The sequence below is a fragment of the Shewanella scandinavica genome, from assembly GCF_031932065.1.
GTDB lineage: Bacteria > Pseudomonadota > Gammaproteobacteria > Enterobacterales > Shewanellaceae > Shewanella > Shewanella baltica.
Genome location: NZ_JAUOES010000003.1, coordinates 230686 through 273231, shown reverse-complemented (window position 1 = coordinate 273231; position 42546 = coordinate 230686). Strand labels below are relative to the sequence as shown.

35 protein-coding genes (1 of these 35 only partly in view) are annotated in these 42546 nt (G+C 46.7%); 25 read left to right on the top strand and 10 right to left on the bottom strand.

Annotated features, from left to right (window positions below):
- Positions 1-792: 792 nt before the first annotated feature.
- Positions 793-1698: a substrate-binding domain-containing protein gene (locus Q4Q50_RS03935; RefSeq protein ID WP_006083558.1), complete on the bottom strand. Its 906-nt coding sequence runs from the start codon at positions 1696-1698 to the stop codon at positions 793-795.
- Between the two features lie 69 nt (positions 1699-1767).
- Complete coding sequence (locus tag Q4Q50_RS03930) at positions 1768-2640, bottom strand: formate dehydrogenase accessory sulfurtransferase FdhD (protein ID WP_311898489.1); 873 nt, start codon at positions 2638-2640, stop codon at positions 1768-1770.
- Between the two features lie 319 nt (positions 2641-2959).
- Here Q4Q50_RS03930 and Q4Q50_RS03925 point away from each other — a divergent pair, with 319 nt between their 5' ends.
- The 12 genes from Q4Q50_RS03925 to Q4Q50_RS03870 all read left to right on the top strand — a co-directional run bounded on the left by Q4Q50_RS03925 (position 2960) and on the right by Q4Q50_RS03870 (position 16691).
- The gene (locus tag Q4Q50_RS03925; RefSeq protein WP_006083560.1) at positions 2960-3424 is read left to right on the top strand and encodes a DUF3305 domain-containing protein; all 465 of its coding nucleotides are present in this window, start codon (positions 2960-2962) and stop codon (positions 3422-3424) included.
- Positions 3424-4092, top strand: a complete 669-nt coding sequence (locus Q4Q50_RS03920) for a DUF3306 domain-containing protein (protein ID WP_259507946.1) — start codon at positions 3424-3426, stop codon at positions 4090-4092. The genes Q4Q50_RS03925 and Q4Q50_RS03920 overlap by 1 nt, the downstream gene beginning before the upstream one ends.
- A 189-nt stretch (positions 4093-4281) precedes the next feature.
- Positions 4282-5943, top strand: a complete 1662-nt coding sequence (locus tag Q4Q50_RS03915; RefSeq protein WP_259216069.1) for a 4Fe-4S binding protein — start codon at positions 4282-4284, stop codon at positions 5941-5943.
- Positions 5944-5953: 10 nt separating this feature from the next.
- Positions 5954-6631 carry a TorD/DmsD family molecular chaperone gene (locus Q4Q50_RS03910; RefSeq protein ID WP_006084526.1) on the top strand — a complete coding sequence of 226 codons (678 nt, stop codon included), beginning with the start codon at positions 5954-5956 and terminating at the stop codon, positions 6629-6631.
- Positions 6632-6805: 174 nt separating this feature from the next.
- Positions 6806-7003, top strand: a complete 198-nt coding sequence (locus Q4Q50_RS03905; RefSeq protein WP_006084528.1) for a twin-arginine translocation signal domain-containing protein — start codon at positions 6806-6808, stop codon at positions 7001-7003.
- 17 nt (positions 7004-7020) lie between these two features.
- Positions 7021-9873: a molybdopterin-dependent oxidoreductase gene (locus Q4Q50_RS03900; protein WP_006084530.1), complete on the top strand. Its 2853-nt coding sequence runs from the start codon at positions 7021-7023 to the stop codon at positions 9871-9873.
- Positions 9874-9899: 26 nt separating this feature from the next.
- On the top strand, positions 9900-10496 hold the full coding sequence (gene fdh3B / locus Q4Q50_RS03895; RefSeq protein WP_006083566.1) for a formate dehydrogenase FDH3 subunit beta: 597 nt from the start codon (positions 9900-9902) through the stop codon (positions 10494-10496).
- A gap of 49 nt (positions 10497-10545) precedes the next feature.
- The gene (locus Q4Q50_RS03890; protein WP_006083567.1) at positions 10546-11574 is read left to right on the top strand and encodes a formate dehydrogenase subunit gamma; all 1029 of its coding nucleotides are present in this window, start codon (positions 10546-10548) and stop codon (positions 11572-11574) included.
- Between the two features lie 384 nt (positions 11575-11958).
- The gene (locus Q4Q50_RS03885) at positions 11959-12159 is read left to right on the top strand and encodes a twin-arginine translocation signal domain-containing protein (RefSeq protein ID WP_006084531.1); all 201 of its coding nucleotides are present in this window, start codon (positions 11959-11961) and stop codon (positions 12157-12159) included.
- 17 nt (positions 12160-12176) lie between these two features.
- Entirely contained in the window at positions 12177-15029 is a 2853-nt protein-coding gene (locus Q4Q50_RS03880) for a molybdopterin-dependent oxidoreductase (RefSeq protein WP_311898486.1), read from the top strand.
- Positions 15030-15058: 29 nt separating this feature from the next.
- Positions 15059-15628: a formate dehydrogenase FDH3 subunit beta gene (fdh3B, locus tag Q4Q50_RS03875; protein WP_071940374.1), complete on the top strand. Its 570-nt coding sequence runs from the start codon at positions 15059-15061 to the stop codon at positions 15626-15628.
- Between the two features lie 79 nt (positions 15629-15707).
- Positions 15708-16691 (top strand): formate dehydrogenase subunit gamma, encoded by a 984-nt coding sequence (locus Q4Q50_RS03870; RefSeq protein ID WP_311898485.1) that lies wholly within the window; start codon positions 15708-15710, stop codon positions 16689-16691.
- An 80-nt stretch (positions 16692-16771) separates the two neighbouring features.
- On the opposite strand, the gene Q4Q50_RS03865 is transcribed toward Q4Q50_RS03870, so the two are convergent.
- Positions 16772-18829: a TonB-dependent receptor gene (locus tag Q4Q50_RS03865; RefSeq protein WP_311898484.1), complete on the bottom strand. Its 2058-nt coding sequence runs from the start codon at positions 18827-18829 to the stop codon at positions 16772-16774.
- Between the two features lie 666 nt (positions 18830-19495).
- Between Q4Q50_RS03865 and Q4Q50_RS03860 the strand changes: the two genes are divergently transcribed.
- Positions 19496-21079 carry a methyl-accepting chemotaxis protein gene (locus Q4Q50_RS03860; RefSeq protein ID WP_311898482.1) on the top strand — a complete coding sequence of 528 codons (1584 nt, stop codon included), beginning with the start codon at positions 19496-19498 and terminating at the stop codon, positions 21077-21079.
- Between the two features lie 117 nt (positions 21080-21196).
- Here Q4Q50_RS03860 and Q4Q50_RS03855 read toward each other — a convergent pair whose 3' ends face one another.
- Positions 21197-22315 (bottom strand): hypothetical protein, encoded by a 1119-nt coding sequence (locus Q4Q50_RS03855; protein WP_261273628.1) that lies wholly within the window; start codon positions 22313-22315, stop codon positions 21197-21199.
- Between the two features lie 229 nt (positions 22316-22544).
- Here Q4Q50_RS03855 and Q4Q50_RS03850 point away from each other — a divergent pair, with 229 nt between their 5' ends.
- The 3 genes from Q4Q50_RS03850 (at position 22545) to Q4Q50_RS03840 (ending at position 26770) form a co-directional block, all read left to right on the top strand.
- Complete coding sequence (locus tag Q4Q50_RS03850; RefSeq protein ID WP_006084537.1) at positions 22545-24086, top strand: esterase-like activity of phytase family protein; 1542 nt, start codon at positions 22545-22547, stop codon at positions 24084-24086.
- Between the two features lie 132 nt (positions 24087-24218).
- Entirely contained in the window at positions 24219-25109 is an 891-nt protein-coding gene (locus Q4Q50_RS03845) for a hypothetical protein (protein ID WP_311898480.1), read from the top strand.
- A gap of 269 nt (positions 25110-25378) precedes the next feature.
- Complete coding sequence (locus Q4Q50_RS03840) at positions 25379-26770, top strand: tetratricopeptide repeat protein (RefSeq protein WP_311898479.1); 1392 nt, start codon at positions 25379-25381, stop codon at positions 26768-26770.
- 69 nt (positions 26771-26839) lie between these two features.
- Here Q4Q50_RS03840 and Q4Q50_RS03835 read toward each other — a convergent pair whose 3' ends face one another.
- Complete coding sequence (locus tag Q4Q50_RS03835) at positions 26840-27751, bottom strand: bile acid:sodium symporter family protein (RefSeq protein ID WP_311898478.1); 912 nt, start codon at positions 27749-27751, stop codon at positions 26840-26842.
- A 379-nt stretch (positions 27752-28130) separates the two neighbouring features.
- Here Q4Q50_RS03835 and Q4Q50_RS03830 point away from each other — a divergent pair, with 379 nt between their 5' ends.
- The 3 genes from Q4Q50_RS03830 (at position 28131) to Q4Q50_RS03820 (ending at position 30823) form a co-directional block, all read left to right on the top strand.
- Complete coding sequence (locus Q4Q50_RS03830; RefSeq protein WP_311898476.1) at positions 28131-29468, top strand: coproporphyrinogen III oxidase family protein; 1338 nt, start codon at positions 28131-28133, stop codon at positions 29466-29468.
- 132 nt (positions 29469-29600) lie between these two features.
- Positions 29601-29834, top strand: coding sequence for a helix-hairpin-helix domain-containing protein (locus Q4Q50_RS03825; protein ID WP_261273621.1), 234 nt, complete (start codon positions 29601-29603; stop codon positions 29832-29834).
- 47 nt (positions 29835-29881) lie between these two features.
- Positions 29882-30823, top strand: a complete 942-nt coding sequence (locus Q4Q50_RS03820) for a DUF4424 domain-containing protein (protein WP_311898475.1) — start codon at positions 29882-29884, stop codon at positions 30821-30823.
- A 56-nt stretch (positions 30824-30879) separates the two neighbouring features.
- Here the strand turns inward: Q4Q50_RS03820 and Q4Q50_RS03815 are convergent, their stop codons facing one another.
- A complete protein-coding gene (locus tag Q4Q50_RS03815; protein WP_311898473.1) occupies positions 30880-32880 on the bottom strand; it encodes a ligand-gated channel protein in 2001 nt (666 codons plus the stop codon).
- A 124-nt stretch (positions 32881-33004) separates the two neighbouring features.
- Between Q4Q50_RS03815 and Q4Q50_RS03810 the strand changes: the two genes are divergently transcribed.
- Positions 33005-34018 carry a LysR family transcriptional regulator gene (locus Q4Q50_RS03810; protein WP_311898472.1) on the top strand — a complete coding sequence of 338 codons (1014 nt, stop codon included), beginning with the start codon at positions 33005-33007 and terminating at the stop codon, positions 34016-34018.
- Positions 34019-34095: 77 nt separating this feature from the next.
- Positions 34096-34977: a patatin-like phospholipase family protein gene (locus tag Q4Q50_RS03805; RefSeq protein ID WP_006084547.1), complete on the top strand. Its 882-nt coding sequence runs from the start codon at positions 34096-34098 to the stop codon at positions 34975-34977.
- Here the strand turns inward: Q4Q50_RS03805 and Q4Q50_RS03800 are convergent.
- The 3 genes from Q4Q50_RS03800 to Q4Q50_RS03790 all read right to left on the bottom strand — a co-directional run bounded on the left by Q4Q50_RS03800 (position 34961) and on the right by Q4Q50_RS03790 (position 37688).
- A complete protein-coding gene (locus tag Q4Q50_RS03800) occupies positions 34961-35902 on the bottom strand; it encodes a LysR family transcriptional regulator (RefSeq protein ID WP_006084548.1) in 942 nt (313 codons plus the stop codon). The two genes, Q4Q50_RS03805 and Q4Q50_RS03800, sit on opposite strands and share 17 nt — an antisense overlap.
- A gap of 28 nt (positions 35903-35930) precedes the next feature.
- The gene (locus tag Q4Q50_RS03795; RefSeq protein ID WP_311898471.1) at positions 35931-36788 is read right to left on the bottom strand and encodes a DMT family transporter; all 858 of its coding nucleotides are present in this window, start codon (positions 36786-36788) and stop codon (positions 35931-35933) included.
- Positions 36789-36914: 126 nt separating this feature from the next.
- Positions 36915-37688 (bottom strand): type 2 periplasmic-binding domain-containing protein, encoded by a 774-nt coding sequence (locus Q4Q50_RS03790; protein ID WP_311898469.1) that lies wholly within the window; start codon positions 37686-37688, stop codon positions 36915-36917.
- Between the two features lie 160 nt (positions 37689-37848).
- On the opposite strand from Q4Q50_RS03790, the gene trmL reads away from it, so the two are divergent.
- On the top strand, positions 37849-38313 hold the full coding sequence (trmL, locus tag Q4Q50_RS03785; RefSeq protein WP_113940306.1) for a tRNA (uridine(34)/cytosine(34)/5-carboxymethylaminomethyluridine(34)-2'-O)-methyltransferase TrmL: 465 nt from the start codon (positions 37849-37851) through the stop codon (positions 38311-38313).
- A 138-nt stretch (positions 38314-38451) separates the two neighbouring features.
- Here the strand turns inward: trmL and Q4Q50_RS03780 are convergent, their stop codons facing one another.
- Complete coding sequence (locus tag Q4Q50_RS03780; protein WP_259577449.1) at positions 38452-38709, bottom strand: hypothetical protein; 258 nt, start codon at positions 38707-38709, stop codon at positions 38452-38454.
- Positions 38710-39167: 458 nt separating this feature from the next.
- Between Q4Q50_RS03780 and Q4Q50_RS03775 the strand changes: the two genes are divergently transcribed.
- From Q4Q50_RS03775 to Q4Q50_RS03765, 3 genes are all read left to right on the top strand, one after another.
- Complete coding sequence (locus Q4Q50_RS03775; RefSeq protein WP_311898466.1) at positions 39168-40319, top strand: hypothetical protein; 1152 nt, start codon at positions 39168-39170, stop codon at positions 40317-40319.
- A 61-nt stretch (positions 40320-40380) separates the two neighbouring features.
- Positions 40381-41304 (top strand): IS5 family transposase, encoded by a 924-nt coding sequence (locus Q4Q50_RS03770; RefSeq protein WP_311898465.1) that lies wholly within the window; start codon positions 40381-40383, stop codon positions 41302-41304.
- Positions 41305-41359: 55 nt separating this feature from the next.
- Positions 41360-42546: the 5' portion of a hypothetical protein gene (locus tag Q4Q50_RS03765; protein ID WP_311898464.1), read on the top strand. Its footprint extends 136 nt past the window's final position; the window shows 1187 of its 1323 coding nt (coding positions 1-1187); the start codon lies at positions 41360-41362; the stop codon falls past the right edge of the window.

Genomic DNA, 42546 nt, shown 5'->3' with positions numbered 1-42546 from the left:
AACCCTAAGGTTTCGGCTCAATGAATTCTGTTATTTGTTTCCGCCCTCTCTTCATAAAGAGAAGAAAGCGAAACCAAAATTATGTACATATTGCTATGAACACTCATTCATTGATTTAATTCTTTGATTACTCACTCGAAAGTAAAGTAATTTCGATTAACTCAACACCTGTGAGTGTCCACACAGATTTCTTGTTTTATCTTGTTAAAGAGCAACTCAACCTCGTAAGAGAAGATGAGTACCACACTGAGCGCCGAACGCTTCCAGTTGGCTAGGGCTGCGTATTCTACGCATTTCCCGTTTCGCGTCAAGGAGTATTTTTCAACTTCTTGCTGCGCTTGAATTAAATGCTTAAAAGCGACTCAATTCAAGCTAACTCGTCAGCTGGCTTTCGCTGTCTGCCGTGTCAGTGGATGCGCATTATAGGGAGCAGGAGATTTTGTGCAACCCCTATTTCAAGGAAATTTGCAGTTAATTCTAATTATCTAATCTAACCACACCATACCCACCACTTACCCCCAAAGTTATCCACAAAATGGCATTTTCTCTGCTGTTATTTCTCATATTCTGCGGTTCTACGGCATCAAGACGAAGGGATTTGCGCATAGATTCTATAAAGTTTAGATAAGGATAACGGCTACTCGAGCCGAAATAACTTAATCAGGGACAGGGAGAGATCTCTTTAATCCTTATTTGGTAACTCGCTATATAAGTAGCAGCATAAGTAACTGTCATAAGTAGTGCAGAGATCATTCGACTCTATTCACCTTCATCTATTTTCGAGTGAGCGGATTAGCTCGCACTCCAGAGTAATTGCCCACAGTCGGTAAGATCATAGCCACCCAGTAGCGCCGCCATTTGCCTCGAGTGGCCGCTCGCCAACATAGTAAAGAGTTGTTGAAGCTGACGACGGAAGTAAATGCTTTGCGGCATAACGAAATCGAAGGACTCTTTAATCAGTGGCACGAAACTCAAACCACTCTCCAATGCCACAGATTGACAGCCAAAACCTATATCGGCATCACCACGGGCGATATAACCTGCCAGCTCCCGTTCACTATAGGCCGTCAGCACGACATTTAGCTGATCTAAGCGAGCGCCTTGCTTTAACAACCAATGTTCTAAATGTTGCTGGCTACCCGCGCCGCCCTGACGACTCACCCAACGCCAAGGTAAGTTCACGACTTTATCTTCCTCTTGGCACCTGTGGTGCATATCGGCACGCATGATCAACCCTTGTTGACGGGAGTAACCGTGCACCATGATCCATTGTTGATGATTGTTATACCCTTTAAGTAAGGCTGGATGACGGATATTGCGATCCTCCATACTGCCCCAGTGCAAGGTACACACATCGGCATAACCTTTAGCGAGTAACTCTAATCCTAAGCGTGAACCTGTCGCGCTGTAGCTTATCAACTCACGGCTACCGACTTGTGCCATCAAGCGCGCCACCAGCATAGATAAGAGTGGATCGTCACTACCGGTGATCAACAAACGGTCGGTAAGCATGCCACTGTGACACGAATCCATCACCCAACGGTCGATTAACACTTTCGGGAATAGCCATTTACCGGTGATTTTAGTGGCGGGGAGAATTCTGTCATTGGCCATGGCGTAGACTTTTTTCTCGTTAAGATCTAAATACTCGGCCACTTGCTTCGCGCTCATGTAAACCAATTCACTGGCAGACGTCATCTTGTTTCCTTGTCTTATTCTTTATTACTGCATGCAAGTCTTAGCATTACTGTCTTAGCTCACTTGGGGCTAAGGAGCCGTATTGGCATCAAATTGCAGATTTTCACTGCCGTGATACACCAAAAAGTGTCGACCTTTAGCGCGGGCGATAATAGTAATGCCTAACTGCTGCGCCAGTGCTAAGCCCATCTGAGTGACGCCGCTACGTGATAGCAAAATGGGGATCCCCATCTTGGCGACTTTAATCACCATTTCAGAGGTTAATCGGCCTGTGGTATAAAAAATCTTGTTATCACCACGATCCTGCGTCAGCCACATATCCCCTGCCAAGGTATCAACGGCGTTATGGCGGCCGACATCTTCAACGAAGGCCATAATCCTATCGTCTTCGCACAAACCACAGCCATGCACAGCGCCAGCATTCTTATAGGTTTCGTTATATTCGTTGATATTTTTCAATAAGCTATACAGCGTGCTTTGCTTCAAACTCGGTGTAGGTAAATTGATGTTATCGAGATCCTGCATAAAGCTGCCATAAACCGTGCCTTGACCACAGCCTGACGTCACGGTTTTTTCAGAGAGCTTCTCGTCGAGATCGGCGGTTTGTTCACGGGTAACCACAGCCGCAGAACTCACATCCCAATCGACGATGACAGAGTCCAGCAGGCTCACATCCGAAATAAAGCCTTGGTTCTTAAGATAACCTAACGCCAGAGACTCAGGTTTTGCCCCTAGGGTCATCAGCGTCACTATCGGACGCCAGTTTAAATAAACGGTAAGTGGACGTTCGCAGGCGACAAATTTATCTAGCACTTCCCCAGCTTCATTCACTGCTTTTACGGCAATGGTTAACGGTACTTCCGCTTGGGTTCTCACAAAAGAACACTGATGATGAGGCTTCTGAGTGGGGTTAGCTACCGCTACTTCTTTATCTGTGCCCATGCTGTTTTCCGAAATCATAATGCTACCGCTTAACGAGTCATGGCCTGAGCATAGCAATATTTATACCTAGGTATAAAACTCGGGTTTAAATGCGTGATCTGCCGCAATGCTGATTTTTCATTAGCCCTTTTATGTCCCAAATAAAACCCAGCACTGGACAAAATGTCCACTTTTGAGGGGGTTTTTGATGATCTAGTTCAAACTAATACCCCATGTTTACTGGCACCAATATTGCAGTGACCTTTTATCGCAATTTGTTGGTAAAACCGATCCGTTCGATCTACGGTTCGTCCATCAACACGGCTGAGACGGAGAGACAATGCAACATACAACGAATGTTTGGCCCATGTACGTTTCACTTAAAAAAGTAGAGAAACAAGTTGGCCGCTGGACCTCAGTACAATGGGAAATTGAACACCTACTTCCCGCCACCCATCAAGCCCCTGACGACGCGACCTTAGTGCTCCTCGAACTGCACAAAGACGAACGTGCCAGCTATCGCCTCAATCTCGATGTCGATAACGCTATGCTGTATTTAGTGTGCGATGAAACGGCCGATGGCACTTGGATACCCGCAGCGCTGTCGGCAGATCAAAACGTCGCCGCAGGTTGCCTTGAGGGCAATACCCCTGTCATCAACCTATTGATGCCAGAAGCAATAGCTTGTTGGATTGAAGCCTTTATCACCCAGCATGGCGAAGTCGAAATCGCCGCCCATCGCCGTAAGCATGTCGATGGCCGTAAGAATCAAGGCCCGAGTCACGATCCACTTCGGAGGGACTAATGGCTGAATCCACGCAAAAAACGGCTGGGCTACTGAGTCGCTGGAACCAGCGTCGCGAACAAGTTGCCGCTGAACAAGCGCGAGAAACTCAAGAAGAAGCCGCGCCTCAAGCGCCGATCGCGACCGAAGCCACTGTGGCAGTTGAGTCGCTTAATCCCACAGAACCCGCAGTAGAGTCCAATACTGCCGAACATGACGATCCGAATCGCATGCTCACGGCGGCGGATTTACCGAATCCTGACGAAATTGAAATTGGCGGCAGCTTTGCGAGTTTTATGGGCGCGAATGTCGATCCGGCAGCGAAATCTGCGGCGCTACGCGCACTGTGGAAACAACCGCACTTCAACGAGATAGATGGGCTTTTAGAATATGCGCTCGATTACAGTAATCAGCCCAAACTCAGCGCCGAAGTTTCAGCAGAATTAGCACAAAAAGTCTTCCGCTACATCACCAAAGACAGCGAAACGCCGGATGAAGAGTCAGCCTTAGCCAAACAAGCTGCAGAAACTAATCCATCCGCTAGTCTTGATGTAAGCGAAACCACGACTCAAGAAGTCGAAACCGAATTGGCAGCAGAGCCGATAGCGGACAATTTGGATGGGGAGACTGATGACCTACCCCAAAATGCACCAGAGCCCTCGGCTCAGGCCCAAACCCGAGTTGTTTAACGTCAGTTTAGCTAATTTTAATGTCCGTAACTTTGGTATGTGAATTGCTGTACTAAGACATAAAAAAGCTTAGATAAAAGCAGAAAAGGCAATGACTTACTTATTACCAGCCGCCTAAATCTGCCCAGATACAGTAAAACAAGAAACAGCCAGAGTACTGTTCAGGAACGCAATGTGAGCACTCATTTGATGACCAATCAAACCCAAGAAGCGTTAAAACAAGCGCGGCAACAGGTGTTAGCGCAAACTCAGATGCTGCAGAATCTGATCCCGCCAACCGTCAGCTACACCACCGAAGGCAATGTCCTCATTATCGGCCCAGAAGATCTGGCTCGCCTTGCCGCGGACAAATTGTCCACTATGGCCCATCGCGTGATTTTAGCCAATGAAGCCATTACCAGCCAAGATGAAGCCCACCTTGAGCGTGTGATGGCGGCGGCAACCGATGTCGAAAGTTACTACAACAAACTCATTGGCGTAAAAGGCTTTTTAGGCCAATTCCAAGTCAGTGTTGAACATCAAGATGGCGCGGCCGAACTCAGTTTAGTGTCGATTCGTAAACCCCATTTCGATATCGTGCTCGATTTGAGCAGCACAGCTTGTTTGAACTTAGAGATGCTACCACCCGGTTATTTCTATGTCGGTCAAGATGCTGAGAAACTCGAAGATGCCCTCGCCCAAATTCCCGATCTCGTCGGCCAATTCGATAAGCCTCGCTACGTCAAAATCAACCCAGATATTTGTGCCCACGACCGCAATGGTATTAACGGTTGTAATCGTTGCCTCAACTTTTGCCCAGCCGATGCAATTAGTAGCGTGGCGAAGAAAATTGAAATCGACCCATACCTTTGCCACGGCGCGGGCAGTTGTACCAGCGCTTGTCCAACGGGTGCCATCAGTTACGATTTACCGACGCCGCAGGCTTTACATTCATATCTGAACAAAGTCGTTAGTCGTTTCCGCGAGCAAGCCCAAACCGCACCGGTAATTTTGTTCCACGACAATGCCGTCGGCGCCGACTTTATCACCGACGATCTAGCGGGTGATATTATCCCCGTCGCCTTAGAAGAAATTACGGTTGCCAGCTTAGATCATTGGCTGTCGGTACTCGCATGGGGCGCACGCCAAGTGCTGATCCTTAATACCGACGCCACAGCGCCAACTCTTACACAAATGCTTAAAGGCGAGCTTTCGTTAGCCAACAGTATTTTAGATGAGATGGGTCAGCCGCAACGTATCAGCCTCATCGACCCAAGCATGCTTGCAGATTTAGATTCGATGCTCGATATCAGCTTAGATTGGCCCGTGATCGTGCCCGCTGCATTTGCCTCGACCACTAAACGCAACACGCTATTTGAAGCGATAGATCACCTCAATAGCCAAGCGGGTGAAATCGATACTTGCCTTAGTCTCAACAACATTCCCTTTGGCAAAGTCAGCGTGAATGTCGAAAAGTGCACTATGTGCATGTCCTGCGTGGCAATTTGTCCAACCGTGGCATTGCAAGATGGCGGCGACAAACCTGCACTACACTTTATTGAGCAAAACTGCGTGCAATGCGGCTTATGTGAAGCGGCCTGTCCTGAAAAAGTGATAAGCCTAACGCCACAAATTAATTTTGATAAAGCTGCTCGTCAGCAACAACACACCCTGAAAGAGGAAGCCCCCTTCGAATGTATTCGCTGCGGCTCTCCTTTTGCGACCCAATCTATGGTGCATCGGATGCTGGATATGGTCGGCGCGCACAGCGCATTTTCTGCCAATATTGAGCGCTTGAAAATGTGTGGCGACTGCCGGGTAAAAGACATGTTTGAAGACATTCTTCAAGATCCTGAAAAGCAACTGCGATAAGAGATCCGCTATGACCGAATCAGTAAGACAAGTTTCAGAAAACGATCAGTTGAGAGCCGATATCTATCAACTGTTAGCCGCCCTATTGCGCCGTCAGCCGAGTCCTGAACTGCTGCAATTTTTGGCCAATCTTGAAATCGATGCCAATGAAGACAACGAGATGACCAAAGCTTGGTTATCACTCCAACTTGCCGCCCAGCAGTTCAACGATGAACAGCTTGAAGACGAGTATTTTGCGCTATTCCTCGGCGTAGGCTCTGGTGAAATCCTCCCCTATGGCAGCTGGTTTATGACTGGCTCCTTAATGGACAAACCGCTGGCATTACTGCGCCAAGACCTGATGCAACTCGGATTTGAACGCGAAGACAACGTCAAAGAACCCGAAGATCATGTAGCCGCCCTTTGTGAAGTAATGGGAACCCTGATTCTAGAAGCGCCGAGCTATCGCCAACTGGCTTTTTACCAACGCCATATCGGCAGTTGGATTGGCCGCTTCTGCGACAACTTAGCTAAGGCGCCCAGCGCTGCGTTTTACGCGACTGTCGCCCAGCTAGCAAAAGCCTTCTTTGAAATGGAAGCCAGTGCCTTTGAACAATTGAGCTTAGATATTCCTGTCAATTGCCCAGGCAGCGCCGACCTACAACCGGCCACCAGCGATTTAGCAAAACCAGTGGAATTAATGAACTAAGACTAAGCTTAATAATAGCGCGACATGTGCGCGCTAGATATCAGTGCTAAATGGATTGAAACAGCGAAGGTGAAGTCACACGCACCTTCGCAACAATAACGAAAGCTTAGGCTTTCACAATAACCGAGGTGGTCGCCGTTTGTGCCACCTTATCCCGCAACACAAGGAGACACTATGAAGAAGCCAGCTTCCGACATGGGCCGTCGTCAATTGCTCAAAGCATTGGCACTCGGCAGTGCGGCAGGCGCAGTGGTAACCGTGAGCAGTCAGGCGTTAGCTTCGACAAAAACGGCAGAAACCACAGAGCCTAAGAGTGAGAACTACCGCGAAACCGACCATATCCGTAACTATTATGCGTCGTTGAACAACTAACCAGAGGAGAGTGTGTGATGCGATTAACCCGCAAAACAGACCAGGTTGTCGAATCTAAAGCGCCAGCACTGGGTCTCAATCGTCGTCAGTTCTTAAAATCGGCAGGTCTTGCCACAGGTGGCATAGCTGCGGCGTCCATGCTGGGCACAGGCATGATGCGTAAAGCACAAGCCCAAGAAGACATAGGCCACAATGTTCCCACCGAAGTTAAACGTACCATCTGTTCTCACTGCGCCGTCGGCTGTGGTGTATATGCAGAAGTACAAAACGGCGTGTGGACAGGTCAAGAACCGGCATTTGACCATCCCTTTAACCAAGGTGGACACTGCGCGAAAGGTGCGGCACTGCGTGAGCACGGCCACGGTGAAAAACGCCTGAAATACCCAATGAAGTTAGAAGGCGGCAAGTGGAAAAAGATCTCTTGGGATCAAGCGATTAATGAAGTCGGCGACAAGATGGAAGCGATTCGTCAAGAGTCAGGTCCAGATTCCGTTTACTTTATGGGTAGCGCCAAGTTTTCGAACGAACAAGCTTATTTATATCGCAAATTAGCGGCACTGTGGGGCACGAACAACGTCGACCATTCAGCCCGTATTTGTCACTCTACCACGGTAGCCGGTGTTGCTAACACTTGGGGCTACGGTGCGCAAACCAACTCGATTAACGATATCCGCCACACTAAGTGCATCATGTTTGTGGGTTCAAACCCAAGTGAAGCGCACCCAGTGGCAATGCAACATATTCTGGTCGCCAAAGAACGCGGCGCGAAAGTGATTGTTGTTGATCCACGTTTCACCCGTACTGCAGCGAAATCTGACGAGTACGTGCATATCCGCCCAGGTACAGATATCCCCTTCATTTATGGCCTGTTATGGCACATTTTTGAAAACGGCTGGGAAGATAAAGAGTTTATCAAACAACGTGTATACGGCATCGAGCGTATCCGTGAAGAAGCCAAAAAATACACCCCAGAAGAAGTTGAACTGGTTGCAGGCGTGCCTAAGGCGCAAATGTACCGTGTGGCTAAAATGCTGGCCGAAACGAAACCCGGCACTATCGTTTGGTGTATGGGCGGTACTCAGCATCACGTCGGTAATGCCAACACCCGTTCATACTGTATTTTACAGTTAGCCCTTGGCAACATGGGTGTTTCTGGTGGCGGGACCAACATCTTCCGTGGTCACGATAACGTGCAAGGCGCGACTGACTTTGGTTTGTTATTCGACAACTTACCCGGTTACTACGGCTTAACGACAGGCGCATGGGCTCACTGGTCAAATGTATGGGATCTCGATCCTAAATGGATTGCAAGCCGTTTCGACCAAGGTGAATACCTAGGCCAAACACCACAAACCTCAGCCGGTATTCCTTGCTCTCGCTGGCACGATGGGGTGTTAGAAGATAAAACCAAAATTGCGCAGAAAGACAATATCCGTCTGGCGTTCTTCTGGGGACAATCGGTTAACACTGAAACCCGTGGTCGTGAAGTGCGTGAAGCATTGAACAAGATGGATACTGTGGTTGTGGTCGATCCTTTCCCAACCATGGCAGGTGTTATGCACCAACGTAAAGACGGTGTGTATCTATTGCCTGCGGCGACGCAATTCGAAACCTATGGTTCAGTATCGGCCTCAAACCGTTCGCTCCAATGGCGTACTAAAGTCATCGAGCCACTGTTTGAGTCTCTGCCCGATCACATCATCATGTATAAGTTCGCTAAAAAATGGGGCGTTGAAAAAGAATTCTGTAAGCACATTCAAGTGAATGGCGAAGAGCCTTTGATTGAAGATGTGACCCGCGAATTCAATACTGGTATGTGGACTGTGGGTTATACAGGTCAAAGCCCTGAGCGTTTGAAAATGCACCAAGAAAACTGGGGCACTTTCGATGTCAATAATCTAACAGCACCAGGCGGCCCTGCTAAGGGTGAAGTCTACGGTTTACCTTGGCCATGTTGGGGTACACCAGAGATGAAACATCCTGGCACCCAGATCCTGTACGATCAATCAAAACACGTGAAAGACGGTGGCGGTAACTTCCGTGCCCGTTACGGTGTCGAACACGATGGCGTCAACATTCTTGCCGAAGGTTCTTTCTCTAAAGGCAGTGAGATTCAAGATGGTTATCCTGAATTCTCCGCCGACATGCTCAAGCAATTGGGTTGGTGGGATGAACTCACAGATGCAGAGAAAAAACGCGCCGAAGGCAAAAACTGGAAGACTGACATTTCTGGTGGCATCCAACGTGTTGCGATCAAGCATGGCTGTATTCCCTATGGTAACGCTAAAGCCCGTTGTATCGTTTGGACTTTCCCAGATGATATCCCGAAACACCGCGAACCACTTTACACTCCTCGTCGTGACTTAGTCGCCAAATACCCAACCTACGAAGACCGTATGGTTGCGCGTCTGCCGACCTTGTATAAGTCAATCCAAGATAAGGACTTTACCCAAGGCTACCCACTGACACTGACCTCTGGTCGTCTAGTGGAATACGAAGGCGGCGGTGAAGAATCCCGTTCTAACCCTTGGCTTGCTGAGCTGCAACAAGAAATGTTCATCGAGATGAACCCTGCGGATGCTGCGGATCGCGGCGTGCGTGACGGTGACAATGTCTTTGTGCATGGCCCAGAAGGCGCCAAGATCACGGTTAAGGCTATGGTGACACCGCGCGTTATTGCCGGTGAATGTTTTATGCCATACCACTTTGCTGGTGTGTTTGAAGGCGAAAGCCTAGCGAAAAACTATCCTGAAGGCACAGTGCCTTACGTGATAGGCGAATCGGCAAACACCATTTTAACTTATGGCTACGACGTTGTGACTCAGATGCAAGAAACTAAGTCCAGCTTGTGCCAGATCAGCAAAGCCTAACCTACTTGATGAGGAGATAAGCCATTATGGCAGTCATGAAATTTCTGTGTGACACCAAGCGCTGCATCGAGTGTAACGGTTGTGTCACTGCATGTAAGAACGAAAACGACTCCGCTCTCGAGTGGGGAATCCAACGTCGCCGCGTGGTGACGATTAACGATGGTCTACCTGGCGAAGCTTCTATTTCAGTGGCATGTATGCACTGTACTGACGCTCCCTGCATGGCTGTATGTCCGGCAGATTGTTTCTACCGTACCGAAGACGGCATAGTGCTACACAACAAAGATACCTGTATCGGTTGTGGTTATTGCTTCTATGCTTGTCCATTTGGTGCACCGCAATTCCCGAAAAAGACTGCCTTTGGTAGTCGTGGCAAGATGGACAAGTGTACTTTCTGCGCCGGTGGCCCAGAAGAAACCTTCTCCGAAGCCGAGCGTAAAAAATACGGCGCCAACCGTATTGCTGAGGGCAAGTTACCTATGTGTGCTGAGCTTTGTTCGACAAAAGCCCTGCTCGCGGGTGATGCGGAAGTGGTATCCAATATCTACCGTCAACGTATGGCCTCTCGTGGCAATCCTAACGTGATTTGGGGTTACAACCCCAAGACAGGTGAGATTAACTAAGTAGAGCGAGGGTTAGGGAGTCATCCCTAACCTCTGGCAAGGAGTGAAAATGTTAAACAAACAGTTAAACAAATCACTGCGCAGTCTGTTTGCTCTGTTGGTGCTCGTCATGGGATTGGGATTAGGTTCAGTAATGAGCGCAAGCCCAGTACACGCAAGTGATCAGCAATCGAGTCAACAACAGGCGAAAGCGCAAACCAGCGATGCCGATCTTTGGCGAGCGGTAAAAGCAGGCGATGCCGGCTATACCACTGCCAAAGGGATAGATACTGGGGTGTTGATTAACGTTGCCGGTAACCAAGGTAAAGAACTGAGAAACCAATATCTGACCCCGATTATGGCTTTGGCCGTTGTCGGTGTGTTCGGGGCTTTCTTATTGTTTTATCTGGTGAATGGTCCATCAAAACTCAGCAAAGGCTTTTCAGGCAAGTTAGTGGCACGTTGGTCTAAGGCGGATCTGTGGATCCACTGGATCATGGCGAGTAGCTGCCTGACACTGATGTTTACCGGTTTAACCATAATGTTAGGTAAGCATGTTGTTCAGCCAATGTTAGGACCTGATCTGTGGGCGCCATTGATCTACGGCAGCAAAACCATCCACGATTGGGCAGGTCCCATCTTTATCGCGGCTTGGGCTGTCTGTGTCGTCAAATGGATGCCACTACAAACCTTCAAGATGTATGATTTGAAATGGTTTTTAGTGGTAGGTGGTTATATCAACTTTGGCCCGTTCAAAGGTAAACACCCCGACAGTGGTTTTGCTAACGCCGGTGAAAAAATGTGGTTCTGGACCCTGATGTTGTTTGGTTTATTTATCAGTGTTTCTGGCATCATGTTGGTGTTACCTGGCTTAGACTTACCGCGCGAAGCCTCCATGGGCGCGCTACTGATCCACTCTATCAGCGCCATTATTCTGATTGCCTTTACCATAGTGCATATTTGGATGGCGACCGTACTCAGCGAAGGCGGTATGGAGTGTATGAAGTCAGGCTATTGTGATGAAAACTGGGCAATCCAGCACCACAATCTCTGGTATGACGAAATCAAAGCCAACGGCAACTTAAAGTATAAAGACTAAGTTAAACCGCAGCTTTTAGGTCCTTAAAACACCCCGCCATGCGGGGTGTTCTTTTATCTGCACTTCATTAGACAATACAAAAACTTAACACCTGAAACGTCTTGATACAAAAAGCCACCAGCCCCCTGCTCCCGAGGGAGTTGCGAAACTATGAGCGAGTTAACGCTTTAAGAGAACGGCAGCCGATTTCAACACTGCAAACTGTCCTAGATCAATTCCTACTCAACCCTTTCCTACTATATTGCCGTCACGCGCGATGATTGATGGCAAACAAGATGATTTCATTATCTTTCCCACCGCTAATCTTCACTTTTTGATAACAAGATAAATCCCACAAAAAGCCGTGCGATCTCAAAAAACTAAACCCTAATTTCAGGAGTCAGCATGAAGCAGCAACCCAGCGATTTATCTCGCCGATCTTTGCTTAAAGCGCTCACCGTCGGCAGCGTAGCGGGTGCCGCGATTGCCGCAACCGGCATGAGCGTGGCACAGGCCAGCGAGAGCAGCAAGGTAACCACCAAAGCGTCAAAGGGTTACCACGAAACTGCGCACATCAGCAGCTATTACAATAGCTTGCGCAGCTAATCTAGGAGAAGTCAGCGATGAAGTTAACTCGCAAGTCTAGTGTCGCCCCAGTGGCAGACAAACCGGCGTTAGGCATTAGCCGTCGTCAATTTATGAAGCACGCAGGTATTGCAACCGGTGGTATTGCGGCGGCATCACTAATGGGCACAGGCATGATGCGTCGCGTCGAAGCCAAAGAAGTGCCACATGATGCCCCTATCGAAGTCAAACGTACTATTTGTAGTGCCTGCGCCGTCGGTTGTGGTCTGTATGCTGAAGTACAAAATGGCGTGTGGACGGGTCAAGAACCTGCATTCGATCACCCCTTTAACGCCGGTGGTCACTGCGCTAAAGGTGCGGCACTGCGTGAACATGGCCACGGTGAAAAACGCCTGAAATACCCAATGAAATTGGTTGATGGCAAGTGGAAAAAAATCTCTTGGGAAGATGCGATTAACGAAGTGGGCGACCAAATGCTCAACATTCGTAAAGAATCCGGCCCAGACTCAGTGTACTTCATGGGTAGCGCTAAATTCTCAAACGAAGGTTGCTACATGTACCGCAAACTGGCGGCCATGTGGGGCACAAACAACGTCGACCATTCAGCTCGTATTTGTCACTCTACCACGGTAGCCGGTGTTGCTAACACTTGGGGCTACGGTGCGCAAACTAACTCCTTTAACGATATCCAAAACGCGAATGCGATTTTCTTTATCGGTGCTAACCCTGCAGAAGCCCACCCAGTGGCGATGCAACATATCCTGATCGCTAAAGAAAGAAACAACGCTAAGTTGATCGTGGTTGATCCACGTTTCTCTCGCACCGCGGCGCATTCAGATCTGCACTGTGCATTGCGTCCAGGTACCGATATTCCGTTTATCTACGGTATGTTATGGCACATTTTTGAAAACGGTTGGGAGGATAAAACCTTTATCCAACAACGTGTTTTCGAGATGGACACCATTCGCGCCGAGGCGAAAAAATTTCCACCTAAAGAAGTAGAAAACATCACAGGCGTGAGCGAAGCCGAGGTTTATCAAGCCGCGAAACTCATGGCTGATAACCGCCCTGGTACTGTGATCTGGTGTATGGGCGGTACTCAACACCACGTCGGTAATGCCAACACCCGCGCTTACTGTATTCTGCAATTAGCGCTAGGTAACATGGGCGTGTCAGGCGGCGGTACTAACATTTTCCGTGGTCACGATAACGTGCAAGGCGCGACTGACTTAGGTTTGTTATTCGATAACTTACCGGGTTACTACGGCTTAACAACAGGTGCTTGGACTCACTGGACCCACGTGTGGGATCTAGACATGGAATGGATGAAAGGCCGTTTCGATCAAGGCACTTATCTTGGCCGCGAACCTATGACTACGCCGGGTATCCCTTGTTCTCGCTGGCACGATGGTGTGCTAGAAGAGAAAGGCAAACTCGCGCAGCAAGATAACATTCGCATGGCGTTTTTCTGGGGACAATCGGTGAACACCGAAACCCGCCAACGTGATGTGCGTGATGCTTTAGACAAGATGGACACTGTGGTGGTGGTCGATCCATTCCCAACTATGGCGGGTGTGATGCATCGCCGTAAGAATGGTGTTTACTTGCTACCAGCAGCGACACAGTTTGAAACTGAAGGCTCAGTTTCTAACTCTGGCCGCAGTCAGCAATGGCGCGAAAAAGTCATAGAGCCATTGTTTGAATCTAAAACCGATATCGAAATCATGTATCGCTTAGCGCAAAAACTCGGTTTTGCTGAGCAGTACACTAAACGCATCGCCAAAGAAAATGATTTGCCTGTGATTGAAGACATCACCCGCGAAATTAACCGCGGTATGTGGACTATCGGTATGACGGGCCAAAGCCCTGAACGTCTGAAACTGCATACCCAAAACTGGGGCACCTTCAGCAACAAGACGCTCGAAGCCGCAGGCGGCCCAGCAAAAGGCGAAACCTACGGTTTACCTTGGCCATGTTGGGGCACGCCAGAAGCGAAACACCCCGGCACCCAAATTCTTTACGATCAATCCAAACATGTTAAAGACGGTGGCGGTAACTTCCGTGCCCGTTACGGCGTTGAATACAATGGTAAAAACCTATTGGCCGAAGGCTCTTTCTCTAAAGGTGCTGAAATCCAAGACGGTTATCCAGAGTTCTCCGACAAGCTGCTCAAACAACTCGGTTGGTGGGATGATCTGACTGCGGCAGAAAAAGCCGAAGCCGAAGGCCGCAACTGGAAGACAGACTTGTCAGGCGGCATAGTACGCGTGGCGATCAAGCACGGTTGCATTCCCTTTGGTAACGCCAAAGCCCGTTGTATTGTTTGGACTTTCCCAGACCAAGCGCCTGTTCACCGCGAACCGTTATACACGCCACGCCGTGACTTAGTAGCCAAATACCCAACCTATGCCGACATGCAAGTGCACCGTCTGCCAACTCTGTATAAGTCAATCCAAGACAAAGACATGAGCGGCAAGTACCCACTGGTACTGACCTCTGGCCGTCTGGTTGAATACGAAGGGGGTGGTGAAGAATCTCGTTGTAACCCTTGGCTAGCTGAACTTCAACAGGAAATGTTTGTTGAGATAAGCCCTGCCGATGCTGCTGATCGCGGTATTCGTAACGGTGATTTCGTGTGGTTAGAAGGCGCCGAAGGTGGCCGCATTAAGGTACAAGCTATGGTGACGCCACGCGTTAAACCTGGCGTGACCTTTATGCCATATCACTTTGCGGGTGTGATGCACGGTGAAAGTTTAGCGCCTAATTATCCAGAGGGCACAGTACCTTACGTTATCGGTGAATCCGCTAACACTGCGCTGACCTATGGTTATGACCCTGTGACGCAAATGCAGGAAACCAAGGCATCACTGTGTCAGATCGTTAAAGCGTAAGTGCAGCTTAAGCTAGGAGAATTGCCATTATGGCTACAATGAAATTTTTGTGTGATACCAAGCGCTGCATCGAATGTAACGGTTGTGTCACTGCCTGTAAAAACGAAAACGACTCCGCTCTCGAGTGGGGGATCCAACGCCGCCGCGTAGTGACCATTAACGATGGTCAACGTGGAGAAGCCTCTATCTCTGTCGCCTGTATGCATTGCAGCGATGCACCTTGTATGGCAGTTTGCCCAGCAAATTGCTTCTACAGAACCGACGACGGCATAGTGCTACACAACAAAGATGCCTGTATTGGTTGCGGTTACTGCTTGTACGCCTGTCCGTTTGGCGCACCACAGTTCCCGAAAAAAGGTGCCTTTGGTAGCCGTGGCAAGATGGATAAATGTACCTTCTGCGCTGGCGGCCCAGAAGAAAACCACTCAGAGGCAGAGCGCCAAAAATACGGTTCAAACCGTATTGCCGAAGGCAAACTGCCTATGTGTGCAGAACTGTGTGCGACTAAGGCCCTGTTAGCGGGTGATGCCGAAGTGGTTTCAAGCATCTTCCGTGAGCGTGTGGCTTACCGTGGTGCTAAAAACGCGGCTTGGAATTAATTCAGGTCAACAGGATCTGTCCACAGACTTAGCTTAGCGCCTGCTCAGGCGGGCGCGACTAAGTGAGAGAGGATGTATGATGAACAAATGGTTCAAACACATAGGTTTAGCCATAGCACTGTTATTTAGTGCCGTGTGTATAGCCAATGGTGGTGATGAACTGGCGAATCAAGTTCAACAGTCTGATGCCCAAATTTGGGCACAACTGAAGGATGGTGCCACGGGATACACTACCTCCCAAAGTAAGTTTCATGCTCAACCCATCAATACCTATGATTTACGGGTATTAGAGCTACGTAGCGACTGGTTAGCGCCGGCCTTAATGGCAGCACTATTCGGCATGATCATTATCTTTGTTTTATTTATCAAGGTGAACGGCATCTCCAAGCTACACCATGGTTTTTCAGGCAAGTTAGTGCATCGCTGGTCTAAGTTTGATGTTTCAATCCACTGGTTAGGCGCGATCCCGTGCTTACTGTTGATTTTAACGGGCTTAACCTTGCTGGCAGGTCGCTTCTTCTTCCAACCTTGGTTGGGCGAAGGCATCTGGGAAGCTATCGTCTACGGCGCGAAGCAAATCCATGACGTGATGGCGATTCCCTTCATGATAGGTTGGGCATTAATGACCACCCTATGGGCGAAAAACCAGCTGCCAAAAATGTACGACGTAAAGTGGTTCTTAGTCGTGGGCGGTTACATTAACTTTGGCCCGTTCAAAGGTAAGCACCCAGACGCAGGTTTTGCGAACGCCGGTGAGAAAATGTGGTTCTGGGCCTTTGCCCTATTTGGATTAGTGATTTCGGCCTCTGGCATGTTGTTACTCTTCCCTAACCTATTCGAACCTAGCCGTACATTAAGCTTGATCGCACTCGTGCTGCACTCTGTAAGCGCAATCGTGATCTGTGCTTTCTCTATCGTGCACATCTTCATGGCAACCGTAATGTCTGAAGGCGGTATGGAGTGTATGGTGTCTGGTTATTGTGATGAAAACTGGGCAACTCAACACCACAACCTGTGGTACGACGAAATCAAAGCCAACGGCACTTTGACATATAAAGAGTAAAAGTCGCTGAAAATAAAAAACCTCCACAGCATGCTGTGGAGGTTTTTTTATGGGTAAAATAAGTTCGTTAAATCGAGCGCTTAAAAGCGGTACATCACAGAAACACCGAGATTTCTGGGGTCGATAATCGCCGCATAACCATCGGGGTAACTGCGGCTGGCGGGTTCATTTACCGTCAATGCATGCTCATCAAACAGGTTGTTTATAAAACCGCTGACTCTCCAGCTATCGGTTTGATAATCGAGGCTTAAGCGAGCCACCACATAGTCACCAGCCACCCGTGATTCGGTATTATTGATATCCGCAAAATACTCACCCACATAGTTGCCTGAAAAACCGAAAGAAAACGCATCGCCCAACCAATATTTTAAGCCCGCATTGGCGGTCATGTGCGGCGCCGAGTTCAGCTGATTGCCGATAATATCACCATAGCTAGGATCCGCTTGTTTGATCTCACTATCGAGTAACCCTACGCCCGAAATAAATTGCAGGTTTTCGGTTAACATGGCACTAAATTCAGCCTCAATACCGTAGCTGACCGCTTTATCGATATTGGTAATTTTGCGGGCGCTATTAGACGCTTGATAACCATCAAAATCGTTGTAGAAGAGGTTGGCACTCAAGTTAACATCGCCATTGGCAAATGAGCTGCGACTGCTGAGTTCATAGGTATTGACGTACTCTTCGTCGTAATAGTAATACTCACTTTCGGCTAACGACAGCGCACCGCCGCCCGAGTTATAACCCCGGCGAACACTGGCCGCCAAGGTCGTGCTGTCATTCAGCGCATATTGCAACACGAGCTTCGGCAGGGTGACGGTATTGGCATCGTCGAGTTTTTCCTGCAATTGGCTGCCCTGATAGAGCATATTGAAGTTACGTAATTGCTCGTCACGCATCACGCGGCCGCCGACAGTAACCCAGAGTGACTCGGCAAGCCCATAGGTTATTTCACCGTAAATGGAGGTGGACTTAGTGCTGTCATCACCACTGTAAACGGAACTGCCAGTACTGCTAAAATCTTGGCTGCGTTTAAAATACGCTAAACCCACAAAGCCGTTGAAGTCTTTATCTTTAAGGCCAAAGCTGTATTTACCATCGACAGTGTAACTCTGGTCGCTCATATCGACATATTGCTGCGCCGTGACAAGGGGTTCATAGGATTCAAAGCCCCAGTCATAATCCATATAAGCCACGATGAGATCTAAGGCGCGCCCTTCACCGAGGTCATAATCAACTTTCACTGAGTGAGTCGTGGATTTAGTCTCGATATATCGCTGGAAAATAGGCTTAAACGCCCAAGGATCATCACCGGTAAAATAGTTACGCCCGGAGTCACCTTTCTCATCATTGTATGAAAAGCTGTAGAGCACTTTGAGATCTTCAATCGCACTCGGCTGCCACAGGAATTTACCGCGCCAGCGATTGGTGATCAGTTCATTTTGATCAAAAGTGGCGGGATTAGTCTCGTATTCCAAGCCTTTATTGAAGGTATTCCCTGTCACATTTTGTCCGCTCACCCTAAATGCCAACTCATCATCGAGGATCGGGCCTGAGAGCATCACAGCACTGTCGATAAAGTTATCTTGATTACGATAACCGACACGAGCCGCACCTTGCCAATCGAAGGTCGGATCTTCCGTTTTAATAAACACTGTGCCACCAATGCTGTTACGGCCGTTAATAGTCGATTGTGGGCCGCGATACACCTCAATTTGTTGGATATCCCATAGGCCAGTGTCACCAGTAAGATCAGCAACAAAAGGCTCAGCAACCCCATCGACTAAGGTGGATACCCGCGCCCGAGCGCCACCGGTAAAAGAGTTAAATCCAGAGGCAGAGCCGTTACCTGAAACCCCACGGATATCCGGCACAGAACCCGATAGCACCACCACGTTAGGTACTTCAGATAAAGCACTCGAGGTGGATTGATATTGACCGCTGTCGAGCGCTTCCTTGTCGATCACCGAAATAGAAGAGGTTGTATCCTTAAGACTACGTTCAATCTTTTCACCATAAACAGTAATCTTCTCAATAGGTTCAGAAGATTCAGCATCTACGCCTGCATAAGCTGAAGATATCAACAAACTCGAAACTATTGCGGCAATTGCACTTTTTTTAAACGCCCTGCATTCCATAAAAACCTCGACAGCAACCATTGATTAAACGGTGTTAGCTTGAAATGCCGACAATCTACATTAAAACAATCTTAAATCCAAATGATAACCAATATCATTTACATTAAGCTTGTGACTTTGTGACTGACCGCAAATTTGCGTGTGATGATAAGTAAAAGAGTGAACCGGGAATAAGTGCGACTTACGTTGACAGGGGCTAGAGCTTGTTGACGTTTTGAGATTAAATTTTGTTCGCCATGGCAAGCTCGTGATCGCGAAACAAAGAGTGAAGTGCCGTTATTCCTCCCACCTGAGGAGCAGATCGTGTAATTGATAGTACGAGCAGAAGCTTGCCAGACAAACCCTTTGGACAGCGTTTGCGTGTTTTGCGATCTGCGTCACAATCGCCTTTTGCACTGTTAATAAGCTGTAGAATGGCGGCTAACCCTGCTTTATTTTTACCTTAAAAATCAATTAACTGAGATATTATTGAATTTTAATTACACAACAGATAACAACCAGGAGGTTATTTCAAACCAACAAAATAATAACAACCCATTTAAAAACATAAATTTACGCCAAAAAGGCTCAGAATATCACCTTGCGACTGTGTAATACCAAGCGTTAAAATGGCCGCTATATGTAATTTAATTACACCTCTCTCGATTTATACCTCAGTAGGCCACCATGTTTAACAATGCAAAAACCAGCACATTGACGGCGCTGCCTTCAGTATTTTCGAGTATTCTATTGATCATTATCGGTATTTTCTCCTATCGGGGCTTTGCCGAACTCAATGACACCAGCAGCAAACTGATCAACAATACCCAGCTCGCCGAAACCTTCACTAGTGTGCGTGAATCCTTCTTTGAACTGCGTTTAGCAACATTAGTCCATAACACTGACGCCATCAGCTCACAACAACGAAATGTGCAGCTGCTCATAGAGAAACTCGCAAACTTCAACACCGATTTTATGGGGCCAGATGCCAGAACGATCCGCACGCTGTTGCCGCAAATTGAGCAATATGTGCGTCTGTATCAGCAAGAAATCAACTACGCCAAACAAACTGGCGCAGAGCCTGAACTAACACTCGAGCGCAAGGCCCTTGGACCCAAAGTAAGCAATGAGATTAATCAATTAGTTAAGTTGATCACTCAGCGAAACCATGATCTTGGCAAACAAGCCGAAGACAAAGTGAACGCCACCGAGGCATTGCTCCTTGGCCTAATCCTAATTGCCATCATCGCCTCACTCCTTAGTGCACTCTTTATGAGCAAACGCTTAGTCAGGATAGTCAATGACATTAAGCGGGTAATGGAACGCCTAGCCAATGGCGATCTGAGACATAAGACGAACATTAAGGGTGACAACGAACTCTGCTCACTCGCCACAGATCTCGATCGCGTTATCGATAATCTACGCCATATCATCTCAGATATTACCCAAGCCTCAGATCACATGTCTGACCAAATTGGCCAACTGAATGTGCAATCCAATACTAATAGTGGTGCGCTACAAACTCACGCAGTCGAAACCGACCAAGTCGTAACGGCCATGACAGAAATGAGCGCGACTGCCCACAACGTTGCAGGTGATGCCGCGTCTGCAGCCCAGTTTACTCAGCAAGCCAATGAACAAGCTGATAAATCGAAAAAAGCCGTTGAACAGGCCGCCAACACTGTGATTGCCTTGGTGACTAAAGTGGATGTCGCTGCCGATGCGATTAATGATATGAATGAAAACACCCGCCATATCGCTACTATCTTAGATGTGATTGGGGATATTGCCGATCAAACCAATCTGCTCGCGCTCAATGCGGCTATCGAAGCTGCCCGTGCCGGTGAACAGGGTCGGGGCTTTGCCGTTGTCGCCGACGAAGTACGTACGCTGGCCGCTCGCACTCAAGCCAGTACATCCGAGATCAATCAAATGCTTGAACGCTTACGCCACGGCGCCGACGCGGCCGTCACAGCAATGGAGCAAACCAAACACAGTTGCCAACAAGCCGCCGACACCACGACTCTAGTAACAGAAAATCTCGATACCCTGACCACGTATGTGTTCGATATTAATGGGCTCAGCACTCAAATCGCCACCGCCGCCGAAGAGCAAAGCGCCGTGACCGAAGAAATAAACCGTAATCTGACCACCATTCGTGAAATGGTCGATGAACTGAATCAAAGCGGTAAAGCCACCCTCAATAGCGCAACCTCTTTGGCCGCGACGAAAGAACAACTCGTCGGCGTGGTCTCGCATTTTAAGCTTTAAGTTTATATTTACTCGTCCACTCTCGACACAAATCCCTTGCGTGTCATAACTCGCAAGGGATTTCGCTTAATTTTTATTGAGTCACTATTTAACTGCAAAGAACGTATCAAGTCACGGCTACTGAATTACAGCTGGCCCAATATCACAGCTAGCATCACGGGAGATAATTGCAGCATGAAGATTATGATCACCCTCTAATACGACTTTTCCTTGCTCGACAAAGGTAATGAGTACTTCTCCAGTATTAAGACGATGGGGAGTCGGCTTAGCAATATTGCCGAAACTAGGCTCAACCACTAATTCCTCAACACCTAATTGACCATTAGGGTTCAAACATCGACGCCACAGGGATAATCCACTACTGCCTTGAATTGGGTAAACATAATAAATATCAATATTACCATCTGGTCTTGTAATAGCCTTAGCATCGTGCACTGTCACATCAGTCAAGTTAATAGGTATAGCCTCTGTCCAAGTTTTCCCTAAATTATGGGATAATCTAAAATGGGTCTTAATGATATAGACAGATTTACCGCTGGGCTGAGTTTGACTTGTGCGGAAGGATTTTTGAAAAAAATAGACTATATCACCACCGGAGAAAGATGAAAGATAAGGCATAAAACCTGAACTATCTATATCTAAGGGGCTATCAAATTTGACGCCATCATTACTTAGTGCAAAATAAAGGCTGCAACATTTTTTGGCGGTATACACAATAGCAACACTGTTGCGACTAACTCGATGAAATTTAATATTACTTGATGGCGCAATCGCATCCTTTAATAATACCGGTTCTATTTCGACTAAAACCCCATTACGCAATTTGGCTCGAAATACATCAGCCTCAGACTTAAAGCTGCGGGCCTCAAGATAATACAACCAATCTTCGCCATTAAAGTTAACTAAACTCACGGACGAGACTATATTAGAAGGACTTTCAGGTAAAATATTGACTAATGAACCTTTATCTAACACGCCATGATCAAAATTTAAAGAAGTATACCTCAACCAAGCTTTTTCCATCTTATATCCACTCCAAGATTCATACACTAAAGTATTGGATGTTCCAGATTGGATTAGAGCACTTGCATATTGAATGGCGCTGGGATGCTCTACGCGCAGTATGCTTTCTCTTTTTAAAGGCAGTTCATTGCCACTCGCAGTAAATGAAAATGCAATAACAACATATATAATTACCCGCTTTATTATCATCCATTCACCAGGTAAATATTTCATATCTATTCATCCTTAAATATTGAACACAACTAAAAACAAACTACGGGCTCAGCCAATCAACGACGCCATCATGGGCTTTCATACACAACCAACATACCGTATTACTCATGAACACAGTATTCGTGCTCGATACGTTAAGCGGCACACTTGTCACATTTAGTTCACAGCCTAACTTTATATTACCTGCCAACAACATAGCTAATCACTTTAAGAATCGGGATATATTAAGATGAAAAATGTGCTCGTCACCTCAGGCTTGTGCCTGTCAGTTTTGCTACTGAGTGCTTGTAATTCGGATGATAAAGACATCAATAGCCTGACCACACAAACCACCTTAATTGGCGGTGATAGCCACTGCTGGATGGGCGGCACTCGCACAGATTCGGGTCTTGATAACAACGATAACGGCAAGCTCGACAGTAATGAAGTGGTTGATAGCAGCTATGCATGTAACGCCGACCTGTTTACGGACAAAGCGGTGCATTTACCTTTCACTGTGCTGCGCGATGATTTAGACAATGGCGCTATGCCTGGTACTAAATTTGAAATTCGTAACGGCGGCTATGGCTCTGATGCAGCGCCCAACCCCAATAACCCTATTCAATTTTATGCCCTCACCGATCGCGGCCCGAATGCAGATTACAGCGGTAGTTTAGGCAAAGGAAAAATGTTTCCAACGCCTGACTACACGCCACGTATCGGTTTGTTTGAACTGCAAACCAATGGCACTATCACTAAGGTCAAAGACATCTTATTTAAACGCCCTGATGGCAGCTTGATCACTGGACTGCCTAATAGCAGTAGCCTTGGAGGCACAGGAGAAATCCCCTATGACGCAGCAGGTGAAGTCATTCGTCAAGACATGAGCCAGCCTTATAATGCCCAGACCAACCCCATCAAACTCGATGATTATGGGTTAGATTCTGAAGGTCTCGCCGCCATGGATGATGGCAGTTTTTGGGTCAGCGATGAGTATGGTCCACACATAGTGCATTACTCGGCTGAAGGGGTAGAAATAGCGCGGATTAATCCTTTCGCAGACGATGCACGCAACTTATATAGCCTACCGGCAGAATTTGCTCATCGCCGCGCCAACCGAGGGATGGAAGGGCTGACCATCACGCCCGATCAGTCGACACTTGTGGGCATAATGCAATCGACCATCTCCAATCCCGATAAGAGTGTTAACAACAATACCCTGACTCGAATCGTGACCATCAACTTAGCGACAGGCGCTATTAGCCAATATTTATATCAGCAAGAAATTGCCCAAAACTCTAACTCAGCAATCGTTGCCTTAAGTAACAGCCAATTTTTAGTGTTAGAACGTGATGGCAAGTTTTTTAATATCGACACTGATGTGATGAAGCATGTGTACAAGATAGATATCAGCGGCGCGACAGATCTCGAGACCGTCACTGCACAAGCTGATATAGCCCAAGATGCGGCGTTAGGTTTAACCATTAAAGGTAAAACCTTAGAGCAGGTAGCGCTAAGCGATGGCTGGGAGGCACTTGCAGCTAATGGCATCATACCCGCGACAAAATCACTGGTGCTAGATATGGCTGCCAAAACACAATATCCCCATGACAAAATGGAGGGTTTGTGGCTAATTGATAATAAGCGTTTAGGTGTGCTAAATGACGACGACTTCGCCACTTGGAGTAATAACAACACCTTAGAACAGAAATATCTCGATAGTGCGCAAAGTGACATCGACGGCAACACTTTGTATATCGTTGACGACTTACCCTTATCAGCTGATAAATAACCATTAAGTATTCAGCCGCATGAGTCATCACTGTTTTTAGTGGTGGCTCATGACACACTCAAATTGCAATAGAAGTTGTTATAACGAAAGCATAAACCACATAACATCAGCACATCACTTAAGGATTAACCGATGAAAACAGCTTCACAGACGATGACATCATTTACGTTAGCCTCAAGTGTCCTGCTCGCTTCATGTGCGGTACAAGCAAATCCTGTTGAAACATCAAGGGAATATAAGCTGCTGCTAGACCCAAGCCACTTTAATTACGCCACTCAAAGTACAACCGCCAATAACTATCTAACTGATGCTAAACAAGCTATTAGCAACGCAATTAGTCGCAATGTCACAGGCTCTTGGGCATTAACCAAAGCGCGTCAAGTGGCCTTCTATGACACCCCAACCAGTTGTCAGCTAAAGCAGTTAGGTTATATCTTTCGTGACCGAACGAGCGATGGCCAAAGTGAAGTGACGCTCAAATTTCGCAGCCCTGATCGATTTATTGCTGACTTTGAAGATCTCAGCTCACCCGATAATCAAGCCGACACTAAACTCGAAGCCGACATCAGTACCGATATCAATAATGGCATCCGCATTGTATATAGCCATTCAACCACCACGCCAAACACCCGCACCTTAAATGATATGGCCGATGTAAATAGTCACTTTTCAGGCTTTGCCGACGCTTACGGTTTAAGTAACAATCTCACACTCGCCAAAGTCGGTGGCCTTACGATTAATGAATATGTGTTTGAAGGCAGTGAAATCGATTTAGGCAGCATAGACGCCTCACTCGAACTCACGCTGTGGTACACCAGCTCCCCAAATGCCTCGCAGCAACCCGTTATTGCCGAAGTGTCCTTTAAATATAAAGATCCCAATGGCAATTACACCGCCAAAGTCGTGCAAAGAGCTAAGCTGGCTTTAGACGCTATGGCGCAAATGAGTGCGTGGAGCTCAACGAGTTCACTGACTAAAACGGCTTTCATCTATGCAGCAACACCCAATTTTTGCAGTCAATAACGACACACAAATCAGCGTCGTTAACATTGAGCCATAAAGCCGTAAAACGGCTATTGGGGCAGGTAAACTAGGTATCAAGGAAAATGTCGGTAGCTCCTTCAAACTGGCAATGCTACACATTAGTCACGGCAGTGCTATCGCTGCATTTTATCCGCAAGTCATAACTCTGTGATAAACAGCAGGGCTTGCTTGTAGCATAACAAGCCTCTATGTTAGCCAACTTCACTCGCACTACCGCTTGCAAGTACCCGCTTAACGACAAGGATGTTATGAAGATATTCACGATTGCGACTCTCCTATTACTGTTGACCCTAAGCTTTGCAGCAACGGCGGAAAAATCCACGCTGGAACAGTTATTTGAGCAACAACAATACGACGCTTTCTTGCAACAAGCGCAGCAGCAAGCCGCAGAAAACAATACTGAGGCGTTATTTCTACTGGGTAAAGCCTACCATCTCGGCCGCGGCGTCACCCAAGACAATGCCACCGCTAGCCAATACTATGAACAGGCCAGAGCCTTAGGTTCGGCCCGTGCCAGCCATAACCTAGGCAGTATGGCGCTGGATAATGATCGAAAAATGCTGGCCATCCCCTTGTTAGAAGAAGCGCTGGCGCGGGGTCTTAAACTACCGACCTTATATAACCTAGGGCGAGCACACAGTCCGGCAGATCCCATTTCAAGGTTCTATCTAACGAAAGCAATCGCAGCGGCGCAGCAAGCAGGGAGTTATTTGGGGCAAGCCTTTGAACTTCAACCAGATAACCTTTACTTGGATAGTGCCTCACGCGAGTATCTGCGCGCTTACTTAATAGCGATGCAAAGTGTCGGCAGCGAAAGAGAAAGTCTCGACCTCCCGCAGTTACGTCAGCAAGCCATAAAGTGGCTAGAATTGGGTATGGCAGCAGATGATGGTACGGCGTGGACAAACTACGGCGCCCTACTGTTGAATGAAAATGACTACAGCGGTGCGAAAGCCGCATTTTTACAAGGTGCTAAGCGTCAAGTTGCCATCGCTAACTATCATTTAGGCAGCATGGAAGAGCGTGGTTTGGGCGCAGAGGCCAATAAAGTGCAAGCACTGGCATACTACGAGAAAGCAGCGTTAGCAGGCATGGAACAAGCGAAGGCTCCCGCTTATGAGCTGCTTAAGGCACAACTGGAATATGAAGACGATCTCACTAAGTTGGAACAAGGCATTGCCCGCTTTAATGCGCTAAAACAGCAAGATGAGTATGTTCCCATCTCACTGGACTCAGTTATAAATAGGCTGGCATGGGGCACGTTTTTGGCACAGCAGCGGCAACAGACTCTTTCGCTACCCACTGCGGCCAAAATCCAATTAAGCTTGCAAGCCTGTGGTTTAGGCTACAACCAATTGCATGGCAGCACATTTAATTTTGGAGAAAACTCGCACTGGCGCATGGCGGCGTATCTCACCTTAACTGACAAAATTGCTTTACCACTTGGAGGCAGAGTCGACGAGCATGGCTGTGCCAGCTTAACGATTGCCATGACAGATCAGCTGTATCGCTTATTACAACAAGGTGCCGTATTCGGATTGCGCTTTCCCAACTACACCCTGCCACTGGCATTAAGCCGGCAAGAAAATATCTTGCAGCTGACACTTATGCCCGTCGAGACCCCATTACCGGTTAATTAGTCACAGCAATTTAACCCTGTGGCCGCGCTTGCTAGGCCACAGGTATGGTCTATTTTCGCCAGCAACATCTTAATCTTGCGATTCTCTCGCCCAATATCCCGCCAAGATGGCGCCTGATAGGTTATGCCATATCGAGAATATCGCGCTGGGGATGGCAGAAATAGGGCTAAAAAACTTGATACACAAAGCCGTAGCGAGGCCAGAGTTTTGTAGGCCGACTTCGATGGAAATGGTTTTGCAGACGGTATGGTTAAAGCCTAATAAACGGCAGCAGAAATAGCCTAATGCGAGGCCAAAACCATTGTGTAAGAACACTGCCAGCAGAATAATAGAACCAATTTTATCAAACTGATTGGCATTTAACGCCACGATAATGGTAATCGCCATCACGATTGCCAAGATTGAAATCAGTGGCAATGCAGGAGCGACTTTAGCCACCAGCGATTTAAAAAAATGATTGATGATCACGCCTGCGCTAACGGGGAATAGCACGATTTTCACTAAACTCAGTAGCATGTCAGCGAAGGGGATATCGATCATTTCGCCAATCAATAACTTAATAATCAGTGGGGTTAACACTACGCCCGCTAAGGTCGACAGTGCCGTCATGGTTATCGATAAAGCCACGTCACCTTTTGCCAAATAACAGACCACGTTTGAGGCAGTGCCGCCTGCCACGCTGCCCACCAACACCATGCCTATGGTGAGTTCCCTATCTAATCCTAATAACTGGCTGATCAATAATGCGCTGAGCGGCATGACCGAAAATTGCAGTATCAGTCCAGTCAGCACGGCGCGTTTTTGTTTGAATGCATTAGCAAAATCCTGCAGATCTAAGGTGAGTCCCATAGAGAGCATGATGATCACTAACAGCGGCACTATGGCGGATTTAAGCTCAGTAAACCAACTCGGCATCAAATAAGCGGTCACAACGCCTATGAGTGCTAACAGCGGGAAGAAGCGGTTTACGTTTACCAACATAGCTAGCCCTTTAGATCAGGAGGTTATTTTATCGCTCGGATGATGACAGCCGTGCCTCGGATAGACAAGCGCTAATCCGTCAGCAATAAAAGCCTTTAATGGTGATATTTGAATCTCCACATTTAGACTGACACCTTAAGTTAACTCCTCAAATTCACAGTAAATTCCTCCAAAAAGTACAGGTTAAAAATGCATGCTTAATCACTAAAACATGATCTGCTTAACAAAAAGCCCGTGATTTCCTTGTTAGGAAACCGTAATTTATAACCAGTTCACGTTTTAACAATTACATACGATGTAGTCTTATTGCGCTAGGTGGTCGTGAATTACCTAAAGCAATTTCGGTGTTTACGGTTAGCACTCACAGATAGGAATCGTTATGTCTTCAGTTATCCAAACGCTCAGCGGCGCTATCGCAACGCCTTATCAAGCGAATATTACCGTCCCTAACTGGATGCTCGGCTCGATGGAACGAGTCATGCAGTACTACGTCGATAAGAATCTTCGCCTCGATACCCTTTCCGCAGAAATGATGCCAGCGCCCGTAGAAGGCAAAAAGTATATGCTGTACGCGCATATCCCCTTCTGCCATACCCTGTGTTCTTACTGCACCTTCCACCGTTTTATGTTCAAGGAAGACAAGGCACGCGCCTATTTCATCTCATTGCGTAAAGAGATGGAAATGGTCAAAGCCCTAGGCTATGACTTTGAATCTATGTACATTGGCGGCGGCACCACCACAGTATTAGAAGATGAATTAGCCCGTACTATCGAACACGCGAAAACCCTGTTCCCGAGCATTAAAGAAGTCTCCTGCGAGTCCGATCCGCAGCATTTAGACAGCCCAGGCTTTAAGCAACTCAAAGGCCTAGTGGATCGCATGTCCATCGGCGTACAAAGTTTTAATGACGATATTTTAAAAATGACTGACCGACTCGATAAGTTCGGTACGGGTCAACAAACCTTCGACAAGATCATGGGCGCCAAAGAGTTGTTCCCCATTATCAACGTCGACCTGATTTTTGGTTTCCGCGGCCAAACCGATGAAGTGATCCAACACGATCTCGACATGGCATCGCGCCTCGACCCAAGACAAATTACCACTTATCCGCTGATGATCACCCACCAGACTCGTAAGAGCGTGAAAGGCAAGTTAGCGGCGCCGCAGGCAGATATGGCCAACCAATATCGTCAGATCTTAAACAGCCTGAATGGCCAATATAATCAATTGTCTGCATGGGCATTTGGTAAGGCGAATGACGAAGGCTTCGACGAATACGTTATCGACTACGATGAGTATTTAGGGGTAGGTTCGGGCTCATTTAGCTTCTTAAATGACACGCTTTATGTGAATACTTTCTCGCTACGTAAGTACCAAGAACGCATCGCAGCGGGCCACATGGGCGTCGAGCAGCAAAAGAACTACAGCAAAAAAGACGTGATGCAATACCGCTTCTTGCTGGGCATGTTCTCCGGCCGTTTATCACGTAAATATTTCCGCGATACCTTTGGCGTCAACTTAGATACCGCCTTGTTTAAAGAAATGACCTCGATGAAACTGATTGGCGCGATTAAAAATGATCCAACCGATCCCGACAAGCTGATCGTCACCGACAACGGCAAGATGATGGGTCTCTTGATGATGAAAGAGTTTTACTCAGGCATGGATAACGTGCGCGCCCAGTTGCGTAAACCGCTCAAACCCTGTGATATGTAACACTTATTGATGATTGTTGATTCATAAAGACTAAACAGGCCCTTCGAGGGCCTTTTTGTTAACTCGGTTTAAAGGTAATCTTGCCCAGTACTATTAATTGAGCACAATCCCAACAATAAAGGAGTATTCGTTATGGGTTTTAATGAACAAGAAAAACATGCTTTATTGGCACTCAAAGGCGTTGGCCCGACAGTAATTAAACGCTTCGAAGAAATTGGCATCAGCTCGCTGCAACAACTCGCCCAACACGAAGTGGATGATATTGCTAACTTAGTCGCCAGCATGCTGCGCACCACTTGCTGGAAAAATAGCCCACAAGCGCGAAATGCGATAAGTGCGGCCATCGACCTCGCCCGCGCGCAATAATCGTTCCCCATTGATACTTAAAGCATCCAACTAGAGTTAAGAAGTACATGTCAGCACACTTAGTCATACCCCTTTTTGCTATAGCTTTACTCGTCTACGGAGAAACGGCCTCTGCCAACGACAGCAGTTTTGGCGATGCTAATGGCTCTATTACCCTGAAATATCAGCCTAATATCAGTATGGATAAAGAGTCGCTCTTCATCAGCGAGACCGAAGTCAGGGTCGATTATGTGTTTACCAACATCAGTTCGCAGGATCTTATCGTCCCCATCGCCTTCCCCATGCCACCGATGTTTTTTGGCTCCGCCGATCACAGCAGCATTGATAACTTCACCCTTAAAGTGAATGGCAAAACCCAGCCAACTCAGCACAGGCTTGTTGCCCAACTTGCCGATAAAACCGATATTTCAACCGAGCTGAAACAGCTTGGTTGGGGGGTAGATGAAGTCGCTTACTTTGCCGAATATGCCGAAATTCCCAAGGGTAAGTCTGCACTCCCACAGCAATGGTTGGATGAGAACCAGCAAATCGCCTTTACCCTAAGTGATTACTTTGTGTGGCAACAAACCTTTCCCGCGGGCCAATCTGTCGCAATCAGCCATAGCTACAGCCCGAGTATTTCAACGGGTGTTCCCTATCCCGCCAGCGAAATTATCGATACTCATACTGAACTGGCCTGTTTAGATGAAAGCGCCAAACAAGGCATTAGGAAGCGCAACCTTATCGTTAAACAAGACGGTGAAGATCAGGAGATTGGCGTCGAATGGAGCCACCTTAGCTATATTTTGGTGACGGCCAATAACTGGCAAGGGGCGATTAAGGACTTCAAACTCACCCTGAAAAAATCCCAACCCACAGATCTCATCAGCTTGTGTTTTGATGGCGAGCTTAAAAAAACCGATCCACTCACCTTTGAGTTCCAGCAAAAACAGTTCACGCCAAAGCAAGATCTCAGCATACTGTTTATTCGTAAACCGAATATTGAATAATCAAAAAAGAAGCCAGCTAAGTGCTGGCTTCTTTCAGGACGAGATATGTTTTTAATTTAAAAACTGTAGGTCATACCTAACCAATAGCGGCGGCCGTCTTCGATATAACCGTATTCCTCTTGGGTAATGTCCTTATCGAAGGCGTTGTAAATACCCGCGCTAAATTTCAGGCTATCGTTCAACTGATAGTTAGCCCCTAAATCCAGCAGAGTGTAAGAAGGGGCGATTAAACTGCTCGATGACGGTCCCGTCGTCGGTTGGCTCTCTTCGCCACGGTAGTTGACTCTCAACCAAGTGCTTAAGTTATCAATAGGCTCGTAGTTGAACGACGCTTGGATCAAATGCTTAGGCAATTGATTCAATGGGCTACCTTTGTAAGCTCCCGTCTTTTGCTCTGAATCCGTGTAAGTGTAGTTACCCGTAAAGCTCAGGTTTGAGCGAATCCGATAGTCGATACTCAGCTCAATCCCTTGAGTCACAGCATCGTCGATATTCACGTAAGTGGTTGGGTCAGAACCAAATTGATTGGGGCCATCGGTACATTGAGTCGCAGGACAGGCCACACGGGTGATCTTATCTTTAAACTCGTTATAGAACACGCCCGCACTGGCGGTAATGCTCTCGGTCAGATCCGAATACACACCTAACTCATAGTTCACTGAGGTTTCAGGCTGTAAATCTGGATTACCGTACATGTTGCCGCCACGGCTCACTTGTCCCCAATCGGGCACTGTCTGGCGCAAACTCGGCGCCCTAAAGCCCGTCGACACGCCGCCCTTTAAGGTGGTGCTGTCGGTTAATCCCCACACGCCGTAAACACGCGGGCTGACATGGTGACCAAAGTTTTCATCGTCATCCAAACGCAGCCCCATGGTCAGGGCAAAGTTATCGACTATGCGCCATTCATCCTCAGAAAATACCGACCATTGTTTGCGACTAATATCAGTTAAGTCACTTACTTGGTTACCTGTTTCGTCGGTTAAATCTTGATGGTTAAATGCCGCACCAAAAGTCGCCGTATGGCTTTGGCCTAAGGTGGTGATCAGGCTAGATTGCGCATCCGTGTTAGTGATCTTCATCTTGCGGGTTTTGTTATCAAATACTTCATGCTTGATATAAGAATCCGAGGTACCAAAGTCCCAGCGCCCTGTGTGTGACAGCGAAATAGTGCTGTTTTCGTATTCTGTCGTTGAAGATTGAGGACAACCGCGACGACCACAAGCTTCGCCCGGCGCTAGCGGTGTAACGGTTTTACCTAAACTACTGTCGAGTTCTTGGTTAGAAGTGCCAACTTCGAGCATGATGTCGTGGTTATCATTGGGGGTGAGCGCAAACCGCGCGGTCAGATTCGTCGCATCGCGGCCACGGTAACCGCCATAGATATTATCTTCTTCACGCTGAGTGTATTGACCGTAGAGTTGCATCCCCAGCAGATCTTTAATCAAACCACCGTTGACGAAAAAGTTGCCTTGATACACATTTCCCGAGGTCGACTTTTCCTGCAATGTCGTGTCGAGTCGCACTTCACCCTGCCACTCGTTCGGCACTTTACGGGTGATAATGTTGATCACGCCGCCAATGGCATCCGAACCATAAAGTGATGACATAGGCCCGCGAACAATTTCAATTCTATCGATGGCCGCCAATGGTGGAGTCCAAGCGCCTTCAACACCTGGACCGTCGCTGTTAGTACGTGTCTCGCGCGAAGATTGGCGTTTACCATCCACTAAAATTAACGTGTATTGGCTGCCCATGCCCCGCAGGCTGATGTCCTGACGGTCGGCGCCGCCGGTAATCACCACACCAGGAACTTCTAACATGGCATCGGTTAAGTCGCGGTAAAAGCGGTTATCCAGATCCTCACGGGTGATCACACTGATAGATGCGGGCGCGTCGCGAATTTGTTGTTCAAATCCCGATGCAGTCACCACGATTCTTTCCATCATCTTTTCTTTATCAGGCGTGGTATCCGCAAGAACATTTGTCACAGGCACTGCGGGCAACAAACATAAAGCGGTGATCACTTGAGCGAGGTACTTCTTACGACTTAACAACATAACCGACAAGTCTCCATTGGGTACAGATTGTAAATGAGAACAATTTTCAATACGGCAATGTATCCCTATGTTACAATCAGCTCAAGTTAGACTTTAGGTATTCACTTGTAAGAGTTACTTAAAAATGAATAAAAACATGATCAAAGGCATGATCGTTTTTGCGGCAATCGCAGAAAAGGGCTCAATGAGTGCCGCGGCGCAGCAGTTAAACCTCAGCTCCTCGGCTGTGAGTCAACAAGTGACTAAGCTCGAAATGGATATGGGGATCAGTCTATTCCACCGCAATACTCGCAATCTTACCCTCACAGAGGCGGGCAGCTTGTTCTATGAAAATTGCCGAAAAGTCATCGCGATAGTCGAAAGCACAGAGCAAAAACTCAATAACTTGAAAGGGATTCCTTCGGGGGAATTAAAGATTGCCGCGCCCATAGGTTTTGGCGGCGGCCTATTGAGCGAGCCCTTTAATTACCTGTTGGCGGCGCATCCGCAGATAAGTTTGAATTTACTGCTGCAGGATGGCCCGATAGATATAGTCAACGAGGGGATTGATCTGGCGATTTGCATCGGGCCTTTATCCGATTCCAACTTAATTGCCCGCCACTTAGCCGATTGGCGCATGTTGCTGTGCGCCTCGCCCGATTATCTGCCAATGCACAAAACTATTCAGCATCCCGCTGAATTAGCGGCCTTTAATCGCATTAATCACCCCTGCGCTAACAGTGACACCTTGACCCACGCCCGCAGCCAAGAGTGCTTCGAACTGACAAGTCAGCGCATTACCGTCAACAATATGCAGGCATTAATCCAACTCACTCTCGATGGTCTCGGGTTTGCCGCCCTGCCCGAACCTGAAGTGCATAAATACCTCGAAAGCGGCCAGCTTGTGACCCTCTTACCCGAATGGTCACTCAATACTTACAGCGTTTACAGCGTCACTTCGGCGCGGGATAAGCAGCCCGCAAAAGTGAAAGAAGCGCTCAATACACTTAGCCAATACTTCAGTCAGGCGGATTTTACCCCTGCCGTTCAATCTAAACAGCCTGTTCAAAATGGTGGCACAAAGGATTGCGTGACCAATATTTTACCCATAAAGCCCAAGCAAGCGTCCCATCACACCAACGTCGATCACGCATCTTAAGTGTGCCTTTTGCGCATTCATTTCTGCGCTAAGCTGGGGTATTCTGCTGGGATGAACCGATAAAAAGATGTAACTCGATGAAAGATGTGGCCTTAGTGTTGGAAGGTGGCGGCCTCAGAGCCATTTATACCGCAGGTGTGTTAGACGCGTTTTTGCAGCAGTCGCTCAACTTCAGCTATGTGATTGGGGTGTCTGCGGGTGCCATTTATCCCGCGTCCTATGTGTCCCGCCAGTTTGGGCGTAATCTTCAAATTCAGCAGCAATATCTCAACGATAAACGCTATATGGGCCTGCGCCATTGGTTGGCAACAGGCAACTATGTCAATACCGACTTTACCTATCGCCGCATGGCCTATGAGTTACTGCCATTTGATTTTGATACATTTTTAAATAGTCATACCGAATTTAAGGTCGGCGCCTTTAACTGCAATACAGGGAAAACCGATTACTTCGGTATGGCCGATTTTAATGACCACGATAAATTACTCGACGTGCTCATCGCCTCCTCTAGCCTGCCTTTTATGTCTAAACCCAGCGTGATTAACCAACACCATTATCTCGATGGCGGCATCGGCGAACCGATACCGTTAGCGCAATCACGCAAAGATGGTTATGCACGCCAAGTGGTGATCTTGACTCAAGATCAGCATTACCAAAAATCCGCGATGAAAATTAATTGGTTAGCTCATAAAGCCTATAAACGCTACCCCGCAGTTGCCCATGCGTTAAGTGAGCGCCACCGAGTTTATAATCAAGCATTAGCCGAGTTAGACCAAGCCGTTGCAGCGAATAACGCCTTTGTGATCCGCCCAGCACTGCCGCTTAATTTATCCAGGCTCGATCGCAATATCGATAAAGTGACCGCCGTCTATCAACAAGGGCTAGCGGATGGAAAAGCAGTCTTACCCACATTAACCGCTTGGTTAACGGCGTCAAAAGAGCCTAAACCCGAGGCGTAATCGACGGCAGCACTTGGCTTATGATCAACTCACGTAGCCATTTATGGCTCAAGTCATGCTCGAAGTGTTTATGCCACATCAATAAATACGCGCCAGGGATCAGCTTGATAGGAGATGGCAAAGACTGAAGCTCGAAGGATTTCATCACAGCAAAGGCATAACGGGACGGCGCGCAAAGAATTAAATCGCTTTGTTCACACAGGGCCAGAGCGCTCTGAAAGTCGGTCATGTTCACGGCGATATCGCGCTGACGGCCCTCAAGTTGCAGCACATCATCCAGCAACCAATGCTCTATGCCACCAAAAGCCACTTGCAGATGGCGATAGCTCAAGAAGGTGTCTAAATTCCATTCTTGTGCTAACGCCGGATGATCGCGGCGCATCAAGCACACAGTATAATCCTGCACTAACTCGACATGGCACAAGTCGTCGGGAATATGATTCACATGCATAGGCGAACGCTCGTCCCACTCGCGGCAACCTATGGCTAAGTCGATGTCGCAGCGCAGTAATCTGTCCATAGTATCGAGCCGCCAAGTTTGGCAATTGAGACTAACACCGGGCGCTTGGGCGAGCAGCGAGGGCATAAAATGCGGAAAAGTCAGCGAGTATGTGGTCTCAACCAAATGCATTCTAAACTGCCGCTGACTTAAGGCGGGCTCAAAGGTATCGGGCCGGGTAAATTGCGCTAATTGCTGTAAACATTGGCGCAACTCCGGCGCGAGCGACAAGGCTTTAGGCGTCGGTTTTAGGCCGTAGGCGGTGCGCTCAAACAGAGGATCATCAAACACTTCCCTCAAGCGCGTCAGTTGTTTACTCACCGCCGACTGGCTCAAATGCAACCGCGCCGCAGCGGCGGTCACACTTTGTTCCTCAAGCAGGATTTCCAGTACGGGTAGTAAATTCAGATCCAAACGTTTTAGCATCTATCCCTCATTTACCCCAAAATACTGACTAGGGCTGCACTTTTTTAAATGGGTTTAACCTTAAATTCTGTGGCAATTTCATCAATAACAGCGACAGTAATATTACACCTATACCCGCCCACTGACGCATGTCTAAGGTCTCACCCACAATCATAACCCCTAATGATACGGCAACCACGGGATTGACTAAAGCGACCATGCCCATGATTTCTGGTCCTAAATTTCGCATCGACCACAGCCAAGCCCAATAAGCGATGGCGGTGTTGGCAATCACTAACCATAGTAACGACGGCACCACTGTCAGGCCAGGTAACTGCGGCGGGCCCGCCATAAACCATGCCAGCGGGATTAACATCAAGCCGCCCAAAAACAGTTGCCATGCTGTGAGCACTAAAAAGTCACCCACATCCCACTTTTGCATCCAGCGAGAAGAGAAAGCAATTAAGGTCGTGGCGCTCAACATACACAAGACCCCAATAGGGTCGAGATCCGCCGACGGGTTTAGCAGTAAAATCACCCCTCCTAATCCCATCAAACCTAATAGCAACCACTTCATCCCAGGGCGTTTTTTATCTATCACCCAAGCTAAGATTAAGAAAATTAACGGCAGCGTCGCCCCTAAGGTACCCGCCACTGCGCCCGGTAAACGATACGCGCCGATAAATAACAAGGTGAAGAAGGCGCCGATATTACAAAAAGCCAGCAAACCGAGCTTTGACCACACCAGCGTTGGCAAGCGAGGACGCAGCATCAACATCAGTATCCCCGCAGGCAGCGCGCGCCACACAGCCACCCAATAGGGCGACATATCATGTAAGTAGAGACTCACTAACGCATAGGTCGTCCCCCAAAATACAGGGGCGAGTAAGGCGATGACAAAAGGCATAATAACTCTTTAAAAAGTATCTTGATGTGAAGATATATTATTCTCAGTCTTCACTCCTAGCAAGTGAAGTTTATGAATATCTCGTTATCGGCGGGAGTTAATCAAGTTAACTATTTGATTTAAAAACTAAGGTTGCCAGTCATTGTAGGACAGATGGATAGTTTGATAAATCTGGCTTAACTCTCCAGTCTGCCGCAGTAATTCAATCATGCGGCTCAAATATGCATCCACGGCATCCCCTTCGGGGCCCTTGGCAATCACAAACACATCTTCAAAATCGCCAAAGTCTTCACGGTGGATATTATGCAACTTCAACTGTTTCAGCATCATATCGGCCTCTTCCTGCGCCCAAACGAAAGCATCGATACGGCCATGGGAAAGTTTTAGCAAAGAACGTTTAATGGTTATCGAAGGTTCCGCAGGGATAGGCATGTAATCTGGGATCGCCTCCACGGTAAATACGCGCCCCGTTTGCTGCTGATCAAATAACATGGCCTTCGTTATCGGCTTATCCACATTGGTATAAAGCACGTGGGTGACTTGCCCAAATGAAACAGTGCTAAAACGGTAAGGTAAGGCATCTAACGCGGCATTATTACGGATGGCGGGCAAACCAAAATCAGCACGACCAAGCGTCACGCCTAGCATCGCCCGTGAAAGCGGAAAAACCTTAATCTCAATTTCAACCTCAGGATCTGCCCTATCAATTGCTTTAACCAGTTCCACAAATGGCCCTGTGCCATCGGCATTAATTAATCCAGGGATCTCCCCTAAATAAGCCGTCATCTGCCGCTTGCCGCCAGCATTAGTGGCAGCATCATCCGCGGCATAGGCTGGGGTGAAAATGCTCTGAAGGAAAAGCACAGAAAAAATACACAAGGTAATAAAGTGACTGAACATGGGTGGTCCCTCGGTGGCTTTCTCAAGCTTAGCAGAGGACAACGATTGTGGCGTTCATTCCTCGCATCCAAATGAGAACGTGATAAAGCATCACTCTGTCACTGTGCTTAGCTGCCGTTTGCCGTATAATCAGCCGTCATTTTTCTATAGGCGGGCCAGTATGTTCCATATCGCACTCTATGAGCCAGAAATCGCACCTAACACAGGTAATATCATTCGCTTATGCGCCAACAACGGTTGTCAGCTGCATTTGATTGAGCCATTAGGTTTTGATCTAGAAGAGAAAAAGTTACGCCGCGCCGGTTTAGATTATGCCGACTTAACCAATGTAACTCGCCACAAAGACTTCGATGCCTTCCTCGAAGCTATGGCAGGTAAGCGCATTATGGCCTGCACCACTAAAGGCAGTCGTCCGCATACTGAGCTGAGTTTTGCGAAAGATGATGTGCTGCTATTTGGCCCTGAAACCCGCGGCTTGCCGATGGCGATTATCGAATCTATCCCGACCGAGCAGCGATTACGTATTCCAATGGCGGCCACCAGCCGTAGCCTTAATCTCTCCAATGCAGTGGCGATTATCAGCTACGAAGCCTGGCGCCAGCTTGGGTTTGAAGGCGCAATTTAATACCTAGGAATACTGATTTGGATTAGGCTGGACTTAACCAGCCAATATTCCAATCACTAAGCCATCAACCCCGAAAGATTGCGTTAACTCAATTCAGCCCGAAGCAAGACAGTTTAGTGACGCACGACGCGTTAATTGTCATTGCTTTCCCAATGACATACTGCCAACGGCCACTGTTGCAACAATGGCAATCTTAACGACCATTGAACTGTTCATCTGGCTAAAAGATATTGCCCCAAAGTAAGTTAGCTTTATCATTAGGTGTACTGAGTGAATTGTCATTGTTTCCCCTGTGACACGCCATAAACTCATCCATGAGGGCTCGACGTCGGCATCCATGCCGCCAACGGTCACAGTTGCAACAATGCCAATCTTAACGACTATTGAACAGCTCATCCGGCTAAAAGCTTTTTGCCCCAAAGCAAGATAACTTTATCGTCATCCATGAGGGCTCGATGTCGGCATCCATGCCTCGCTCACGCAACGAACGCAAATGCCCTGCGGCAACTCCGAGGGGAGGTGTATTCCTTGGAGTTTTGAGTTGTTAGATAGCGATTCATTAGCAAAAATAAAGGAGAAAGAACGAGAAAGCTAAAACAATATCAAGTAATTACCTACCAAACTGTATAAAAAACCGCTACCGCAAAAAAGCAAATTCCTATAGCATCATTTATACCCATTTACACGGATGTGGCAGCGGCCATATTTGAGATTTAGTGAACAAGCGATTTATGCCCCGCAAACATCGCAGCGCATAAATACTAAGAAGTTAGTTGTTAATACCTTCAATTTTAGTGACTAAATTTCATGGTTACTTAGGGCTTTGAAGCTCAATATAAAGATAGGTTATTGTAGTGAACAAAAAAATTATAGAATTAAAAAATTTATTTCTTCAAAAAGTGTCGTTAGGTAATGATGTTGATGATGAAATACTAAGTAAAATTGATGAAATATTATATTTTATAAACGATGCAGAGATCAATGATTTAAGGCAGACTTCAGCAAACTTATCATATGAACTGCATGAGTTAGGTTCTAGTTCGATTCCTTATTTACTGATGTTACTTTTAAATAAGCTTGAGGCTGTTAGCTATAAACCAAATTACAAATCTATAAAATTATCGTGCGAAATTGAGATTGAACCCTTCATGAAGTATTTTGAAAGGTGTTTTGAATCTTGTGAACAAAAAGGGATTAGAATTCTAGATTTTGAACTTCCAGTTTTAGATGAAAAAGAACTACTAAATATATATTGTTGTACTAGGGATATGCTGAATATGTATGCTAGTGAGCCAATAAATATTCGTGAGTTAAACGCAGAAATTCCTCCCAGGGCAATTTGTCTTGGAATATCTAAGGTTTTGTCAAAAAAATACAACTGTCAACATGAATTTTTCATACAGTTTAGTTCTATATTGGAACGAATGAATATGGATGGTTTATATCAAGAAGCTCGTGACTGTGCAGAAGAAGCATTAATGTGCTCCCATAATTACAATGTTCTATATTATGGTCATTATGCTAGGTTTTCTATTTACACTAGCCAGACCAATGTTATAGATTCATTATTACATGGTTGTCTACTCTATACATCACTTTGCGGTGAAGAATCTATTTGTGAAGAGCTAATTGAAAAATCTTATATTGCAACATTTTTGGCTTTGAGAACTTTTAGATTTTTTACGCTAGCAAAAGATGTATATAAGGCATATATATCGGGTCTGAATCTTGATGAGTACCATAAACAAAAGCTAGATGTTGCTATGTTTTATATGAAAATAATGGAGAACGATTCTAGCATTATTAAAGACATTGATATTTATCTAAAGACTAAAAAAGATAAAATATTAGGATTCGGAAAAGCATCCTTGATTCCATGGTTTACGTTAATTTGCAATATAAAGGTTCTCTTTGAAGAAGAATACAAAAATAAGACTGATGTTATGGAGTTTGAATGTGTTATTGAACATATGCTTAGTATGGAAGAGGCTTTGTTTCCTAAATAGGTTGAACTAAAACCGTAGCCGCAGATCTGATCGGCATCGCCTATCAACTTACCCATCAACCGTGTCAAAACCTCACTATAAAACAACCAACTGGAAGCAATACAACCAAGCCTTAATCAACCGCGGTTCACTTACCTTCTGGATTGATGAGGATGCAATTGCTAAGTGGAAAACCAAGGTCGAGCAGCCCAAGAAAGGTCGCCCTCAAGTGTTTAGCGACTTAGCCATTACCACTGCGTTGATGGTTAAGCGTATTTTCTCTATGCCACTGCGAGCCTTACAAGGCTTCATCAATTCGGTGTTTAAACTGGGTGACATCCCATTATCTTGCCCGCATTACACCTGCATCAGTAAACGCGCGAAAACGGTCAATATTGCTTTTAAAACCAAGACTCGCGGCGCCATTGAGCACTTAGCTATCGACTCGACAGGCTTGAAGGTCTATGGCGAAGGTGAGTGGAAAGTGAAGAAACATGGCGCAGATGGAAAGCGCCGAGTGTGGCGTAAACTGCATATTGCCGTAGATACGCATAGCCATGAAATTATTGCCGCAGAACTCAGTTTATCAGGTGTCACAGACGCTGAAGTGATGCCCAATTTACTTAAGCAAACCCATCGAAAAATACGCAATATCTCGGGTGATGGTGCTTACGACACGAAAGCCTGTCACGAAGCCGTTCGTCGAAAACGCGCTTTAGTGCTCATTCCACCTAGGGAAGGTGCTGCGCTATGGGAACAAGGGCATCCACGAAACTTAGCCGTCAGTTGGCAACAGCTTCATGGCTCAAATAAGCAGTGGAAAAAACGGTATGGTTATCATCGCCGTTCAATCTCAGAAACCGCCATGTACAGGATAAAACAACTGCTAGGAGGCACGTTGAGCATGCGGAATTATAACGCTCAGGTGGGAGAAACTTACGCGATGATTAGGGCTTTGAACAAGCTTACTGGGCTAGGTATGCCTGAAACCCACTATATAGCTTGATATTTGAACAATGATGGGAGTTTTGTTCGCTGACTCGATTTAGGAAACAAAGCCTATGGAAGAAGTTAAAGGTATTAAAGCAAAAATATTAAAGGAAAATCCAGATGGGAGAGAAGCATTAATTGATGGGCTCGTTAATCTTTCTAGAACAAGGAACAGAGCCGATTATGTTCATGAAGTAAATCAGTTGATAGTTACTGCTAATAGAGTTATCGAAAATTCACTAAATAAATATGATGTTGAAGGTGTTCTATTAGGACATCAATTAAATTCGGATGCAGGTGTTTCTTTTGTCGGCAATACAATTGACTCAATTAGTGGAACAATTCATCAAACTTTTAATTTAGAGGGTGAAAACTCATCAAGATTTAGAGATTATTTAAATTACGTCAATGATAGGTTGGCGGTAAATAACTCACAGTTTTTATGGATTGGAACGAACAATGAGCGAGTGTATGCTGTTGTTTTTGAACATGGTAGCTTCACGTTTTGCGATTACATTAAATCAACAAGTAAAAAGGAAATTAAGGAGTGGATTCAAAATTGTCTACAAGATTTGGCTTTCAATGACTCTCCAGTCACAGGTAGTCCATTTATAACTCGAGAGGACATCTGGCAAAAGGAAAAGTGTTCTATAGTGGACAATTTACCAGAGTTTAATATTCCACTTTCTTCTCGTGAAATAGTTATTTTCAGTGATGTGGGGTTTTCGTCTTATCCACATAATTTGATAAAAGTTGAAGGTGAAATCTTAGGGCTTAAACAAGCAGTATCATCACCTTTATCTTTTGATAATTATGTAAAGTATGAAGAACAAAAGGTGGACTTGCAAAAAATCAATGTTTGGGCGCCTATAGTTGAAGGTGATATTGCGATTTCAATTGCATTTGCAAAAATAAAAGAAAATTTAGATAATGTTAAAGTTGTATATGAAGAAGGGTTGATTCCTAATCCTTGTTCCGACATTAATGTTTTTGTGTCTCATGGTGGTCGTGACGGCAATTCAGGATTTCGAGGTTTATATCCATCCGATGGGAAAGCATACAATATGGACAAAATATTTGGTACCGGAAAAATTGCTATTATGTTTGTCTGTCACGCTGGTAGTATTGTTGAAAATTATTATTCAAATAGTACACACACGTTGGTTAAAAGGTTATTACAGAGTGGGTATCAGGCTGTTATTTCGCCAAGTTGGAGTTTAAATGTATCTATTCCTGGCATTTGGATGAAAAAGTTTAT

Bases quoted from the DNA above. Each gene is read 5' to 3' on its own strand.
- Q4Q50_RS03870 (WP_311898485.1), top strand. From the start codon at position 15,708: ATGAACAAATGGTTCAAACACATAGGTTTAGCCATAGCACTGTTATTT.
- Q4Q50_RS03865 (WP_311898484.1), bottom strand. From the start codon at position 18,829: ATGGAATGCAGGGCGTTTAAAAAAAGTGCAATTGCCGCAATAGTTTCG.
- Q4Q50_RS03930 (WP_311898489.1), bottom strand. From the start codon at position 2,640: ATGGGCACAGATAAAGAAGTAGCGGTAGCTAACCCCACTCAGAAGCCT.
- fdh3B (WP_006083566.1), top strand. From the start codon at position 9,900: ATGGCAGTCATGAAATTTCTGTGTGACACCAAGCGCTGCATCGAGTGT.
- Q4Q50_RS03910 (WP_006084526.1), top strand. From the start codon at position 5,954: ATGACCGAATCAGTAAGACAAGTTTCAGAAAACGATCAGTTGAGAGCC.
- Q4Q50_RS03900 (WP_006084530.1), top strand. From the start codon at position 7,021: ATGCGATTAACCCGCAAAACAGACCAGGTTGTCGAATCTAAAGCGCCA.
- Q4Q50_RS03825 (WP_261273621.1), top strand. From the start codon at position 29,601: ATGGGTTTTAATGAACAAGAAAAACATGCTTTATTGGCACTCAAAGGC.
- Q4Q50_RS03890 (WP_006083567.1), top strand. From the start codon at position 10,546: ATGTTAAACAAACAGTTAAACAAATCACTGCGCAGTCTGTTTGCTCTG.
- Q4Q50_RS03810 (WP_311898472.1), top strand. From the start codon at position 33,005: ATGAATAAAAACATGATCAAAGGCATGATCGTTTTTGCGGCAATCGCA.
- Q4Q50_RS03815 (WP_311898473.1), bottom strand. From the start codon at position 32,880: ATGTTGTTAAGTCGTAAGAAGTACCTCGCTCAAGTGATCACCGCTTTA.
- Q4Q50_RS03845 (WP_311898480.1), top strand. From the start codon at position 24,219: ATGAAAACAGCTTCACAGACGATGACATCATTTACGTTAGCCTCAAGT.
- Q4Q50_RS03880 (WP_311898486.1), top strand. From the start codon at position 12,177: ATGAAGTTAACTCGCAAGTCTAGTGTCGCCCCAGTGGCAGACAAACCG.
- Q4Q50_RS03790 (WP_311898469.1), bottom strand. From the start codon at position 37,688: ATGTTCAGTCACTTTATTACCTTGTGTATTTTTTCTGTGCTTTTCCTT.
- Q4Q50_RS03905 (WP_006084528.1), top strand. From the start codon at position 6,806: ATGAAGAAGCCAGCTTCCGACATGGGCCGTCGTCAATTGCTCAAAGCA.
- Q4Q50_RS03820 (WP_311898475.1), top strand. From the start codon at position 29,882: ATGTCAGCACACTTAGTCATACCCCTTTTTGCTATAGCTTTACTCGTC.
- Q4Q50_RS03885 (WP_006084531.1), top strand. From the start codon at position 11,959: ATGAAGCAGCAACCCAGCGATTTATCTCGCCGATCTTTGCTTAAAGCG.
- Q4Q50_RS03915 (WP_259216069.1), top strand. From the start codon at position 4,282: ATGACCAATCAAACCCAAGAAGCGTTAAAACAAGCGCGGCAACAGGTG.
- Q4Q50_RS03795 (WP_311898471.1), bottom strand. From the start codon at position 36,788: ATGCCTTTTGTCATCGCCTTACTCGCCCCTGTATTTTGGGGGACGACC.
- trmL (WP_113940306.1), top strand. From the start codon at position 37,849: ATGTTCCATATCGCACTCTATGAGCCAGAAATCGCACCTAACACAGGT.
- Q4Q50_RS03935 (WP_006083558.1), bottom strand. From the start codon at position 1,698: ATGACGTCTGCCAGTGAATTGGTTTACATGAGCGCGAAGCAAGTGGCC.
- Q4Q50_RS03860 (WP_311898482.1), top strand. From the start codon at position 19,496: ATGTTTAACAATGCAAAAACCAGCACATTGACGGCGCTGCCTTCAGTA.
- Q4Q50_RS03805 (WP_006084547.1), top strand. From the start codon at position 34,096: ATGAAAGATGTGGCCTTAGTGTTGGAAGGTGGCGGCCTCAGAGCCATT.
- Q4Q50_RS03780 (WP_259577449.1), bottom strand. From the start codon at position 38,709: ATGAGCTGTTCAATAGTCGTTAAGATTGGCATTGTTGCAACTGTGACC.
- Q4Q50_RS03830 (WP_311898476.1), top strand. From the start codon at position 28,131: ATGTCTTCAGTTATCCAAACGCTCAGCGGCGCTATCGCAACGCCTTAT.
- fdh3B (WP_071940374.1), top strand. From the start codon at position 15,059: ATGGCTACAATGAAATTTTTGTGTGATACCAAGCGCTGCATCGAATGT.
- Q4Q50_RS03855 (WP_261273628.1), bottom strand. From the start codon at position 22,315: ATGAAATATTTACCTGGTGAATGGATGATAATAAAGCGGGTAATTATA.
- Q4Q50_RS03800 (WP_006084548.1), bottom strand. From the start codon at position 35,902: ATGCTAAAACGTTTGGATCTGAATTTACTACCCGTACTGGAAATCCTG.
- Q4Q50_RS03920 (WP_259507946.1), top strand. From the start codon at position 3,424: ATGGCTGAATCCACGCAAAAAACGGCTGGGCTACTGAGTCGCTGGAAC.
- Q4Q50_RS03835 (WP_311898478.1), bottom strand. From the start codon at position 27,751: ATGTTGGTAAACGTAAACCGCTTCTTCCCGCTGTTAGCACTCATAGGC.
- Q4Q50_RS03850 (WP_006084537.1), top strand. From the start codon at position 22,545: ATGAAAAATGTGCTCGTCACCTCAGGCTTGTGCCTGTCAGTTTTGCTA.
- Q4Q50_RS03925 (WP_006083560.1), top strand. From the start codon at position 2,960: ATGCAACATACAACGAATGTTTGGCCCATGTACGTTTCACTTAAAAAA.
- Q4Q50_RS03840 (WP_311898479.1), top strand. From the start codon at position 25,379: ATGAAGATATTCACGATTGCGACTCTCCTATTACTGTTGACCCTAAGC.